This is a genomic window from Jatrophihabitans lederbergiae (genome assembly GCF_031845305.1).
Lineage (GTDB): Bacteria > Actinomycetota > Actinomycetes > Mycobacteriales > Jatrophihabitantaceae > Jatrophihabitans_A > Jatrophihabitans_A lederbergiae.
Window position 1 is genome coordinate 1 of the sequence record NZ_JAVREH010000015.1, and the last position, 56,643, is coordinate 56,643.

The 56,643-nt window shown below is 67.5% G+C and carries 55 protein-coding genes, 2 tRNA genes and 1 pseudogene (1 of these 58 only partly in view); 26 read left to right on the forward strand and 32 right to left on the reverse strand.

Going from position 1 to position 56,643, the window contains the following annotated elements; genetic code table 11:
* The 4 genes and pseudogenes from RM423_RS12415 to RM423_RS12430 form a co-directional block, all read left to right on the forward strand.
* Positions 1–102: pseudogene (locus RM423_RS12415) on the forward strand (IS982 family transposase); the annotation flags it as partial.
* A gap of 106 nt (positions 103–208) precedes the next feature.
* The gene (locus RM423_RS12420) at positions 209–1,198 is read left to right on the forward strand and encodes a permease (RefSeq protein WP_311423347.1); all 990 of its coding nucleotides are present in this window, start codon (positions 209–211) and stop codon (positions 1,196–1,198) included.
* Positions 1,195–1,974: a TIGR03943 family putative permease subunit gene (locus RM423_RS12425; protein ID WP_311423348.1), complete on the forward strand. Its 780-nt coding sequence runs from the start codon at positions 1,195–1,197 to the stop codon at positions 1,972–1,974. Before RM423_RS12420 ends, RM423_RS12425 begins: the two co-directional genes overlap by 4 nt.
* 314 nt (positions 1,975–2,288) lie before the next feature.
* The gene (locus RM423_RS12430; RefSeq protein ID WP_311423349.1) at positions 2,289–3,650 is read left to right on the forward strand and encodes a S1C family serine protease; all 1,362 of its coding nucleotides are present in this window, start codon (positions 2,289–2,291) and stop codon (positions 3,648–3,650) included.
* Between the two features lie 18 nt (positions 3,651–3,668).
* Here RM423_RS12430 and RM423_RS12435 read toward each other — a convergent pair whose 3' ends face one another.
* Complete coding sequence (locus tag RM423_RS12435) at positions 3,669–3,971, reverse strand: DUF6191 domain-containing protein (protein WP_311423350.1); 303 nt, start codon at positions 3,969–3,971, stop codon at positions 3,669–3,671.
* 45 nt (positions 3,972–4,016) lie between these two features.
* On the opposite strand from RM423_RS12435, the gene msrA reads away from it, so the two are divergent.
* From msrA to RM423_RS12455, 4 genes are all read left to right on the forward strand, one after another.
* Complete coding sequence (msrA, locus tag RM423_RS12440; RefSeq protein ID WP_311423351.1) at positions 4,017–4,679, forward strand: peptide-methionine (S)-S-oxide reductase MsrA; 663 nt, start codon at positions 4,017–4,019, stop codon at positions 4,677–4,679.
* Positions 4,680–4,708: 29 nt separating this feature from the next.
* Positions 4,709–5,836 carry a class I SAM-dependent methyltransferase gene (locus RM423_RS12445; RefSeq protein WP_311423352.1) on the forward strand — a complete coding sequence of 376 codons (1,128 nt, stop codon included), beginning with the start codon at positions 4,709–4,711 and terminating at the stop codon, positions 5,834–5,836.
* A 184-nt stretch (positions 5,837–6,020) separates the two neighbouring features.
* Positions 6,021–6,902, forward strand: coding sequence for a DNA-formamidopyrimidine glycosylase family protein (locus RM423_RS12450; protein WP_311423353.1), 882 nt, complete (start codon positions 6,021–6,023; stop codon positions 6,900–6,902).
* Between the two features lie 251 nt (positions 6,903–7,153).
* Positions 7,154–8,047: a glycerophosphodiester phosphodiesterase family protein gene (locus RM423_RS12455; protein WP_311423354.1), complete on the forward strand. Its 894-nt coding sequence runs from the start codon at positions 7,154–7,156 to the stop codon at positions 8,045–8,047.
* A gap of 24 nt (positions 8,048–8,071) precedes the next feature.
* On the opposite strand, the gene RM423_RS12460 is transcribed toward RM423_RS12455, so the two are convergent.
* Positions 8,072–12,904, reverse strand: a complete 4,833-nt coding sequence (locus RM423_RS12460; protein ID WP_311423355.1) for an NAD-glutamate dehydrogenase — start codon at positions 12,902–12,904, stop codon at positions 8,072–8,074.
* A gap of 188 nt (positions 12,905–13,092) precedes the next feature.
* On the opposite strand from RM423_RS12460, the gene RM423_RS12465 reads away from it, so the two are divergent.
* A complete protein-coding gene (locus RM423_RS12465) occupies positions 13,093–14,538 on the forward strand; it encodes an NAD-dependent malic enzyme (RefSeq protein ID WP_311423356.1) in 1,446 nt (481 codons plus the stop codon).
* Positions 14,539–14,611: 73 nt separating this feature from the next.
* On the opposite strand, the gene hisC is transcribed toward RM423_RS12465, so the two are convergent.
* Positions 14,612–15,688, reverse strand: a complete 1,077-nt coding sequence (gene hisC, locus RM423_RS12470) for a histidinol-phosphate transaminase (protein ID WP_311423357.1) — start codon at positions 15,686–15,688, stop codon at positions 14,612–14,614.
* 22 nt (positions 15,689–15,710) lie between these two features.
* Positions 15,711–16,310 (reverse strand): TMEM165/GDT1 family protein, encoded by a 600-nt coding sequence (locus RM423_RS12475; RefSeq protein ID WP_311423358.1) that lies wholly within the window; start codon positions 16,308–16,310, stop codon positions 15,711–15,713.
* A 99-nt stretch (positions 16,311–16,409) separates the two neighbouring features.
* On the opposite strand from RM423_RS12475, the gene RM423_RS12480 reads away from it, so the two are divergent.
* Positions 16,410–16,946 carry a DUF4446 family protein gene (locus tag RM423_RS12480; protein WP_311423359.1) on the forward strand — a complete coding sequence of 179 codons (537 nt, stop codon included), beginning with the start codon at positions 16,410–16,412 and terminating at the stop codon, positions 16,944–16,946.
* A 45-nt stretch (positions 16,947–16,991) separates the two neighbouring features.
* On the opposite strand, the gene RM423_RS12485 is transcribed toward RM423_RS12480, so the two are convergent.
* A complete protein-coding gene (locus RM423_RS12485; RefSeq protein ID WP_311423360.1) occupies positions 16,992–17,597 on the reverse strand; it encodes a thiaminase II/PqqC family protein in 606 nt (201 codons plus the stop codon).
* A 129-nt stretch (positions 17,598–17,726) separates the two neighbouring features.
* Between RM423_RS12485 and pheA the strand changes: the two genes are divergently transcribed.
* The gene (gene pheA, locus RM423_RS12490) at positions 17,727–18,683 is read left to right on the forward strand and encodes a prephenate dehydratase (RefSeq protein WP_311423361.1); all 957 of its coding nucleotides are present in this window, start codon (positions 17,727–17,729) and stop codon (positions 18,681–18,683) included.
* A gap of 50 nt (positions 18,684–18,733) precedes the next feature.
* On the opposite strand, the gene RM423_RS12495 is transcribed toward pheA, so the two are convergent.
* Together RM423_RS12495 and RM423_RS12500 are read right to left on the reverse strand one after the other, a co-directional pair.
* Positions 18,734–18,958, reverse strand: coding sequence for a hypothetical protein (locus tag RM423_RS12495; protein WP_311423362.1), 225 nt, complete (start codon positions 18,956–18,958; stop codon positions 18,734–18,736).
* Positions 18,955–20,118, reverse strand: coding sequence for an inorganic phosphate transporter (locus RM423_RS12500; RefSeq protein WP_311423363.1), 1,164 nt, complete (start codon positions 20,116–20,118; stop codon positions 18,955–18,957). The genes RM423_RS12495 and RM423_RS12500 overlap by 4 nt, the downstream gene beginning before the upstream one ends.
* 125 nt (positions 20,119–20,243) lie before the next feature.
* Here RM423_RS12500 and serS point away from each other — a divergent pair, with 125 nt between their 5' ends.
* The 3 genes from serS (at position 20,244) to RM423_RS12515 (ending at position 23,712) form a co-directional block, all read left to right on the forward strand.
* Positions 20,244–21,524 (forward strand): serine--tRNA ligase, encoded by a 1,281-nt coding sequence (gene serS / locus RM423_RS12505; RefSeq protein ID WP_311423364.1) that lies wholly within the window; start codon positions 20,244–20,246, stop codon positions 21,522–21,524.
* On the forward strand, positions 21,521–22,363 hold the full coding sequence (locus RM423_RS12510; protein ID WP_311423365.1) for a Cof-type HAD-IIB family hydrolase: 843 nt from the start codon (positions 21,521–21,523) through the stop codon (positions 22,361–22,363). The genes serS and RM423_RS12510 overlap by 4 nt, the downstream gene beginning before the upstream one ends.
* 224 nt (positions 22,364–22,587) lie before the next feature.
* Complete coding sequence (locus RM423_RS12515) at positions 22,588–23,712, forward strand: hypothetical protein (protein WP_311423366.1); 1,125 nt, start codon at positions 22,588–22,590, stop codon at positions 23,710–23,712.
* On the opposite strand, the gene RM423_RS12520 is transcribed toward RM423_RS12515, so the two are convergent.
* Complete coding sequence (locus RM423_RS12520) at positions 23,660–24,217, reverse strand: hypothetical protein (RefSeq protein WP_311423367.1); 558 nt, start codon at positions 24,215–24,217, stop codon at positions 23,660–23,662. The two genes, RM423_RS12515 and RM423_RS12520, sit on opposite strands and share 53 nt — an antisense overlap.
* 404 nt (positions 24,218–24,621) lie before the next feature.
* Here RM423_RS12520 and RM423_RS12525 point away from each other — a divergent pair, with 404 nt between their 5' ends.
* Positions 24,622–24,831, forward strand: coding sequence for a helix-turn-helix transcriptional regulator (locus RM423_RS12525; RefSeq protein WP_311423368.1), 210 nt, complete (start codon positions 24,622–24,624; stop codon positions 24,829–24,831).
* 12 nt (positions 24,832–24,843) lie between these two features.
* Here RM423_RS12525 and RM423_RS12530 read toward each other — a convergent pair whose 3' ends face one another.
* Positions 24,844–25,398 (reverse strand): bacterial proteasome activator family protein, encoded by a 555-nt coding sequence (locus tag RM423_RS12530; protein ID WP_311423369.1) that lies wholly within the window; start codon positions 25,396–25,398, stop codon positions 24,844–24,846.
* 53 nt (positions 25,399–25,451) lie between these two features.
* Positions 25,452–26,441, reverse strand: a complete 990-nt coding sequence (locus tag RM423_RS12535; RefSeq protein ID WP_311423370.1) for an NAD(P)H-quinone oxidoreductase — start codon at positions 26,439–26,441, stop codon at positions 25,452–25,454.
* Between the two features lie 96 nt (positions 26,442–26,537).
* Here RM423_RS12535 and hutH point away from each other — a divergent pair, with 96 nt between their 5' ends.
* The gene (hutH, locus tag RM423_RS12540; protein WP_311423371.1) at positions 26,538–28,079 is read left to right on the forward strand and encodes a histidine ammonia-lyase; all 1,542 of its coding nucleotides are present in this window, start codon (positions 26,538–26,540) and stop codon (positions 28,077–28,079) included.
* 39 nt (positions 28,080–28,118) lie between these two features.
* Here hutH and RM423_RS12545 read toward each other — a convergent pair whose 3' ends face one another.
* The 4 genes from RM423_RS12545 to RM423_RS12560 form a co-directional block, all read right to left on the reverse strand.
* The gene (locus RM423_RS12545; protein ID WP_311423372.1) at positions 28,119–28,778 is read right to left on the reverse strand and encodes an aminodeoxychorismate/anthranilate synthase component II; all 660 of its coding nucleotides are present in this window, start codon (positions 28,776–28,778) and stop codon (positions 28,119–28,121) included.
* 21 nt (positions 28,779–28,799) lie between these two features.
* A complete protein-coding gene (locus tag RM423_RS12550) occupies positions 28,800–28,970 on the reverse strand; it encodes a hypothetical protein (protein ID WP_311423373.1) in 171 nt (56 codons plus the stop codon).
* Positions 28,971–29,930, reverse strand: a complete 960-nt coding sequence (locus RM423_RS12555) for a class E sortase (RefSeq protein ID WP_311423374.1) — start codon at positions 29,928–29,930, stop codon at positions 28,971–28,973.
* A gap of 100 nt (positions 29,931–30,030) precedes the next feature.
* Entirely contained in the window at positions 30,031–30,825 is a 795-nt protein-coding gene (locus RM423_RS12560; RefSeq protein ID WP_311423375.1) for a DUF881 domain-containing protein, read from the reverse strand.
* A gap of 145 nt (positions 30,826–30,970) precedes the next feature.
* Between RM423_RS12560 and RM423_RS12565 the strand changes: the two genes are divergently transcribed.
* Positions 30,971–31,243: a cell division protein CrgA gene (locus RM423_RS12565; RefSeq protein ID WP_311423376.1), complete on the forward strand. Its 273-nt coding sequence runs from the start codon at positions 30,971–30,973 to the stop codon at positions 31,241–31,243.
* Positions 31,244–31,276: 33 nt separating this feature from the next.
* Here RM423_RS12565 and RM423_RS12570 read toward each other — a convergent pair whose 3' ends face one another.
* From RM423_RS12570 to RM423_RS12605, 8 genes are all read right to left on the reverse strand, one after another.
* Positions 31,277–32,317 carry a rhomboid family intramembrane serine protease gene (locus tag RM423_RS12570; RefSeq protein ID WP_311423377.1) on the reverse strand — a complete coding sequence of 347 codons (1,041 nt, stop codon included), beginning with the start codon at positions 32,315–32,317 and terminating at the stop codon, positions 31,277–31,279.
* 13 nt (positions 32,318–32,330) lie between these two features.
* Positions 32,331–32,861 carry a peptidylprolyl isomerase gene (locus RM423_RS12575; RefSeq protein ID WP_311423378.1) on the reverse strand — a complete coding sequence of 177 codons (531 nt, stop codon included), beginning with the start codon at positions 32,859–32,861 and terminating at the stop codon, positions 32,331–32,333.
* A 34-nt stretch (positions 32,862–32,895) separates the two neighbouring features.
* Positions 32,896–33,519: a hypothetical protein gene (locus RM423_RS12580; protein WP_311423379.1), complete on the reverse strand. Its 624-nt coding sequence runs from the start codon at positions 33,517–33,519 to the stop codon at positions 32,896–32,898.
* Between the two features lie 74 nt (positions 33,520–33,593).
* Positions 33,594–34,307, reverse strand: a complete 714-nt coding sequence (locus RM423_RS12585) for a type 1 glutamine amidotransferase (RefSeq protein ID WP_311423380.1) — start codon at positions 34,305–34,307, stop codon at positions 33,594–33,596.
* Positions 34,304–35,596 (reverse strand): MurT ligase domain-containing protein, encoded by a 1,293-nt coding sequence (locus tag RM423_RS12590; protein ID WP_311423381.1) that lies wholly within the window; start codon positions 35,594–35,596, stop codon positions 34,304–34,306. The genes RM423_RS12585 and RM423_RS12590 overlap by 4 nt, the downstream gene beginning before the upstream one ends.
* 85 nt (positions 35,597–35,681) lie before the next feature.
* Positions 35,682–36,104: a PaaI family thioesterase gene (locus tag RM423_RS12595; protein ID WP_311423382.1), complete on the reverse strand. Its 423-nt coding sequence runs from the start codon at positions 36,102–36,104 to the stop codon at positions 35,682–35,684.
* On the reverse strand, positions 36,097–37,278 hold the full coding sequence (locus tag RM423_RS12600; protein ID WP_311423383.1) for an aromatic ring-hydroxylating oxygenase subunit alpha: 1,182 nt from the start codon (positions 37,276–37,278) through the stop codon (positions 36,097–36,099). The genes RM423_RS12595 and RM423_RS12600 overlap by 8 nt, the downstream gene beginning before the upstream one ends.
* On the reverse strand, positions 37,275–37,958 hold the full coding sequence (locus RM423_RS12605) for a TetR/AcrR family transcriptional regulator (RefSeq protein ID WP_311423384.1): 684 nt from the start codon (positions 37,956–37,958) through the stop codon (positions 37,275–37,277). Before RM423_RS12605 ends, RM423_RS12600 begins: the two co-directional genes overlap by 4 nt.
* A gap of 168 nt (positions 37,959–38,126) precedes the next feature.
* Here RM423_RS12605 and RM423_RS12610 point away from each other — a divergent pair, with 168 nt between their 5' ends.
* Positions 38,127–38,528, forward strand: a complete 402-nt coding sequence (locus RM423_RS12610; RefSeq protein WP_311423427.1) for a PaaI family thioesterase — start codon at positions 38,127–38,129, stop codon at positions 38,526–38,528.
* Positions 38,529–38,799: 271 nt separating this feature from the next.
* On the opposite strand, the gene RM423_RS12615 is transcribed toward RM423_RS12610, so the two are convergent.
* From RM423_RS12615 to dnaA, 10 genes are all read right to left on the reverse strand, one after another.
* Positions 38,800–38,872, reverse strand: a tRNA-Ala gene (locus RM423_RS12615).
* A gap of 229 nt (positions 38,873–39,101) precedes the next feature.
* Positions 39,102–39,175: transfer RNA gene (locus RM423_RS12620), tRNA-Ile, on the reverse strand.
* A gap of 81 nt (positions 39,176–39,256) precedes the next feature.
* Entirely contained in the window at positions 39,257–39,919 is a 663-nt protein-coding gene (locus RM423_RS12625; protein WP_311423385.1) for a DUF3566 domain-containing protein, read from the reverse strand.
* Positions 39,920–39,925: 6 nt separating this feature from the next.
* Positions 39,926–42,949, reverse strand: coding sequence for a DNA gyrase subunit A (gene gyrA / locus RM423_RS12630; protein ID WP_311423386.1), 3,024 nt, complete (start codon positions 42,947–42,949; stop codon positions 39,926–39,928).
* A 94-nt stretch (positions 42,950–43,043) separates the two neighbouring features.
* A complete protein-coding gene (gyrB, locus tag RM423_RS12635; RefSeq protein ID WP_311423387.1) occupies positions 43,044–44,987 on the reverse strand; it encodes a DNA topoisomerase (ATP-hydrolyzing) subunit B in 1,944 nt (647 codons plus the stop codon).
* Between the two features lie 266 nt (positions 44,988–45,253).
* Positions 45,254–45,748 (reverse strand): DUF721 domain-containing protein, encoded by a 495-nt coding sequence (locus RM423_RS12640; RefSeq protein ID WP_311423388.1) that lies wholly within the window; start codon positions 45,746–45,748, stop codon positions 45,254–45,256.
* A gap of 118 nt (positions 45,749–45,866) precedes the next feature.
* Positions 45,867–47,009, reverse strand: a complete 1,143-nt coding sequence (recF, locus tag RM423_RS12645) for a DNA replication/repair protein RecF (RefSeq protein ID WP_311423389.1) — start codon at positions 47,007–47,009, stop codon at positions 45,867–45,869.
* Between the two features lie 24 nt (positions 47,010–47,033).
* Positions 47,034–47,957 carry a phosphogluconate dehydrogenase (NAD(+)-dependent, decarboxylating) gene (gene gnd / locus RM423_RS12650; RefSeq protein WP_311423390.1) on the reverse strand — a complete coding sequence of 308 codons (924 nt, stop codon included), beginning with the start codon at positions 47,955–47,957 and terminating at the stop codon, positions 47,034–47,036.
* 82 nt (positions 47,958–48,039) lie between these two features.
* On the reverse strand, positions 48,040–49,176 hold the full coding sequence (gene dnaN, locus RM423_RS12655) for a DNA polymerase III subunit beta (RefSeq protein ID WP_311423391.1): 1,137 nt from the start codon (positions 49,174–49,176) through the stop codon (positions 48,040–48,042).
* A 431-nt stretch (positions 49,177–49,607) separates the two neighbouring features.
* Complete coding sequence (gene dnaA, locus RM423_RS12660) at positions 49,608–51,113, reverse strand: chromosomal replication initiator protein DnaA (RefSeq protein WP_311423392.1); 1,506 nt, start codon at positions 51,111–51,113, stop codon at positions 49,608–49,610.
* A 554-nt stretch (positions 51,114–51,667) separates the two neighbouring features.
* Here dnaA and rpmH point away from each other — a divergent pair.
* The 8 genes from rpmH to RM423_RS12700 all read left to right on the forward strand — a co-directional run.
* On the forward strand, positions 51,668–51,805 hold the full coding sequence (gene rpmH, locus RM423_RS12665; protein WP_311423393.1) for a 50S ribosomal protein L34: 138 nt from the start codon (positions 51,668–51,670) through the stop codon (positions 51,803–51,805).
* A 12-nt stretch (positions 51,806–51,817) separates the two neighbouring features.
* Positions 51,818–52,183 (forward strand): ribonuclease P protein component, encoded by a 366-nt coding sequence (rnpA, locus tag RM423_RS12670; protein ID WP_311423394.1) that lies wholly within the window; start codon positions 51,818–51,820, stop codon positions 52,181–52,183.
* The gene (yidD, locus tag RM423_RS12675) at positions 52,183–52,503 is read left to right on the forward strand and encodes a membrane protein insertion efficiency factor YidD (protein WP_311423395.1); all 321 of its coding nucleotides are present in this window, start codon (positions 52,183–52,185) and stop codon (positions 52,501–52,503) included. Before rnpA ends, yidD begins: the two co-directional genes overlap by 1 nt.
* Positions 52,503–53,609: a membrane protein insertase YidC gene (yidC, locus tag RM423_RS12680; RefSeq protein WP_311423396.1), complete on the forward strand. Its 1,107-nt coding sequence runs from the start codon at positions 52,503–52,505 to the stop codon at positions 53,607–53,609. Before yidD ends, yidC begins: the two co-directional genes overlap by 1 nt.
* Positions 53,610–53,675: 66 nt before the next feature.
* On the forward strand, positions 53,676–54,218 hold the full coding sequence (locus RM423_RS12685; protein ID WP_311423397.1) for a Jag family protein: 543 nt from the start codon (positions 53,676–53,678) through the stop codon (positions 54,216–54,218).
* Entirely contained in the window at positions 54,215–54,889 is a 675-nt protein-coding gene (gene rsmG / locus RM423_RS12690) for a 16S rRNA (guanine(527)-N(7))-methyltransferase RsmG (protein WP_311423398.1), read from the forward strand. The genes RM423_RS12685 and rsmG overlap by 4 nt, the downstream gene beginning before the upstream one ends.
* Positions 54,890–54,923: 34 nt before the next feature.
* On the forward strand, positions 54,924–55,973 hold the full coding sequence (locus RM423_RS12695; RefSeq protein ID WP_311423399.1) for a ParA family protein: 1,050 nt from the start codon (positions 54,924–54,926) through the stop codon (positions 55,971–55,973).
* Between the two features lie 110 nt (positions 55,974–56,083).
* Positions 56,084–56,643, forward strand: partial view of a ParB/RepB/Spo0J family partition protein gene (locus RM423_RS12700; RefSeq protein ID WP_396327707.1) — the 5' portion only. The gene runs 445 nt beyond the window's last position; only the first 560 of its 1,005 coding nucleotides appear in the window; the start codon lies at positions 56,084–56,086; its stop codon lies beyond the right edge, outside the window.

Below are 56,643 nucleotides of genomic sequence, written 5' to 3' on the forward strand. Positions count from 1 at the left end.
ACCCGCGTCGCCGCCCGACTACTCGCCATGGCCGCCGCGATCTGGCACAACTGGAAAACCGACGCCCCAGTCAAACGCTCACTGATCGCCTACGACCACTAAACGCCAAACGGACTCACTCATCTAGTCGTTATCCACAGGCTTGCTACATATCCACAATCCCGAGCGGACGGTTCCCCCGAATCCGGGTAGCCGTCAGGGTTGAGCCATGGCGAGCACCGGACGCACGGTTGGGCGGCAGCGGTGGTCTGCGCGCCGTCTCGAACCAACTGACGCCATCTGTGCGATCCTGGCCGCCGCCGCGCTGGCACGGGTGCTCCTCGGCAGTGAACTGAGCCACCCTCGGGTACAGGCCTGGACCACCGTGTTCATCGCCATCTGCGTGCAGGCCGCACCGTTTGCCGTCCTGGGTGTGGCGATGTCGACCCTGGTCTCCGTGCTGGTTCCACCTGCCTTCTTTGCCCGTGCCCTTCCCGCCGCGCCAGGGCTCTCGGTCCCGCTGGCCGGCTTGGCGGGCACACTGCTTCCGGGATGTGAGTGCGCCTCCGTTCCGGTGGCGGCAAGCCTGTCCCGCCGCGGGGTTCCACCGGGGCCGGCGGTGGCCTTTCTGCTGTCCGCACCCGCCATCAATCCAGTGGTTCTGGTGGCAACCTCGGTGGCGTTTCCCGGTCACCCCGCCGTCGTGCTGGCGCGATTCGTCGCCTCGCTCTGCGCCGCCGTGCTAATGGGCTGGCTGTGGTCGATGACCGGTTGGCCACTGCCGGCTCGCCGGCGGCAGCACGATCACGGCTCGGGCACCGTCAGCGGTCGAGCCCTCGCCACCGCCAGCCACGACATCGCGCAGACGATCGGCCTGCTGGTGGTCGGCGCTGCCAGCGCGGCCACTGTGGCGGCGGTCGTGCCCCAGCAACTGCTGACAGCGGTGGCCGACAACCCGGTCACCGCGGTGTGCGGCCTGGCGGCGCTGGCCGTAGTGCTGGCCGTGTGCAGTGAGTCCGACGCCTTTATCGCGGCAAGCCTCAGCCAGTTCTCGCTCACCGCCAGGCTGACATTCCTGGTCGTCGGCCCAGCCGTGGACGTTAAGCTGGTCGCGATGCACGCCGGAACCTTCGGCCGCACCTTCGCGTTGCGGTTCGCACCGCTGACCTGGCTGATCGCCCTGCTCGCGTCGACGGTCACCGGCGCGGTGCTGTTATGAACGGCCGGACGCAGGCCTACCTGCTGTTGCTGCTGGGAGCCGCGCTGCTCCGACTGGGTGCCAGCGAACTGCTGCTGCGCTACGTCAGGCCGGCGGCTCGGCCGGAAACCGTGCTTGCAGGAGCAGCCATGCTCGCTATCGCCTTGGCGCGGCTGGCGCAGGCTCGACGGGTGGTTCGAGGCGCGCCGTCGGTTCAGGACCAGCCGTCGGTTCAGGACCAGCCGTCGGTTCAGGACCAGCCAATGGTTGAGGATCGGCACTCCATCGGTGGGGCAGTGTCCGTTCGCCGGAGCGGGGCGGTTCACGCCGGCTGGCTGACGATCGCTCCGGTGGTCGCCATTCTGGTCATCTCGCCGCCCGCCTTGAGCACGTTCACGGCCAGCCATGCGCCGGTACGGGCCGTCGGCGCGGCTCCTCCGACCGGCTTTCCAGCACTCACCGGTTCCTCGCCACACCGCCTGGTTCTGCTGGAGTTCACCACCCGCGCCCTGTGGGACGCCGGGCGCACCCTGCGGAGCCAGCGTGTCGAACTGACCGGATTCGTGCTGACACAGCGACCGGACGGCTTCATCCTGGCCAGGCTGGTCATCACCTGCTGTGCCGCGGACGCCCGACCGGTCGAGGTGTTCGTCCAGGCCCGTTCGCGGCCGCCGACCGGCGGGTGGGTCACCGTCACGGGCAGCTACGCGCGCACCATGCCTGGCAGACCCGGTTACCCGGTCCTCGCGGCAACGTCGGAGCGACCGGTCGAGCAGCCCACCAATCCCTATGAGTGACCGCCGGCGGGTGGCGCGGACCCGGAACGCCGCGACGGCCCAGCTGCGGGCTCCTAGGACACGCTGACCCAGAGCACAGCCGACACACAGATTCGCCGCGCAGGGTTAGCGGCATGTCCTCGAATGAGTACCCCCCTCCGCCGCATCATGGCGATGACGTCCCGACGGAGCAGTCTCAGGCGGGGGCGCCTGAACAAGCGGGGCACTCTCATACGCAACCGTACGAGCCACAACAGCATCAGCAGTCCTACCCGGGCGCACAGCCCCAAGCCGCACAACCGTTCGACCAGCAGCACGCCAGCTCCTACGAGCCGGTGCAACCGCCCGCTACGAACAGCTATCCGGCGGTGGGCGCGGGGTACCAGCCGTACGGTTCCTACGGCAGCAGCGACGTCGCCCCGCAGCCGAACCAGGAGCAGGGCCAGCAGTCGCCGGGACACGGAGGCTACTACCCGCCCGGATTCACGCCGGCCGGAGCCAGCGCGTTCGGCGGTCCGCCTGCCGTTCCAGGAAGCGGTGGAACAACCGAGCATGGCCGTCCCAAGCGTGCTCGTAACGGCCTGCTCATGACGGCGCTGATCGCCGCCTTGATCGGCGGCGGAGTCGGCGGCGGCATCGTGGCAGCCGCGGACAACAACAACGGCAACTCGGTCAACACCAGGCTCAAGATCACCAACTCCACGGGGGCTCCGACCGCTCAGTTGAACGGCACCGTGGGCGCTGCGGCGGCGAAGATCCGGCCGAGCGTGGTGACGATCAATGTCACGAGCTCGCAGGCATCCGGCACCGGCTCGGGCGTGATCATCCGGCAGGACGGCTACATCCTGACCAATGACCACGTGGTGGCTGTCGGCTCCAGCACCGGTTCGACGACCGGCTCGGGTGGCGCAACCGGCACCGTCCAGGTCACCTTGTCCGACGGCAGGACGGCCGGGGCGAAGATCGTCGGACGTGACACCTCGGACGATCTGGCGGTGATCAAGGTCGACGGCCTGAACGATCTCACCGCCGCAACGTTCGCGAAGTCGAGCTCGCTGAGCGTCGGCCAGGCCGTGGTGGCGGTCGGCGCACCGCTCGGCCTGTCCGACACGGTGACCAGCGGCATCGTCAGCAACCTCGCCCGGCCGGTGCGAGCCGGCGACAACGACCAGGCCGTGTTCGAAGCAGTCCAGACCGACGCCGCGATCAACCCCGGCAACTCCGGCGGCCCGCTGGTCGACCTGAACGGCTCGGTGGTCGGCATCAACGCGGCGATCGCCAGTGACCAGTCCGGCGGCGGACTGCAGATTCCGGGCCAGCCGCAGCAGCAGGCCGGCAACATCGGCATCGGCTTTGCCATCCCAGCCGACGAGGCGAGCCGCATCGCGAGCGAGCTGATCGCTACCGGCAAGGCGACCCATGCCGTCCTCGGTGTCTCCGTCGGCGGCGACACGACCGCCAGCCGGTCCGTGGCCGGGGTAGCCCTGAAGTCGGTCAACGCCGGGGGCGTCGCCGCGAAGGCGGGGCTTCAGGTCGGCGACATCGTCACCGCGATCGATGGCCAGCAGGTGACATCGTCGGATGCCCTCATCGCGGCGGTCCGCAACCACGCCCCTGGTCAGCAGGTGAAGGTGGACTACACCCGAGGCGGCAAGGCGAATTCCGTCACCGTCACCCTGGGCTCCTCCGACAGCTGACCAGACCCGACAGTGTGGCTAGTCCGGCCGGGTCGGCATCACCTGGGTGTCCGCGGAGTTCACGTCCGTAGTGCCCCGCGAGCCCTCCGCCGCAGCCGCGGCTGGGTCGTCCGAGGCAGCTGAGCCGTTCGAGGCGTCAGCCTCTGCCGGTTGGTCGGCCTTGGGCTTGCGAGAGATCTTGACGGTGCCGGACTCCAGGTCGATCCGCCGGCCGCCCGAGGCGTCCCCGATCTCTTCACGGGTCGATTGCAGGCGGCGCTTCTCTTCGTCCATGTGCCGCTTGCCTGGGTTGAAAAGGGTGTCAATTCCCCACTCCGTCATGGCTTGAGACTACGCCGGGTAGCGGCGGCGACGTAGCCTGGAAAGATGAGCTTCTTCCGATCCAAGACCCAGATCCCGGCCGCGGAGAGCGCCCTCCCCGGTCGGTCGGATTACCCCTACTCCGTGCCGGAGACGCACCACGTGAACGGCCACCGCATCCGCGAACCGTTCGACACCGAGGGTCTGCAGAGCGCGGTGTTCGGCATGGGCTGCTTCTGGGGCGCCGAGAAGGACTTCTGGGAGCTGCCGACGGTCTACTCCACCGCTGTCGGGTACTCCGGCGGGCACACCACGTACCCGACGTATGAGGAGACCTGCACCGGCCGCACCGGCCACACCGAGGTCGTCCGGATCATCTTCGATCCGACGCAGATCAGCTACGCCGAGTTGTTGCAGGTGTTCTTCGAGAACCACGACCCGACGCAGGGCATGCGGCAGGGCAACGACCTCGGCAGCCAGTACCGATCAGCCGTGTACTACGAGTCCGACGACCAGCGCAAGCAGGCCGAGGCGGCTGCTGCCGCGTTCGGTGAGCGCCTGAAGGCAGCGGGCTACGGCGGCATCACCACCGAGATCGCGCCGCTGGGCGCCTTCTACTACGCCGAGGGCTACCACCAGCAGTACCTCGCCAAGAACCCGAACGGCTACTGCCCGGTACTGGCCACCGGAGTGAGCTGCCCGGTGGGGTTGTTCGCGCCGGCCGGCTGAGCTGAGCCGGCACGTGACAGGCTTGTCGGATGACCCGCTTCTCGTTCGACACCCTGCGCCGCTATCCCGACGCCGAAGCGGTCAACCTCTATGCGGTGGACGCCACTGACCGGCTGCTGCTCCGCGAGGCCGAGGCGGAACTCCGGCCAAGCTCCTGCGGTCAGCTCGTCGTCGTCAACGACCAGTACGGCGCGCTCACGCTGGGCGCCGCCGCGGAATACGGCCTCACCGGTATTCGCGTGCACCAGGACCCGTTGACCGGGGAGCAGGCGCTCGCCAACAACGCCGAACACACCGGCCTGGCAGGCAGCTACCGCTCCCTGCCACTGGATGCCGACCTCATCAGCGGCGCCCGGGTCGTGCTGGTCCAGGCACCCAAGAGCATCGACGCCCTGCGCGAGATCGTCGAGCTGGTCGCCCGCCATGCCGCCGAGGACGTCACCATGTACGTCGGCGGCCGGGTGAAGCACCTGACGAGGGCGGTGAACGAGGTGCTGGCCGAGTCCTTCGAGCAGGTGCACGCGAGCCTCGCCGCGCAGAAGTCGCGGGTCATCACCGGCCGCGGCAAGCTGCCCATCACGTCGGAGCCGAGCTTTCCGCGCCGGCGGCTCGAGCCGGAGACCGGGCTCTGGGTGTGCGCGTACGGCATGGCGTTCGCCGGACTCAAGCTCGACCTGGGTACCCGGCGCCTGCTGACGCAGCTGGACCGGCTCCCGAGCGAACCCGGCACGGCGGTGGACCTCGGGTGCGGAACCGGCATTCTCGCGGCGAGCATCGCCCGGGCGCGGCCGGCGCTGTCGGTGATCGCCACGGACCAGTCGGCGGCGGCGGTGGCCTCGGCGGCCGAGACCATGCGCGCTAACGGGCTGCAGGACCGGGTGTCGATGCTGCGCGACGACGCCATGAGCACGCTTGCTGACGGCAGCGTCGACGTGATCCTGTGCAACCCGCCCTTCCACCTCGGCAACTCGGTGCACACCGGGGCGGCGCTGAAGATGTTCCGCGCGGCCGGCCGGGTGCTTCGTCCGGGTGGCCAGCTGTGGACGGTCTTCAACTCGCACCTGGCACATCAGCCGGCACTGGAGCGCTACGTCGGGGCGACCCGGGTGGCCGATCGCGATCCGAAGTTCACCGTGACGGTGTCGCGCCGCCGCTGACGGCCCCGCCCAGCCGGGTCAGCGCAACCGCCGCTCAGCAGGCCCGAGTGAGGAACGCCTTCAGGTACGCGCCGGTCTGAGGTACGACCGTCCTGGCGTACTGGGGCGTGCGCGAGTGCGAGCGCCTCGTCCATCCGGCCGGCCACACAGCCGGAGCGACCATACAGCCGGTACCCTCATCGCTATGCCGGAGCTACCGGAGATCGAGGCGCTCGCCGCCTTTCTGCGCGAGCATGCGACCGGACGGGTGGTCATCCGCTCCGACGTGGCGGCCATCAACGCGGTCAAGACGTTCGATCCACCGCTCAGTGCCCTCAACGGCCTGACCGTCACCGGCGCGAGCAGGCACGGTAAGTTCCTCGACGTCGACATCGACGGCCTGCACCTGATCACCCACCTGTCCCGCGGTGGCTGGCTGCAGTGGCGCGACAAGATGTCGCCGGTTCCGCCCAAGCCCGGCCGCGGCCCGTTGGCCTTCCGGCTGCACCTGACCCCGCTGCCGGACGCCCTCGACGGCGAGCCGGACGCGGGCTTCGACCTGACCGAAGCGGGCACGCAGAAACGGCTGGCGGTCTACCTCGTGCGTGACCCGATGGAGGTGCCGGGGATCGCCGCCCTCGGCCCGGACGCCATGCGGGTCGATCTCGAGTCGTTCGCTGCCCTGCTGGCGGGCGAGAACCGCCAGCTCAAGGGTGTGCTCACCCACCAGTCGGTGCTTGCGGGGATCGGCAATGCCTACTCCGACGAGATCCTGCACGCCGCGCGGCTGTCTCCGTTCGCGATCGCCTCCCGCCTTACGGAGTTCCAGGTGAGCGACCTGTATTCGGCGATGCGGGCAACGCTGACGGACGCGGTGGACCGCTCGGTCGGGCAGCGCGCGGCGACCCTGAAGTCCGAGAAGCGCAGCGGTCTCGCGGTGCACGCACGCACCGGCCTGCCGTGCCCGGTGTGCGGTGACACCGTCCGCGAGGTGTCCTTTGCCGACAAGTCACTGCAGTACTGCCCGACCTGCCAGACCGGGGGCAAGAACCTCGCCGATCGAAGGCTGTCCCGGCTGGTCAAGTGAATCGCCCATTGACACCTGATGATCACGCGCGGACGCTCATGGGATTCCTAGGCGAACTTCGGCGAGGAACCCGGCACCGGACGCCGATCAGGGGCACACTGGGCACCGTGAACGATGTAGGGCTTGAACAAGTCCCGAGTGTCACCCCGGCCAAGCTCAGCTCCGCCGACCGGCCGGTCGTCACAGGCACTGATGAGTCAGCGGTGATCGGGTAACCCATGGTCCGCCCGCTATCGCGACCGCGCACGTCCGTGCCGTTGCCGAGAAACGAGAACCCGCTGGTGATCGCGCACCGGGGCGCGTCCTACGCAGTCGCCGAGCACACGCTGCCCGCCTACCTCGCGGCCATCGAGACCGGCGCGGACGGCCTGGAGTGCGACGTCCGGCTGACCAGGGACGGCCACCTGGTGTGCGTGCACGACCGCACCGTCAACCGCACCTCCAATGGCACCGGCATCGTCAGCGAGCTGGACCTCTCCGGCCTGCGTCAACTGGACTTCCTGTCCTGGCACGACGACCTACCGCGGACGACCGGCGAGCTGCTCACCGACTCGCCGTACCTCTCCGGCGTCGCCCCGGACCGGCTGGACGTCAACCGGTCGACCGTGCTCACCCTGGAGACGCTGCTCGCGGTGGTGGCCGACGCCGGCCGGCCGCTGAAGCTGCTGATCGAGACCAAGCACCCGACCCGTTACGGCGGCCTGGTCGAGAAGGAACTCGTCCGGCTGCTGAAGCGGTTCGGTTGGGCGGGTGACCTGGACAGCGGCCCGGCAGCACACCACGCCGATGCCGAGTTGCACGCGGCTGCCCATCCGGTGACGATCATGAGCTTCGCGCCGGTCGCGCTGCGCCGGATCAGGTTGCTGGCACCGTCCATTCCGCTGGCGCTGCTGATGCGGCGGTGGACGTCCGTGCGCCGCGACGGCTCACTGCCCACCGGCGTGAGCATCGGTGGCCCCGGCGTCAGGCTGCTGCGCAGCGATCCCGACTATGTCGAGCTGGCGCATGCCGCAGGCAACCGGGTCTACTGCTGGACGGTCGACCAGTTGGCCGACGTCGAACTGGTCAGGAGTCTCGGTATCGACGCCATCATCACCAACCGCCCGGCCATGGTCGCCGGGGAGTTACGCGGAACGCGCCCCTGACGGAGCAGGTGAGTCGCTCTCCCGTCAGGACGGCAGCCCGCGCATCACCCGTAGCGCAACCGACAGGGTGGCCAGGTCGACCGGCTCTCTGGACAGTGCCTCGGCGAAGGTACTCCGTGCCCGCTCGACCCGCTCCGGATTCTGCTGCGCCCACGCCGCCATCCGCTCGGTCGCCAGCAGCGCCGGGTCGGTGGACTTGAGCACCGACGTGGTGATGGCAGCGAGGGCGGCGTACACGTCGTGGCGCATTGCCGCTCTCGCCAGCGCGGACCACCGGTCGTCACGCGGGAGCCGGGTGATGGCCGACAGCATGTCGTCCACGCTCAGCTGCTCCGACAGCGCGAAGTGCAGGTCGGCGATCTCGTCGGCGGAGCGTCCGTTGTCCGCGGTGATCTCGACGACATCCAGCAGCAGGAACGAGGTCAGCAGGCTGGAGATGCGCAACCCCAGCTCGCGGGGCAGGCCGTGCCCGACCAGCCGGTCCACATCGGCGTACAGGTTTTCGCGCTCGCGGCCGCGCAGCAGGTCCGGAACCTTGACCCCGAGCGCGGCCACGGTCGGCCCGAACCGCTCGATCTCGGCGGTCACGTCACTGATCGGGAAGCGCACGTCCACCATCCAGCGCACCGCTCGGTCGATCGTGCGGCGAATCTCGCGGTAACCGATGTGCTGGGCGCTGGTCAGCACCTGATTGTCCAGTGCTTCCAGCTCGTTCCAGATCCTTTCCAGGCCGAACACCTCGCGCACCACGGTGTAGGCGCGCGCGATCTGGGCCACGTCCACGCCGGTCTCTTCTTCGGCACGGAATACGAACGTGCTGCCGCCGCGGTTCACCATGTCGTTGACCACGCAGGTGGTGATGATGTCGCGATGCAGCGGGTGCTCGTCCAGGGTTGCCGAGAACCGCTCGGCGATGGGCCCGGGAAAGTAGCAGCGCAGCATCCCCTGGAACCAGGACTCGTCCGGGACGCTGGAGGAGTCGATGCGCTTGGCGAGCACGATCTTGACGTACGCGGTGAGCACCGCCAGCTCGGGCGAGGTAAGCCCGGTGCCTTCGGCTTCGCGTGCCGCAAGCTCTTTGTCGGTAGGCAGATACTCGATCTCACGATCGAGCGCGCCGGCCTTCTCCATGCTCCGGATCAGCCTGCGATGCACCGAGAGCAGCGCCTTCGCGCTGTGCCGGCCGACTCCGAGCAGCACGTTCTGCTCGTAGTTGTCGCGCAGCACGAGCGATGCCAGCTCCTCGGTCACCGAGGCGAGCAGCGTGTTGCGGTGGGCGATGTCCAGAGCGCCGCTCTGCACCGCCTGGTCCAGCAGGATCTTGATGTTGACCTCGTGGTCGGAGGTGTCCACACCGGCCGAGTTGTCGATGGCGTCGGTGTTGAGTTGACCGCCGTTGCGGGCGTACTCGATCCGCCCGCGCTGGGTGAGCCCCAGGTTGCCGCCCTCGCCGACCACCCGGCAGCGCAGTTCGCTGCCATTGGCACGCAGGGCGTCATTGGCCTTGTCACCGGCGTCCAGGTCGGACTCCGCGGACGCCTTGACGTAGGTACCGATGCCACCGTTCCAGAGCAGGTCGACCGGTGCGGTGAGGATGGCGTGGATCAGCGCGGCCGGGGACATGGTCTGCTCGCCACCGGGGATGGACAGCGCCTCGGCAACCTCGGAGCTGACCGGAATCGACTTTCGGGTACGGGGAAACACCCCGCCCCCGGCTGAGATCAGGGTCTGGTCGTAGTCGGCCCAGCTCGAACGCGGCAAGCCGAACAGCCGCTCGCGCTCGGCGTAGGACGTGGCCGCGTCCGGGGTCGGGTCGAGGAAGATGTGCCGGTGATCGAACGCGGCCACCAGCTTGATGTGCCGGCTGAGCAGCATGCCGTTGCCGAACACGTCGCCGGACATGTCACCGATGCCGGCGACGGTGAAGTCCTCGCTCTGGACATCCACACCGAGCTCGCGGAAGTGGTACTTCACCGACTCCCAGGCGCCCTTGGCGGTGATGCCCATTGCCTTGTGGTCATATCCGACCGACCCGCCGGAGGCGAAGGCATCGCCCAGCCAGAACCTGCGCTCGATCGCGATTCCGTTGGCGATATCGGAGAAAGTGGCGGTGCCCTTGTCCGCGGCCACCACCAGGTACGGGTCGTCGCCGTCGTAGCATCGGGTGGCCGGCGGCTTCGCGACGTACTGGTTGCCGTGCTCGTCCCGGCGGTAGTTGTCGGTGAGCTCCAGCATCGAGGTGATGAATGTCTTGTAGCAGGCGATGCCCTCGGCCAGCCACGCGTCGCGGTCGACGTTCGGGTCCGGCAGGCGCTTGGCCACGAAACCGCCCTTGGACCCGACCGGGACGATGACGGTGTTCTTCACCATCTGCGCCTTGACGAGCCCCAGCACCTCGGTGCGGAAGTCCTCGCGGCGATCCGACCAGCGCAGGCCACCGCGCGCGACCGGGCCGAAGCGCAGGTGCACGCCCTCGACGCGCGGTGAGTACACCCAGATCTCGAACGCGGGACGGGGTGCGGGCAGATCGGTGATCTCGCGCGGGTCGAGCTTGATCGCGAACGCCTCGGGCGACTCGCCGTCGGCCTCGCCGCGGTAGTAGTTGGTGCGCAGCGTGGCAGTGATGAGGCCGAGCAGCGAGCGCAGGATGCGGTCCTGGTCCAGGCTCGACACCTCCGCAAGCGCCTTGTCTATCCGGCCCCTGATCTCGGCCTGCTCGTCGGCGGAACCGGTGGAAGCCTCACGCTCGGGATTGAACCGGGCGTCGAAGAGCTCCACCAGCAGCGCCGCGATGGTGGTGTGCTGGCTCAGCGTCTGCTCGATGTAGCCCTGGCTGAACGTGGTTCCGGCCTGGCGCAGGTACTTGGCGTAGGCCCGCAGCACGGTGGCCTGCTGCCAGGTCAACCCGGCCCGGACGACCAGGGCGTTGAAGCCGTCCTGCTCGACGCCGCCGCGCCACAGCACCCGCAGCGTGTCGATGACGGCGGCCGAGCGCTCCAGCCCGAAGTCCACGCCCTCGCCGAGCTTCAGCCCGAAGTCATAGATCCACGCCGCGGTGCCGTCCATACGCTCCAGCTCGTACGGGCGCTCGTCGAGCACCTCGATGCCCATCAACTCCAGCATCGGCAGGGTGCGCCCCAGCGACAGCGGGGTTCCGGTGCGGAAGATCTTGAGCCTACGGTCGGCCGGATCGTCCTGGCTGGGCGTGTAGACGTCGAAGCCCAGGCCGTCGGTGTCGGGCAGCTGTTCGAGCCGTCCGAGGTCGGCCACCGCGGTCGACGCGGCGAAATCCTCTTTGTACGCCTCGGGAAACGCACCGGTGTAACGGCGCAGCAGCCGCTCGGAGTCGCCCTCGCCGACGGCCACGGTGAGCAGGTCGGCAAGGTCGTCGCTCCAGCGTCGGGTCACCTGGGCGACCAGGTCCTCGACGGTGGCGCGGTCCGGGTTGGGCACCTCTTCACCGGTCCGCAGCGCGATCAGGAACTGCAACCTGGCCAGGCCCAGCTCGACGATCCGGTCATCGCGGCCGATGAGCTTGCCGGGCCAGTTGCGCAGCACCACGTCGCGGACCTTGCGCCTGGTCTCTGGTCCCAGCCGGTCACCGGGGAAGTACACCAGGACGGTGACAAAATCGCGGTTGAGGTGTACCCGGGCGAAGACCCCGATGCCCCGGCGCTCGGCACGGTCGACCACCAGCTGCGAGAGCTTGAGCAGGTCCGGCGCCGGAGCTTCGAGCAGTTCGTCGCGCGGCATGGTGCGCAGGGCGGCCAGCAGCTGGCGCCCGGTGTGGCTGTCGGCGCGGGCGCCCGAGCGCTGCAGCACCTCGGCGATCCGGCGGCGGACCACCGGCACCCGGCCGACGGTGCCGTCGGTCTCGTCGGTGATCAGGCCGAGGAAGACGTGGATCTTGGGGTCCTCACCGTCCTGGCCGGGAGCGACGACGGTGACGCAGTCATAGCGGGTCGAGCGCCGGACGGTGGACACCATGGGCGACTTGAAGATAACGAGCGGCGCTCCGGAGCGGTACGCGGGCAGCAGCTCCAGCGGCGAGATGCTGGCCTCGCCGCGGAGCACGCCCCGGGCGGCGGTGGCCGAGGCCGCCGAGCGCGACGGGTTGGTGAGCTCGTTCGCCGAGTATGCGGCGTGGCCCAGGATCATGTAGTTGCCGTCGGCCAGCCAGCGCAGCAGCTCACCGGCCTCGGCCGACGTCTCCCGGTCGAACTCCCCGGGATCGGCGGAGATGCGGTCGGCGAGCTGGCGGATCAGCGAGTACAGGTACGGGGCGTCGCGCACCGCGTTGTGCACGTCGGTGAGTACCCGGCGCAGGTCGGCGGCCACGCCTGCGTGCTCGTCGGCGGGTATCCGGGTCGTCTCGAGGTGCATCCACGACTCGGCCGCGGCTCGCTCCGGTACCTCGGCGGTGTCATCGAGGTCCAGCACCTTGCTGACGACACCGTCCTCGTCGCGGCACACCAGGATCTGCGGGTGCAGCAGGTGCTCGATGGGGTGGCCGGTGCGCTCGATCTCAGCCCGCGTGGAGTCGACCAGGTACGGCACGTCGTCGGTGACGATGTCGATACTGGTGCCCTCGCACCCGTCGGGATTGCTGATCGAGATAACGATCTCACCGCTGGCACGCCGGCGGCCGGCCTCGAAGTGCCGCTCGGCGATCTCGGTGAGCGCACGTCCCTGGCGTCCGGGCAGTTGCGACGGCGCCCTGAGCAGGTACCGGCTCAGGAACACGTCGACGTAAGGCTGCGCCGGGTCGGGCGCGAACTCGCGTTCGGGACGGGAGCCAGCTTCGGGCTGGGCACCGGCGTCGCTGCCGGTTGCCGCGTCGGTCGATAGGTCACTCATCTGCGATGTCACCTCGTTGTGACGGAATTGTGACGGGCATGGAGACCTCCGGTGGCACCTCGCCCTTGGGCTAATGGAACCACAGAGCCGATCCCGCCGGACGTGCCCGTGGAAACCGGACCGGCGTGTTCCTACCCATGGTTCGGGCGCCAGTCGTGCCCGTCGCCGGCGTTTGCGAGGATGTGGCCATGGCCATGCCCGATTCCGCGCGTCCCCGTCCGCTGCCCACCTCCGCGTCGTACTCGATCACGGTCCGCCTCTACGCGGTTCCGGACTCCTCCGTGGTGGGCCGACTGGCGAACGCGGTGTCTGAGGCGGGTGGGCTCGTCACCGCCGTGGACGTGTCCGAATCCCGCCACGACCGAATCACCATCGACGTCACCTGTTCCGCGGCCAACGGCGAGCACGCCGACCAGATCGTCGCCAGCCTGCGCCTGGCAGACGGCGTCGAGGTCCACCGGGTGTCTGACCGGACCTTTCTGCTGCACCTGGGCGGCAAGATCTCGGTCGAGTCAAAGGTGCCGCTGCGTACCCGTGACGACCTGTCGATGGCCTACACGCCGGGAGTGGGCCGCGTCTCACTGGCGCTGGCCGCCCATCCCGAAGACGTGGCCAAGCTGACCATCAAAGGAAACTCGGTGGCGGTGGTGACCGACGGCTCGGCGGTGCTGGGGCTGGGCAACATCGGTCCCGGAGCAGCGCTGCCGGTGATGGAGGGCAAGGCGGCGCTGTTCAAGCGCTTCGCCAACATCGACGCGTGGCCGATCTGCCTGGACACCCAGGACGTGGACAAGATAGTCGAGGTCGTCCGATTGATCGCGCCGGGCTTCGGTGGCATCAACCTCGAGGACATCTCCGCACCGCGCTGCTTCGAGATCGAACGGCGGCTGCGCGAGCAGCTCGACATTCCGGTGTTCCACGATGACCAGCACGGCACCGCGATCGTGGTGCTGGCTGCGCTGACGAATGCGTTGCGCTGCGTCCACAAGGGAATCGGCTCCATCCGGATCGTGGTGTCCGGCGGCGGTGCCGCGGGAACCGCCATCGTCGACCTGCTGCTGGCGGCGGGCGTGCGGCACGTGCTGGTGTGGGACCGCGAGGGCATCCTCTCCCCGACGGACCCGTCGCTGAACCCGTCCAAGCAGTCGCTGGCGCTGCGGACGAACCCCGAGGGCGTCACGGGCGACCTGCACGACGCGCTGCAGGGCGCGGATGTGTTCATCGGGGTGTCCGCGCCCGGCGTGCTTCCGGCCGAGTGGATCGCCGACATGGCGGATGACCCGGTCGTCTTCGCCCTGGCCAACCCCGACCCCGAGACCGACGTGGACAAGGCCCGGCTGTACGCCACCATTCTCGCGACCGGACGCTCGGACTATCCGAACCAGATCAACAACGTGCTCGCGTTCCCTGGCGTGTTCCGGGGCCTGCTGGACGCGCAGGCCGGCCAGGTCACCACCGAGATGCTGCTGCGGGCCGCCTCCGCGCTGGCGCACTGCGTGAGCGACGAGCAGCTCAACGCTGCCTACATCGTCCCGTCGGTGTTCGATCCGTCGGTGCCGACCGCGGTGGCAGCCGCCGTCCGGGACGCCGCCCGCCCGGTCGAGCGCATCCGCGGCGACCGGGGCATGGAGTAGCGCCACGGCAGCCACCCGCGAGTGCCGGTATCAGCATCCGTCGAGTACCGCTGCGCTTGCTCAGCGGCAACCATTACGCCCTCAGTTCGTGTGCGGCCGAGACGAACTTGTCGTTCTCGGCCGGGTTGCTGATGGTGACCCGGACGCCTGAGTCGGCGAAGGCACGGACGATCAGGCCACGCTCCGCACAGCCGGCGGCGAACGCGGTCGCGTCGATCCCGCCGGCCTCGGCCGGCCCGTTGGTCAGCCAGACGAAGTTAGCCTCCGAATCCGGCACCTGGTATCCGGCGTTCCGGAGCTCGGCAGTCACCCGCCCACGCTCGGCCGTCACCTCGGCGACCCGCTCGGCCAGCTGCCGCTCGGCGGCCGGCTCCAGGCTGGCCAGCGCCGCGACCTGGGCGATCTGGGTGACCGCGAACGGCACCTGGGTCTGTCGAACCGCCATGGTGATGGCGGGGTCCGCCGCAATCCCGTATCCGATGCGCAGGCCGGCCAGGCCGTACGCCTTCGAGAACGTCCGCAGCACGATCACGTTCGGGTACCGCTCCAGCAGGGTGGTTCCGTCCACGACACTCGGGTCGGTCACGAACTCGTGGTACGCCTCGTCCAGCACCACCAGCACGTCGGAGGGCACCTCGTCCAGGAAGCGGAGCAGAGCCGCACCGGAGACCGCGGTTCCGGTCGGGTTGTTCGGGTTGCAGACGAAGACCAGCCGGGTCCGGTCGGTAACCGCAGCGGCCATCGCCCGCAGGTCGTGCGTCTGGCCGTCGAGCGGAACCTTGACCGCGGTCGCACCCGCGATGGCCGAGATGATCGGGTAGGCCTCGAACGAGCGCCAGCCGAAGACGACCTCGTCGCCCTCGTCCGCGGTCGCGAACACCAGCTGCTGACACAGTGATACCGAGCCGCAGCCCACCACCAGCCGGTCACTGCCGATGCCGAACTTGGCGGCCAGGGCGTCCATCAGCTCGCTGGAGTTGGTGTCCGGATACCGGTTCACGTTTTCGGCCGCCGCGGCAATGCGCTCCAACACGTGTGGCAACGGGCCGTAGGAGTTCTCGTTGCTCGCGAGCTTGATCGAGCCGGGCACGGACTTACCGGGCACATAAGCGGGCAGAGCTGCCAGGGTGGGTCGCAACCGAACAGTCATGCGGGAAGGCTATCCCGCCGGCTCAACCGCGGATCGCCGCTACACCCGCGACAATCGCGAAGACCGCGAACAGGCCGGCGGCGATCCTGTGGACGAGTTCCAGTGGCACCTTGCGGAGGATGGCCTTGCCCGCCAGCACCGCCAGCACGGCCACGCCGACCAGGGCGAGGAACGCGCCCAGGCCGATGGCGATGGGCTGTCCGTACCGGGCGACCAGGCCGGCGGTGGCCAGCTGCGAGGCGTCGCCCCACTCGGCGGCGAACAGCACGCCGAACGAGATGCCGAAGATGCGCCGGTTGCTGAGCGATACAGCTGCCGGTGTCTCGTCCTCGATGTCGTCCTCTTCATCGGAGACGCTCTCGCGAAACAGCATAAAGGCGCCCACCGCGAACAGCACCGCCACGATCGCCTCGAGGATGCGGTGCGGCAGCAGGTGCAGCAGTCCACCCGCGGTGACGGCCAGCACGCACTGGATCGCGAACGCGCAGGCCACGCCCACGAGCACCGGGCGCGGCCGGTACTTGGTCGAGAGGACGAGGGTGGCGATCAGGGTCTTGTCCGGCAGCTCGACGAGCAGGATGGCACCGAAGGCGATGGCGAACACCGCGAGGAAGGGAGTCATCGCCGCCTATTCTGCCCGGACCGGTCCGGCCCTCGAACCGGTCTGCGCCGCAACGTGTCCTGATCGCAGTCGATGGGTGCTAGTTCTATCCTGTTGCGAATGAGCACCTGGCTGGCGATCGGCGCCGTGATATTCGGGCTGGCCGGCTTCGTCGCTGGTGTGCTCGCCCTGCGCACCCTGGCGCGGTTGCGGCAATCGGTCGCGCTGCTGTCCCGCGGGACGTCCGGACGGGAGACGATCCTTGACGTCGCCGAGAAGCACATGGCCGCCAGCGAGGCCGTGCGCAAGGACATCGCGGAGCTGCAGAAGGACCTCGCGGTCGCCCAGAAAGAGATGGAAACCCGGGTGGCGACCGAGCGCGACGGCATCGCGCAGACCGTGGACGACGTGACGAAGGCGGTCGGGACGATGCTGCGCAGGGTGGCCCTCGTACGCTACGACGCCTTCGAGGACCTCGGCGGCCGGCTGTCCTTCTCCCTCGCCATCCTGGACGACCACGGAAACGGGATCACGCTGACCTCCATCGCCAGCACCTCGGACACCAGGCTGTACGCCAAGTCGCTCACGGCCGGCGCGGGTGAGCACCCGCTGTCGTCGGAGGAGGAGCAGGCGGTCAAGGCCGCGCTCGCCCGGTAGATCCTCTCCCGACAGGTCCCGGCCCCGCTCGTCGGCGTCCCCCGCTCAGGACTCCAGCGCCGCGTCCCAGAACGCCCGTTCCTGGCTGAGCACCTCGTCGCACATTGCCAGGATGTCGGCCGTCCAGGCTTGAGCGGGTTCGTCCTCGACCAGTTTCTCCAGCGCGGCCACGTAGCCGGCGAACTCCGGCGTCGTCCAGTGCGCGACGAAGACCTGGTACGGGCCGGCGGGCGACGAGGCGTACGTCCAAGCTTCCAGGTACACCCGCTCCAGCACCCAGAGCCCGGCCACGGCAACCTCGTACGGCGCGCCGTCGAGTGACCGCAACAGCGCGGAGTAGCCCCGGGTGGCCGGCAAGGGCGGCACGTCCAGGCGCAGGCCACGCTCGCCGGCGCGCTCCTCGAACCAGCCCAACTCGTCGGTGAGCCCCAGCGTGCCGGCGGCCAGGACGGACTGGGCGCTCCGCGGGGCACGGGCCAGCAACCGTTCCTGGAACCAGAGCAGGTCGGACACGAACAGCACGTCCTGTGCCAGCCAGGTGTCGAACGCCGCGGTCGACACCCGCCCTTCCCGGACGTCATCGAGGAACGGATGGCGGGTGGCCGCGGCCCACAACTCGGAGCGCGATCTGATCGTGTCGATGATGGTCACGCACAGCAGGCTATGCGCCCGGACCGCCCGGCGGCACCTTGTGGCTGCACGGAACCGGTGAAGTCCAGCACGACCCGTTCCGCGCCACGACCGGCTCTTCCGGCGACGGCACCGCACTAGGCTTGACCGGTGCCGTCGCAGACCTCAGATCGCCCAGGGCCTTCCAGCTACGCGTTTCTCGGGCCGGCCGGCACGTTCGCACATGCCGCCACCCAGGCCCTCACTGGCACTGCCGAGGCCACCCTCGTGCCGCACGGCAGCGTGACCCAGGCTATCGACGCCCTGCGGGCCGGCCTGGTGGACGGTGCCGTGGTGCCGCTGGAGAACTCCGTCGAGGGCGGTGTGCCGGCCACCCTGGACGAGCTGGCCGGTTCTCCCACTCCGCTGATCATCGCGGCGGAGACGTTCCTGCCGGTGGTGTTCGACCTGCTCGTCCGGCCAGGCACGACGCAGGACGACGTCGCCACCATCGCCACCCATCCGCACGCCGAGGCGCAGGTGCGGCGATACCTGCTCACCGAGCTTCCCGGCACTACGACGGCCCTGGTCGGCTCCACGGCCGCCGGCGCGGAGGCGGTCCGGAACGGCGAGTACGACGCGGCGGTGGCTCCGGCCGTCGCCGGTGAGCTGTACGGGCTCGACAGCCTGGAGCATGACATCGCCGACAACCCCGGCGCGGTGACCCGGTTCGTCCTGCTGACACACCCGGCGCCGCCGCCCGCGCCCACCGGGAACGACCGGACCACGCTGGTGGCCTACCTGAAGCACAACCGCTCGGGCGCGCTGCTGGAGATCCTCACCGAGTTCAGCGGCCGGGGCGTGAACCTGACCCGGATCGAGTCCCGGCCGACCAAGGGCAGCATCGGCCAGTACAGCTTCTCGATCGACTGTGAGGGACACATCCGGGACGCCCGCGTCGGGGATGCCCTGACCGCGCTGCACCGGCTGTGCGCGGAGGTCCGCTATCTCGGCTCCTACCCTCGTCAGGACGGCCAGCAGAGCCCGGTGCCTGCCGGACGGACCGATCCAGAGTTCACCCGGGCTGCTGCCTGGCTGGAGCGAATCCGTTCCACCGGCGAGGCCTGAGACTCAGCGAAGCGCGCGGCGGAGCGAGGCGTGCCACTCAGCAAGGCGTGTCATTTGGCGAGCACTGCCCACAGTCCGATGGCGACCGCGGCCAGCACGATCAGCAGGCAGCCCACGGCGATCAGCCGCTGCCCCGCCGCTGCCCCGCCGGGATGCTCCTCGGCGGCGACGAGTGACCGTACGGCGACCGCGAACAGCACCGTGATCCCGGTCCCCGCCACCAGCGCCACCACCACGACGTTGCGCAGGACTGCCAGGTCGACGTAGGACCTCATGCTCCGGCCTTGCTCTCGAGAAGGGACCGTTCGATGTCGATCAGCGCCCGGTCGGCGTGGTCGAACTCGTTGACGTTGTCCGGGGTGATCGGGTGGCGGCGGGACCAGGCCCACACGCCGAGCAGCGCCAGCACCGCGACCACGGTAACGATCGAAACCTGCAGCGACCCGCCGCCGTCGACGATCAGCCCGATTCCGGCCGCTACCAGGCCCGCGGCCGGCAGCGTCAGCACCCAGGCGACGATCATCGACCCGGCGACGCTCCAGCTGACCTTGGCACCTTTCTTGCCCACTCCGCTGCCCAGCACCGAGCCGGACGTGATGTGAGTGGTCGAGAGCGGCAGGCCACCCTGGGTGGCGGTGAGCAGCACCGCGGCCGCTGCCGTCTGTGCCGCGAAGCCCTGCGGCGGCTCGATGTGCGTCAGCCGGTGACCCATGGTTCGGATCACCCGCCAGCCGCCGAGGTAGGTCCCGGCGGCGATGGCGACGGCACAGGCCACGATGACCCAGGCCGGCGGATCGGCGTGCGCGCCGATGCGGTGGTCGGCGATCAGCGCCAGGGTGATGACGCCCATGGTCTTCTGCGCGTCGTTGGTTCCGTGCGCCAGCGACACCAGGGACGCCGAGGCGAGCTGGCCGTAGCGGAAGTACCGGTGCGTCCGGGGCTGCTCGTCCGGGCGGGCGATCCGGTACGCGAGGCGGGTGGCGAGCATCGCCACCAGGCCCGCGATGACCGGCGACAGCACGGCCGGTACGACGACCTTGGCGACGATGGAGTGCCCGTGCACCGCCGAGGTGCCGGCCGATACGAGGGTGGCGCCGATGACGCCGCCGATCAGCGCGTGCGAGGACGAGGACGGCAGTCCGAACGACCAGGTCACGATGTTCCAGGTGATCGCCCCCAGCAGGCCCGCGAAGACGATCGGCAGCGTGATCGCCGTGGACGAGACGATGCCACTGGCGATGGTGGCGGCGACCTTGATGGACAGGAACGCCCCCACCAGATTCAACGCAGCCGACAGCGCGACGGCTGGTTTGGGCTTGAGCGCGCCGGTGGCGATCGAGGTGGCCATGGCGTTGGCGGTGTCGTGGAAACCGTTGGTGAAATCGAAGGCAAGTGCAGCTATCACGACGATGAACAGCAGGGTGGCATCGTGCACAGCGCGAACGATTCACGACGACCGATGGTTATGCAAACCCTCACCGGGATTTAACATCTGACGACATCGAGCCCACCTCCGTGCACTGGCGAAACGGCGTAGCGCAGGCCGATATCGTGGTGTTCGTGATCGACCTCCGGATATTGCGCGAGCACCCTGACCTGGTTCGCGCGTCACAGCGCGCCCGCGGCGCCGACGAGGCCGCGGTGGATGCGCTGCTGGCGGCGGACGAGGCACGTCGTGCCGCCGTCGCCCGGGCCGACGGCCTCCGCGCCGAGCAGAAGGCCATCAGCAACTCGGTCCGGTCGGCCACGCCCGATGAGCGCCCTGCCGTCCTACAGCGGGCCAAGGAACTGTCCACGACGGTCAAAGAGGCCGAGGCAGCCCAGCTGGAAGCGGACGAGGCGCTGCGGCAGGCGCACCTCGCCGTCCCCAACGTGGCGTCGCCCGATGCCCCGCCCGGCGGCGAGGACGACTTCGTCACGCTCGAACTGGTCGGTACGCCGCCCACGATCGAGGACCCGAAGGACCACCTCGAGATCGGGAACAGGCTCAAGGCGATCGACACCGAGCGCGGCGCCAAGGTGTCCGGAGCGCGGTTCTACTTCCTCACCGGCATCGGCGCGCAGCTGGAGCTGGCGCTGGTCAACCTGGCGATGGCCAAGGCGGACACCTTCGGTTTCACGCCCGTCATCGCGCCCGCTCTGGTCAAGCCCGAGGCCATGGAGGGCACCGGCTTTCTGGGCGCACACGCCGCCGAGGTTTACAAACTCGCCGACGACGACCTCTATCTGGTCGGCACCTCCGAGGTCGCGCTCGCCGGCTACCACTCGGACGAGATCCTGGACGCCGACTCGCTGCCGCTGCGCTACGCGGGCTTCTCAGCGTGCTTCCGCCGCGAGGCCGGCTCGTACGGCAAGGACACCAAGGGCATCATCCGGGTGCACTGGTTCGACAAGGTGGAAATGTTTTCCTATGTCCCTGCCGACCAGGCGGAGGCCGAGCACCAGCGGCTGCTGGCGTGGGAGCGGGAGTTCCTCGATGCCCTGGAGCTCAGCTACCGCGTGATCGACGTGGCGGCCGGTGACCTCGGCTCCTCGGCGGTCCGCAAGTTCGACATCGAGGCCTGGTTCCCGTCCCAGTCGGCGTACCGCGAGCTCACCTCGACGTCGAACTGCACCACCTTTCAGGCTCGTCGCCTGAACATCCGGTCCCGCTCGAACGCCGAGGGCAAGTCGAGGGTGGAGCACGTCGCGACCCTGAACGGAACGCTGTGCGCGGTCGCTCGGACGATCGCCTGCCTGCTCGATCACCACCAGCGGCCCGATGGCTCCGTCTACGTCCCCGAAGCGCTGCGGCCCTACCTCGGCGGCCGCGAGTTGCTCACCCCGCCGGCCGGCCGATGACCTCGCGGCCTGCCCGCGTCCGGATGCTGGCCAGTGACCTCGACGGCACGCTGCTGCGTAGTGACAACACCGTCAGCGATGCCACCCGTGTGGCGCTGGCCGACGCCGAGAAGGCAGGCCTCATCATCGCGTTCGTCACGGGGCGGCCGCCCCGCTGGCTGCACGAGGTGGCGACCGAGACCGGGCACACTGGGGTGGCTGTCGGAGCGAACGGCGCGCTGACGTACGACCTGCACACCGAGACGGTGCTGGCCTCGCATGCCCTCGATCCCGAGATGCTGTCGCAGGTCACGACGGTGCTACGCGAGAAGATCCCCGGCGTCCGCTTCGCCATGGAGTACGGCTTGGAGTTCGCGTACGAGCCCGAGTACCGGCACGACTGGGAGATCACCCCCGCGCCGGGCGCTACCCGCACCGGACGCCAGATGCCCCCGGCCAGCGTCGTGGAGCTGGAGAACCTGCTCGACCGGCCGGCGGTCAAGCTGCTGGCAAAGGGGCGTGAGATGAAACCGGACGAGTTCATGGACCTGGTCGAGGTGCTGGTCGGTGAGCACGTCACCGTCACCAGGTCGGGCCATTCCGCGCTCGTCGAGATCTCGGCCACCGGCATCACGAAGGCCAGCGGGCTCGCCGCGCTCGCGGCCTCGCACGGGGTTGCGCGCGAGGAGGTCGCCGCGGTCGGGGACATGCCCAACGACGTGCCGATGCTGGAGTGGGCCGGGCATTCCTACGCCGTGGCGAATGCGCACCCGTCAGCCATTGCGGCCGCCGACACCGTCCTCACCGAGACGAACGACCAGGACGCGGTCGCCAAGCTCATCCGGTCCTTGCTCGCTTGAGGGTCCGCGCGACATTGTCCTGGAGTGCGTTGTCCCCAGCGCTCCAGGACAATGTCGAGCCCATCCGCTACGCTCGCCTCAACAGACTGCACGCGAAGTATGTACGGTCTATCAGTGGCATGCCAGCGTGCATTTAGGACCAGATGACGTTGTTCACAGACCTCACCCCCTAAGCTCGCAGTGCCACTCATCAGACACGTATCTGAGCGTCGGGGGTAGGGCGGGTGCGCAAGGCACTGAAATCGATACCGACGTGGACGCTGTGGGGCCAGCCCAAGCAAGCCGTCGTGGTACTCCTCGGAGTCGAACTACTTTCAGTCCTTCTGCCCTGGACGAGCACTACCAGCATCACGGCAGTCGATCTCGGGGAAGCCGCACTTCTCGCGTCGCTGAGTATCGCGTACTCCGTCTTCACCATCACGTGGGAGCGAATACGGGTCTTTCTACGAAACGGCGAAGATGGCCGTGCAACTTGTCCAAACTTGCTGGCAACCTGGACCTTCGCTGCGGCCGTGATGCTGCCTCTTCGACTGGCGATCCTGGTGACTGTGGCTAGCTCATTCGCCGATTGGCGCGCGCGTAACGTCGGTGGACAGACAAAGCTGTACCGATACGTGTACAGCACTGCGGCGGTGCTGCTTGCCGTCGCGACAGCAAGCAGCCTTCACAAGCTCGCACTGCCGTACGGTGCAGCGCTGCCACTCGCCGGGTTGGCGTACATGTCCGTGAACATCGGCCTGGTCGGCGTCGCAATCGCGTCCGTCGGCCAGTACGGCGCGCTGAAACCGCTTTTCAAACCCAGCACGTACCGGATCGAGGTGCTAACGCTGGCCATCGCCGGGGTGGAAGTGCTGATGACCTCCCTGCACATACCTTTGGTGGGGCTATCCCTTCCAGCAGCGGTCTTCATTCAGCGCAAGGCAGGCCGAACGGCGCTACGTGAGGCAGACGAACAAGCGGCGCCGATGGCCGAGCGGGTATGGGTTCATGTAGCCCGGGGCGTCGTCGCCGCGTCTGAGACAGTGTCCGTCCTGCGCATCGACACCAACGATCCACGGGCCGCCAGCGAGCTGGCCCGGATGCAGGCCGGCTGCGACGCGATCGGTTACTACGGCGGCGGCGCGGGTCTTGCCATCCTGCTGGTGGACTGCCCCGGCTCCAATGCCGACGCGCTGGCCGCGCGGATGCGATCAGCGCTGAGCCACGGAGGTGTTGAGGCACGGGTCGCCGTCGCGGCAAAGCCGCGCGACGGTCAGCGCCTGGAAGACCTGCTGGTGGTCACCGAAGCGGATCTGGTCACCTTCGATTCCGCGAATGATGCCCCGGAAGCGATTCCTCCACAGCCATAGAGTGAACTGCGGCGGGTACCGGCAAACCAAGGGTTTCGGCGGCAACGGCGTCGGCAAGGACGCCTCGGCCCCTGCTGCGCAGGTGCTCGATGTACTCCTCCGCCTGCTGCCGCTCGAGTGGCGTCAGGTCTGGTTCGGGTGCCGGTGTCACCAGCGGTTCGTCGGCGGCCTCATCCGCTGCGGAGGCGGCGACGGTCGCCTTGATGAAGGCGTCCAGCGCTCGGCGTTGAGCGAGACTGAGACGATTGGCCTCGGCCGGCGGAATCCACGGCTCATTGACGCCTGGCGGCAGCTGAGCCGCCGCCCGGAGTTCGCTCACGGACGCGCCGGGAAGCGCGTCGGCGAACGCCTGCAGAACCAGCTCGGGCGGATTGCGTGGGTGGTTGCCCGCGAGATAGCGATACACCGTCGCCCGGTCGACCACGCCGTGCAGCGCATCCACCACCTGCGGCTTGCGCCAGCTGGCCGGGATGTGGTCGTTGAGGTAGTCCGACAACGCGGTCACTGCGGTGTTCCTCTGGCTGGTCGGGGTCGGCAGGCAACCGAAGCGTAGACGGTGGCATGGCCAATCCGTACCCATTGCGTATATCCACGACGGCACGCTATCTTGGTCGCAGCGTAACTGAGACGTGCGACGCAAGCGACCTTCGATATCACCACGATAAAAGAGACGAACACCGAGAGGGCTGACCACCCTCGTCCAACCCCAGTGCCGCCGCGTACCGAGTGTCCCCTTAGGCGGCGGCGCTGGGCGTAGGAGAAGAGGTCCGCAGACCCAGTGGTGGTGGTTCACCGTGGGACCCGTGGGGACGGGGGTTGTGGTGGTGGGGCGCCAGGGGGAAGCCCCACCACCACGTCACGGTCGGCGGCCGTCCGCCCTAACCAGACCTGACCGAGAGGCGTTCATCCATGCGGGTACGCAGTCGGCAGACCCTCATCATGTGCCTGGAGGCACAGGGCTGGTCCGAGCGCGGCCTGGCGCGAGCGGCCAGCCTGGGCCATGCCACCATCAACCACCTCGTCACCGGTCGCCGGACGTCCTGCTCCGCCGAGACGGCTGAGTCCATCGCCCTCGCGCTGAACTGCCCCATCGGAGCGCTCTTCGCACCCGACAGCTAGAGCGCCCGACAGCTAGAGGTACTGGCCGGTCCCGTGCTCGCCGTCGCCCGGCATCATGCCGGGCATCCTCGCGGGACCGATCTGGCCCGGCAGTGCCCGCCCGCGCATCTGCTCCAGCTGGGCACGCGCGGCCATCTGCTGGGCGAACAATGCCGTCTGGATCCCGTGGAACAGGCCCTCCAGCCAACCCACCAACTGCGCCTGGGCGATCCGAAGCTCAGCCTCGCTGGGCACGTGCTCGTCATCGAAGGGCAGCGTCAGCCGGTCCAGCTCCTCGCGCAGCTCCGGTGCCAGGCCCGCCTCCAGCTCCTTGATGGACGACTGGTGGATCTCTTTCAGCCGTACCCGGCCGGCCTCGTCCAGCGGAGCGGCCCGCACCTCTTCGAGCAGCTGCTTGATCATGGTGCCGATTCGCATCACCTTGGCCGGCTGCTCGACCTGGGACATCACGTCCCGCTCGTGCTTACCGCCGCCGCCGTCCGGACCACCTTCGATCACGACGACGCCGTCGTCCGGCTCCCCGCCGGCGGGGAGGTCGTGCGGGCCGTCCGGGTCCTGAGCTGTCATCGATCCATCCTGCCCTAGATAGCGGGAAACCTGGTCAAAGAACTGGGCGTCGTTCATCGGGCACTCAACAGGACCTTGCCGATGTGGCTACTGTCCTCGATGATCCGGTGCGCCTCGGCCGCCTCGGCCATCGGCAGCACCTCGTGCACCACCGGCCGCACCTGACCGGCCTCGATCAGCGGCCAGACGGAAGCCTCGGTACCGGCCACGATCAGAGCCTTCTGCTCCAGCGGACGGGCTCGCAACGTCGCCGCGTAGATGCTGGCGCGCCTGGTCATCAGCGCCCCCAGATTGAGCTGGCCGACGGCGCCGCCCTGCATTCCGATCACCACCATCCGGCCACCCGTCGCCAGCGAGGCGACGTTGCCCTCGAGGTACCTCGCCCCGATGGTGTCCAGGATGACGTCGACCCCGGCGCCGTTCGTCTCGGCACGGATGACGTCGGCGAAGTCGGATTCCCGGTAGTTGATCGCGACGTCGGCGCCGAAGTCCCGGCAGGCCTGCAGCTTTGCCGCGCTGCCCGCGGTGGTGAACACCCGCGCACCCCGGGCATACGCGAGCTGAATCGCCATGGTGCCGATCCCGGAGCTGCCGCCGTGCACCAGAAATGCTTCGCCCGGCGCCAGATCCGCCGCCGGAGCCCTGTCGAACACCATCGACCACACCGTGCAGCTCACCTCGGGAAGCGCGGCCGCTGTCACCAGATCCACGCCGGACGGCACGTGCATGAGCTGAGCGGCCGGGACGGCGACCTGCTCGGCGTACCCGCCGCCGGTGAGCAGCGCGCACACCTCGTCACCGACCTGCCACCCCGTCACGCCCGCACCGAGCGCCGCGATCCGGCCGCTGCACTCCAGCCCGAGGGTTTCAGAGGCGCCGGGCGGCGGAGCGTAGTTTCCGGCGCGCTGCAGCAGGTCCGCACGGTTCACCGCGGTGGCGGCCACCTCGAGCAGGACCTCGCCGTCAGCCGGCTCGGGCACCGGCACGTCCTGATATGCGAGTACCTCGGGTCCGCCGGGTTCGGTGATGACGACAGCCTTCATGCCCTCGAACCTACCGGGGTCTCCTCGACGGCCACCGCCGAGGCAGCAGCACGGGGCTGTCTGCCGTGATTGCCGGAGTGCGGCAGGATAACGGGCATGACAATGGTGTCGGTGGGCGTGGGCCCCGTTTCAGAAGCTGAACTGGTCGCGGTCGCGCGAGGGGAGGCTCCGGTCGAGCTGGCCGCCGAGTCGCTGAGCGCGCTGCGGGACACCCGCGCGATCGTCGAGGCGCTGGCCGACGACATCGAGCCGCATTACGGCATCTCGACCGGGTTCGGGGCGCTGGCCACCAAACACATTCCGGTGCAGCGCCGCGCGCAGCTCCAGCGGTCCCTGGTCCGCTCACACGCTGCGGGCTCGGGCCCCGAGGTCGAGCGCGAGGTGGTCCGCTCGCTGATGCTGCTGCGGCTGTCCACTCTCGCCACGGGGCGGACCGGCGTGAAGGTGGACACCGCTCAGACGCTCGCGGCGCTGCTGAACGCCGGAATCACCCCGGTCGTGCGCGAGTACGGGTCCCTGGGCTGCTCAGGTGACCTCGCACCGCTGGCGCACGTCGCGCTGGCCCTGATGGGCGAGGGCGAGGTGCGCGACAGCCAGGGTGAGCTCCGCAGCGCCGAGCAGGCCATGGCCGCGGCGGACATCAAGCCGATCGCGCTGGCCGAGAAAGAGGGCCTGGCGCTGATCAACGGCACGGACGGGATGCTGGGCCAACTCCTGCTGGCGTGCGCCGACCTCGACCTGCTGCTGCGGACGGCCGACCTCTCTGCGGCCATGTCGATCGAGGCCATGCTGGGCACCGACCGGGTGTTCGCGGCCGACCTGCAGGCCCTGCGGCCCCAGCCGGGCCAGGCGGTGGCCGCGGCCAACATGCGAGCGCTGCTGGCCGGCTCCCCGATCGTGGCCTCGCACGCCGGCCCGGACTGCGTCTACGTCCAGGACGCCTACTCGATGCGGTGCGCGCCGCAGGTCGCCGGAGCTGCCCGCGACACCCTCGCGCACGCCCGGATGGTCGCGGGTTACGAGCTGCGCTCCGCCGTGGACAACCCGGTGATCACCCTGGACGGACGGGTCGAGTCCAACGGCAACTTCCACGGAGCGCCGGTCGGCTACGTCCTGGACTTCCTGGCGATCCCGGCCGCCGACGTCGCGAGCATGTCCGAGCGCCGGACCGACCGGATGCTGGACGTGGCCCGGTCCCGGGGCCTTCCGCCGTTCCTCACCGACGACGCCGGCGTGGACTCCGGGCACATGATCGCGCAGTACACCCAGGCCGCGGTCGTGTCGGAGCTCAAGCGGCTTGCCGTCCCGGCGTCGGTGGACTCCATCCCGTCCAGCGCGATGCAGGAGGACCACGTCTCGATGGGCTGGTCGGCTGCCCGCAAGCTCCGGCGATCGGTGGACGGGCTGACCCGGGTGCTGGCCATCGAGCTGCTGAGCGCCGCTCGCGCGCTGGACCTGCGCCGGCCACTGCAGCCGGGACCCGCCACCGGAGCGGTGGTAGCGGCGCTGCGGAAGTCCGTCCAGGGCCCCGGGCCGGACCGCTACCTCTCCCCAGAGATCGAGGCTGCCGTGGAGTTCGTCCGCTCGGGGACGGCCGTACGCGCCGCAAACTCCGGACTGGCCGAGGAACTGGCCTAGTCAGTTCGCGTAGTCGGCTGGCCCAGCTAGTGGCGGTGATTACACCGCGGTGCTGAAGGCCTGGGCGCGCATGGTGTCCAGCCCGGACACCAGCTCATCGACGCGCTCCCAGTCCGGGTCCGCACCGCACCGCAGCAGCCAGTTCGCCAGCATCCGGTGACCGCCCTGGGTCAGCACCGACTCGGGATGGAACTGGACGCCGTCGATCGGCAGGCTCCGGTGCCGCAGCGCCATCACCACCCCCGACGCGGTGCGCCCGGTCACCTCGATCTCGGCCGGCAGGGTCTCTTCGCGCACGGCCAGCGAGTGGTACCGGGTGGCGGTGAACGGCATGGGCAGGCCGGCCAGCACACCGAGGCCGGCATGCTGGACGTCGCTGGTCTTGCCGTGCAGCAGTTCCGGGGCGCGGTCCACGACCCCGCCGAACACGGCGGCGATGGCCTGGTGGCCGAGGCAGACGCCGAATACCGGCAGCTCGTGCTCGGCGGCGGCTCCGACCATCGCCATGCTGACGCCGGCGTCTTCGGGCGTGCCCGGTCCCGGTGAGATGAGTACCCCGTCTACGCCCAGGCCGGGCAGTTCGTCCGGCGTCACCGCGTCATTGCGCCGGACGACCACCTCGGTTCCGAGCTGGCCCAGGTACTGCACCAGGTTGTAGACGAAGCTGTCGTAGTTGTCGACGACCAGGATGCGGGTCACCGGTCCAGTGTCCACGCGGGCTTACTGGTTGACGGTGCCGGGGCCGGTGATGGGGTTGGCCGGAAGCCTCGGCTCGATGTACGGGAACACCACGAACAGCAGCAGTGCGGAGACCAGCGCGACGAGCACCAGGGCTTGCAGCAGGCGCAGCCCGGTCGCACCGGGCAGGTGCCGCCAGATCCAGACGTACATCTAGAGCGTCCCTCCTGCGAGTTCCTTGGGTAGCGCCGATCCCTTGTCGGGCACCGCGCGGGAGAGCACGGCATGCACGATCATGCGCTGGTCGGCGGCGTACTTGGGGTGGCACGTGGTCAGCGTGAGCAAGGCCCGGGTCGGCGTCGTGCCCGGGTGGTTGGGCACCGGGTCGATCACCTGGATCGCGCTCGGCGACACGATCTCGCGGCCGGGCACGCCCTGGGAGTCGACCACGTTCAGTGCGGCGTCGATGGCGTTGTTACGGCCGTCCCCGGCCGGCAGCTTGGTCGCCGCCGCGTACGCCTTCTGGTCACCGAGGACCTTGTAGACGTACCAGTTGGTCGCCGTCTGCACCACGATGGAGTCGCCGGGGTGCAGCTGATCGAGGTTCAGGAAGGGCTCGCCCTTGCCGACCCGGTGACCGGCCAAGGCGAAGTTGCCGACCTGACCGGGCAGCTGGCTCTTGCTGTAGTGGCCGGGGCCGAGCTCGAGATCGGAGTCCTTGGTGCCCTGCACGATCGTGCGGGCGAAGTCCTTGCCGAAATCTGGGATGTAGAGGTTGGCGAAGCCCTCGCCGGCGGGTAGCACGACCTGCCTGCCGCTAGGCAGGTTCAGCTTGTCCTCACCCCTGAGCGGGTCCAGCCCCTTTTTCCAGGCCGTCGCGAGCTTGCTGGAAACCTGGTCTTGCTTGTGGGCGGCGAACAGGTTGGACACCCAGATCTCGTAGACCACGAACAGCAGCAGGACGAGGCCCACCGACACCATGGTCTGCCCGATGCCCCGAAGCACGGTGCGGAGCGTGTCACCGCCACCCGGCGGACGGCCTCCCGGGCTCCCGGCGCTTCCGGTCGGCAGCTGGACGGGTGGGGGCGGCGGGGACTGGACCGCTGCCAGGCCTCCCGGCGCGGCCGAGCCCCGGGCGGAGAAGTCCCAACCACCCCTCGTCTGCTCGGTCATCCGTTTTCCAACTCTCTCGTCAGGGCTCTTTCACTCTCTCTCGTCAGGTTCACTGCTCTCCGCCCCGCTCGACCGCCCCCGCTCGACCGTCCCGCCGACGTCAGCGGCCCACCGTCGCGTAACTCAGCGTGACAGGAGCGTCGTATGCGGGGGCGGAAATCTTGCTCTTCGTATTCAGTTCGTAGCCCAGTCCGTAGGACGAGGCGTCCTTGCGGTACTGCCGTAGCCCGGACGACTGATCCAGCGCTGCCCGCATCGAGTCGACCGGTCCGATCGCACCAATGCTAAATGGAGGTGAAAAAACCCGCCCGTTAAGCAGGAGGGTACTGCCCACGCAGCGGACCGCACTGGTGGCGACGACGCGCTGGCCCATCACCACGATCGCCTCGGCGCCACCGGCCCACATCGCGTTCACCGCCGCCTGCATGTCGGACTGGTGGACGACCTCGGCGTTCGCCTTCTCGGGGTCCGTCTCGGGTTGACTGGGGTGGGCGTCGTCCAGCGTCAGGGTGATTCCCGGTCCGGACACCGCCACCAGGCCGGCCGGCAGTGACAGCTTGTCAGCGGCGGACTTGATGACCGAGATCCCGTTGTCGGACTGGGCGCGCTTGTTCGTCAGGGCCGCCACCTGGGACTGCAACTGCTTCACCGTTGCCTCGTCGGCGCCGGCCCTGGCCTCGGCCTGGCGGACCAGGTCCGCGACATCGGAGCGCCCGGCCGAGCGCAGGTCGGTTCCGCGAGCGGTATGGGCAGTGGTCGCGGCGAGCAAACCGGCGAGCAGGGCCACCACCGGCACCAGGAGCTGCCAGCTGCCGGAACGCCGGTTTGTGCCCTTCCGGTCGAACAGAGCCCTGGCGGACAGGCGTGTGAAAAGCGCCGGTGGAATACGGGTCATGCCGGCCTCCCCTGCCACCAGTGCCTGCGCGTGCCTACGGTCAGTGCGACGATTACGCTAGCTGCACCGTCCCCGCCGGTGTGCGCCGACGCCTGTCCTGGTACGGCTTCACAGCGTTTACAGTTCCGTTCTTTGAGGAGATTCCGTGCCGAAGTCCAAGGTTCGCAAGAAGACGCCCTACGCGCCGTCTCCGGCGGCCACGTCCAGCACTGCCGTGGGCGGGAAGGCCCTCAGGCCCAGCCCCGCCTGGTACCCCATCGTGATGGCAGCTTTCCTGGTCATCGGCCTGGCCTACATCGTCGTCTACTACATGGCGGCCCAGAGCATTCCGTTCATGAACAGCCTGGGAAGTTGGAACTTCGCCGTGGGCTTCGGCTTCCTGGTGGTCGGCCTCGGCATGGCAGTGCGCTGGCGCTGACAGAGTTATCCACAGCTTCTTCCACGCCTGTGATTACATCGGTGTAGTTCTCCCCAGCACCGTCCACACTGTGGACGAAGAGTGCCCTGCGGTCCTGCTCGATATCGGGCTCTCCACCCGGGAGCCGGCCGGCGCCGAACTCGCTGGTGCGGCCACGACGGCGGGGCCCGTCAGCTGCGTGCGGATGTTCTCGGCCCGCCACACCGCGACACCCACGAGCAGCACGAGCAGGGCGCCCAGGCTTGCCGCCTGAATTCGTTGCAGCTGGCCGGTGAGTGGCTTGCGGTCGAGTGACCACCCCAGCAGGGCCAGGGTGGCGAGGCCCCCGACGACGAAGCCGCCGATATGCCCGAGCTTGGAGATACCCGGCACCGAGAAGGTGAATACCAGGTTGATACCTACGGTGATGAGCAGCGATCGGGTATCGAACCCGACGATGCGCGACAGCACCAGAGCCGCGGCGAAGAGGCCGAAGATGGCACCGGACGCGCCGACGACCGGCTGCGAGAGGTTGCCGAACACCAGGATCGCGACCGACCCGCCAAGAGCTGAGAGCGCATAGACCGCCAGGAAGCGCCACCAGCCGAGCACCCTCTCCAGCGCGGGGCCCAGGGCGTACAGCGCCCACATGTTGAACAGGATGTGCAGTGGGCCGGCGTGCAGGAAGGCCGCTGTCACCAGGCGCGAGTAGTCGTGCTGGTACCCGACCAGCGCCGGTACCAGCTGCCAGTCGCTGAACAACTTGGTGCCGGTGTTGTCGACGAGATTGCCGCCCTGGCCGAGGCCCGTAACGAGATACACGATCACGTTGAGGGCGATCAGCGCCCAGGTGACGTACGGCCGCCCGGAGCTGACCGCGGCACCGACGGCCGTCCGGCCTCCGCGCACGGTGGCTGCCCCGGCCTTGACGTCGTCCGGGCACTGAAAGCCCACCGAGGCGGGGCGCTGGCACTCGGGGCAGATCGGACGGTTGCAGCGGACGCACCGCACGCCGGTGAGCCGGTCGGGGTGCCGGTAGCACCCCGCGAATCCATAGTTCGGGTCCGGTCCGGCGGGCGGTTGCGTCGGCTGCATGTCAGGACAACGGCTAGGCGTCGCTGATGGTTACCGAGTTGATCGTGATGTCGGTGACCGGACGGTCTGCCGCACCGGTGCGAGCCTTGCCGATCGCGTCCACCACCGCGCGGCTCTCGGCGTCTGCGACCTCACCGAAGATGGTGTGCTTGAAGTTCAGGTGCGGGGTCGCCACCGTCGTGATGAAGAACTGGCTGCCGTTGGTGTTCGGTCCGGCGTTGGCCATCGCGAAGAGGTACGGCCGGTCGAAGCTGAGCTCGGGGTGGAACTCGTCGCCGAAGTTGTAACCCGGACCGCCGGTGCCACGGCCCAGCGGGTCACCGCCCTGGATCATGAAGTTGTCGATGATCCGGTGGAAGATCGTTCCGTCGTACAGGTTCGCGGTGGTCTTCTGACGGGTGCGCGGGTCGGTCCACTCCTTGGCACCGGTGGCCAGGTCGACGAAGTTGGCCACCGTCTTCGGCGCGTGGTTGCCGAAGAGGTTGACCTTGATGTCACCGGCCGAGGTGTGCAGGGTGGCCGTCTTGGTTGCTGGGGCTGTCACGGAAAGAACTCCTGTCGTCGGAACGTGGGACGTGCTACTTGAATCTAGGGGCAATCGTCCGCGCGAGATTCAGCGCGTTCAGTGCGGGGTAGGGCTGCTGGGTCCGGACCGTCACCACCGTGCTGTCCTTGACGAAGACGCACAGCCAGGCGTTGGTGCCCTGCAGGGGCTTCTGGAACGCCACCGCGCCGTCGCCGATGGCGGGATCCGACTGCACCTCCGGATGGCCCTTCGCGGACCCGACCATCGCGTTGTAGGCCTGCACCCTGGTCTTGAACGTCGCCACGTCGATCTCGCCGATCACCGTGTTCACGTCGTACTGGAAGTAGAACCGACAGCCGACCGGCTTGGTCTGCAGCAGCGTGACCCGGCCGACCCGGTCCCCCTCGCCGTCGGCGAAGTCCTGGTCGGAGATGTACGGGCAGGTGCCGTCGACCTCCTTCACACCACTGGGGGTGCCGAGCGACGGCTCGGGCGTGGTCATGGTCGTGCTGCGAGGCGCGGTGCTCTGTTCACCTGCGCCACCACCGAGGCCACCGCCGTTGTCGTCGGACGTCGGTGAGCTGCTGGCCGACGAAACCGGTGCTGGGGCCGCCGTGGTGGCGGCGCTCGTACAGCCGGCCAGCAGCCCGGACAGCACCACGCCGGTGCGGAGCAAGTTCGCTCGGGTTCTCGCCTTGTTTGTCAACGCAGGCGCCCTCGGCACGGCTGTTATCGCCTTCGCGGCCGCAATCACCGCGGTCGCCGCACGGCAACGTCGGCTGCCGCCTCGGCCAGCGAGTCATCCAGCGGTTCGAGTACGGGGTCGAGCCCGCGCCGGACGAGCGCCCGGCTGAGCAGCTCGTCGGCGAACGCGGGGCTCTTGGCCAGTACCGGGCCGTGCAGGTAGGTGCCGAAGACGTTGTCGCGTACGGCGCCCTCGGTCAGGTCGCTGCCGTTGTTGCCGCGCCCGCTGACCGTCCTGCCGAGCGGCTTGACGTCCCCGCCGAGTTCGGTGAGGCCGCTGTGGTTCTCGAACCCGACCAGCCGGCCCCACGTGGTGTCGATGTGGTTGTTACCGATCAGCCGCGAGTCAGACCCCTTGGTGACGACGTCGAGCACGCTGACGCCCTCGATGCGGTCCCCGTCCTTCGTCAGGAACTCATGCCCCAGCATCTGGTACGTGCCGCAGATCGTCAGCATCACCAGGTCGTCGTCGGCCATCGCACGCAGGGTCGGGCCACGGCTGACGAAGTCCCGTCCGATGTCGCCCTGAGCCGCGTCCTGGCCGCCGCCACCCAGCAGGATGTCGGCGTCGGCGGGCAGTGGATCGCCGACGTTGATCGGCACCACCTTCGCTTCCAGCCCGCGCCACTCCAGCCGCTTGCGCAGGACGAGGACGTTGCCGGTGTCGCCGTAGATGTTCATCTCGCGCGGGTACAGGTGCACCAGCGTCAGGGCGCTCATGCCGTCACCGCCTCTGTGTTGGTGTTGGTGGCGCCGCTCAACTTCGTGAGTACCTGATGGAGCTGCCACATGGCGGTGTACGTCGAGAAGACCACCACCGTGTCGCCGTGTTTCACCTGCAGCGAGGCGCGCGCGACCGCGCCGGCCAGCTCGGGCTCGACCTGGTCGGCCGTCACGCCGTCATAGTGCAGCCTGACGGCCATGTCGGCCGCGCGTGTTCCCGAGGTCACCAGCCAGCCGGATTTGCCTTGCAAGGCCTGGGCGAACTCGACGTCCCACAGCCACGACATGTCGCGGCCGTCGGCGTAATCGTCGTTGATGGCGATGACGGTCGCGGCCGGACGCAGGCCGTCGACGGTGCGCAGCGACTGCCGGAAGCCGGCTGGGTTCTTCACCAGCTGCAGGACGACGCGGCGCCCGTTGAGCTGGAAGGACTGACCCCGGCCGAACGCCGGCTCGACGGACCGCAGACCTGCGGCGACGACGTCGGCACCCAGCCCCAGCGTCAACGCCAGGGCCGCCGCTCCTGCCGCGTTCTGAGCGTTGTGCGCACCCTCGGCCCGGAGTGTGATGCGCTCGACCGCATCACCGATGCGCAGCGTGAGCTCGGTGCTGATTCCCAAGTCCACGTCGAGCAATTCGGCGCTGGCCGCGACGCTCGACAGTGCGATGTCACCGCCGTACATCTCTTCGTCCGTCGGAAAGAGCTCGCGCAGGGACGGCGCCACGCCGAAATAGCTGACCTCGGCGCTCAGGCCGCTCGCCAGGGCAACCAACCGGGGGTCGTCGCGGTTCAGGACGACGTCACCGGTGGTCAGGCCGGCCACCGTGCCCAGCAACCGAGCGGTGGTATCGATCTCGCCGAATCGATCAAGTTGATCCCGCAGCACATTGAGCAGTAGTAGCCGTTTGGGCTGGTGTACCTGACAGAACAGCACGGCATGCGCCTCGTCGAGCTCGAAGACGGCGACATCGGCCGGCGTGCGCCCGAGCCAGTCAGAGTGCTGCACCACCGCGGTGATCGTGCCTCGGACGAAGTTGCCGCCGGTGTCGTTGGTCAGCACCCGGTAGCGCCGCGCCAGCACCGTCGCCACCATCTTCGTCGTGGTCGTCTTGCCATTGGTGCCGCTGACCACGATGACGCCCTCAGGCAACCGGGCGAGCCTGCGCGACAGGAACCGGGGAAACACCTTCTCGACCACCAGGCCGGGAAGCGCGGTGCCGCGCCGCCCGAGTGCGCGCAACGCAAGCAGGGTCAGCTTGCCGAGCCAGATCGCGAGGATATCCATGGTGCTGTCAGGCTACCCAGTGTGACTGACAGCCATGACGAGCGCAGCGTGGTGGCTTCGTTTCCGGCGCGACGAGCGCAGGCCGTCAGCCCTGGGCTGTCGGTGTGACAGCGGTGATGGTGCCCTGAGCTACCGCGACGAGGCTCTCTTCCTCACCCGTGCTCGAATAGACCAGGCACTGACACACCGCCTGCCGGCGCCCCACCGAGAGCGCGTTCGCGCGGGCGACCAGCTTCTCGCCCTTGGCCGGTGCGACGTAATTGATCTTGAACTCGGAGGTCAGGGCGTCCCCGCCGAGTGACATACCGCCCGCGAAGGTCAGGGCGTTGTCGGCGAGATAGCTGAGCACGCCGCCGTGCGCGTAGCCGTGTTGCTGCTGAAGCGCTTTCTGCATGGTTATCGATATCTCGGCCCAGTCCTCGCCGATTCCGGTGAGTTCCGCTCCGAGCAGCGCGGTGAAGGGTTGGGCCGCGAAGATCTCTCTTGCGACGGCGGTGATCTCAGGCATCGCCTGCCAACGTCCTCTCGGTGCTCGATCGATCCAGTCGCTGGTCGATGTTGTCCTGGAACATTGCCAACAGACCTTCCGCTAGGCCTAGCGTGTGATGTGTGTTCGCGCCGCGGACGAGGTTCTTCTGGATATCCTCGGCGATCGCGAAATCCTCGTCACCGAAGACCGTGTCGTTGGTGAATACGAATCGCTTTTCGAGCGCGGCCTGACCGGCTGGCCCCACGAAATCTTCGGCCCGGTAGAGCATCTCATGGGTCCAGATGGATTGGTTCGGTGAAAGCGGATAGAAGATGTTTATCGACACGTAGTCGGGATGCATGATGAAGAACGTGTTCGGAAAGAAGCTGTAATACACCGACGCGTAGTCCAGGATCTGCCACTCGTCCTCCGGCTTGAGGTGCACGTCCTCGACGTTGGTGCGAGCCGCCGACAAGCGGATGTGCGGCCCGGACTCGTCATGGGCGATGGCGCCCTTGCGAAACGCCGCTGACAGCGTGTGCCGGTGCAGGTGGGGGACGTGGTAGCCCTCCAGATAGGTCTGGATCAGCAGCTTCCAGTTGGCATTCTTGACCACCTTCGTCTTCTTGTACTGAACCAGGGATTCCACGCCGAAGTCGACCAGGTCCTGATAGAAATCACCGAGAAAGGACCGGACGTCCAGGGGCGTACCCGGCGTGCGCCCGATCCACACCAGACCGCCGGCCTCGGCCACCGGCAGCTCGACGAGACCATGGGCACAGGTATCCAGGCCAGGAAAGTCACGCGACCGGGTGATGCCCTTGAGGGTTCCGTCGAGGCCATACACCCAGCCGTGGAATGGGCACACAAAGGCTTTGGTGGTTCCGCTCCGCTCCGCGGTGAGTTCAGCACCACGGTGGCGACATTGGTTGAAGAACCCGCGAAGAACCCCGTCCGCGCCTCTGACCACCACATACGGGAAGTCGTCCCAATCGCTTCTGACGAACGTTCCCGGTTCACGTAGGGTGGCGACGTTGCCGACGACGAGCGGAAATGCCGAGAAGGTCGACGCCAACTCTTGTCGGAACAGCTCGGCGTCGGTGTACTTGGTCACCGGAATGGTGACGACGTCGTCGAGCATCTTATCGTCGCGCTTCTCCTCCCGCAGGCAGAGAAGTCGCTTGAGAATCGACACCTGTTCGTCGTGATTCATCGTCCTGCCCCTTCGTAGGCTGCCGTGCGACCAGGTGTGCTGGAATCATCGAGCGGGATGCGCGGCCCATGGGGGCCAGCACCTGAGGCGCGTATGCAGAACTGGGTGATGTCCTCGACCACGGCATCGGTCAGCTGTGGGAACTCGGTCCGGATCGGATTCAGCGGGCCGACCAGGGTTTCTGAGATAGCACCGACAAGCGCACGCGAGGTCGTGAGCACGCTTTGCGGCGGGAACGTCGCGGTGAGCACTCCGCGCTCGATGATCTCGGCGGTCAGGCGGACGTACTGCTCCCGGTAGGCCAGCCGTTGGCGCTCGACGGCGGGTGACACCGGCTCGAAGAGAAGGGACCACGAAAGACGTGGTGCGGCCAATGCCCTCGTCGCGAACATCTGGACGAGTACGCGGAGCTTCCCGGCGGCGTCGGTGGCGGTGGCGAGCCCCGCCTCGACTGCCGCCAGCTCCTTGCCCGCGCAGGCAGCGAAGACCTCGGCGTGCAAGGTCTCGACGTCCTGGAAATAGGAGTAGACCGATCCAACGCTCACCCCGCTGGCTACCGCGACGGGACGGATCTTGGCAGCGCTGAATCCGTACTGGCGGACGATGCGCTGCGCGGCGGACAGGATGTCGTCGCGGCGGCGATCCAGGCGCGACTGCTCGTTCGACGTCTTGCGATACACCAGGCACGCACCACCAAGAGTTGAACTGCGGTTCGACGCACATTACTTGGTGGCTCTCGCCCTGTAAAGGCGACTTTGTCCGCCTGGCTAGTGCTGGTCCGATCCTGTGGACCGCCGCTGGAACCGCAGCACAAGGACACCCGAGGTTGTGCGAGGCTGCCAAGTGTGATGCTGACTAATGACGAGATCCACACCCTCGTGCCGTTCACCGGCTTTGTTGGGGTGACCTACACCGAGATCACCAAGGAGCGGGTGGTGGCGACCCTCGAGGTGACGCACGAGCGGAGCACCATCGGGGGTTCACTGCACGGCGGAGCGCAGATGACCCTCGCCGACTCGGCGGCGGCGCTGGCAGCGGCCAACCTGCCCGAGGGGGCTACCGGCACGGTGACCATCGACTCGATGACGCACTTTCTCGGCGCGGCTCGCAGCGGGCGGGTCACCGCCACCGCCCGCGCACTGCACGTCGGCCGGACGACGATCGTCCTGGAGGTCGACCTCACGGCCGAGTCGGGAAAGCTGATCGCCCGGACGACGCAGGTGCAAGCCGTGCTCACCGCGCGGCCCTGACGAGTCACAATCTCTCAAAACGCGTAGGCAGCCCTGTTCGCTGTCACGGCAGGTTTTCCGGCGTCGTCGCAGCGATCTGAGCGCGGTTGCCGTTGGTGTTCATCCGATACGGGGCGTGCAACGCGGACCGGATGCATCAGGCTCTGAGCCGGTCGGGACGTATTCGTCGATGGTCCGGCCAGTGGCATGGCTGCAACACCACGTGGTCTTGCCGGTCGCGCTCGGCCCCTCGACGGCGATGATCACCGTCACCGGAGACGTGTGGACGGAGTGGAGACGAGGGGAATCGAACCCCTAACCCCTGCCTTGCAAAGGCAGTGCTCTGCCAATTGAGCTACGTCCCCCGAGGGAAGATCTGATCCTAGCGGGCACCAGGGCTCAGGGGCGGGTTGCATGCTTCCAGACGTCGCCGCTGTCCTGGCCCTTCTTGCGCTTGAGTGCGTACTGGACACCGGCCGCAGCGGCTACGAGAGCGAGCAACTTCTTCACGGGGTCCCCCTGTGTGAAATTTGGGCGTACCGTCCCACGTCGCCGTGGTCACGCTGTCTACCGTGCTGATCGTGCTGTGCAGAGTGGGCCTAGGAGGACTTGAACCTCCGGCCTCATCCTTATCAGGGATGCGCTCTAACCATCTGAGCTATAGGCCCGTCACCTGTCGGACACTTGCGTGCCGGACATGCGAGAGCTGACTCTACCGGTTGGGAATCCGCGGACTCAACCGACCCCGGCTACTCCCGCTCCGACAGGGTCACCTCGACACCGCCGACCAGATCGGCGCACAGATTGTAAATCATCGACCCGATGGTGCTCATCGCGACGAACAGCACGATGTTCACCGCGCCGATGAGGAACGCCCCGCCGAACACCAGGGAGGGGGTCACCACGTCGCCGGTCTTGGCGTCACCGGAGATGGTGTGCACGGTGTCGTTGATCTTGCCGAACACGCCGGCGAAGTCCAGCACCGAGTACAGCACGCCAATCATGATCAGCCAGACGAAGAACAACACGATCGCCAGCACACACGAGAACTTGAAGACGGAGTACACGTTCAGGTGGCTGAGGGTCAGCCGAGCCCGCCGTGGCTGCCGAGCGCCCCGTCCCGAGGACGCCCGCGAGGACGACCCGGCACTTGACTCCGAGTCGCCGGCAGCGGTCCGTGAACTGACCGGAGTAGCCGTGGTGGTGGCATTGGCGGCGTACCGGCCGGGTTGCGAACCGTCATCGGCCGAAGCGCCCCGCCCCGAAGACGGAGTGGTGGCTGACCAGCCGTCAGATCGCTGGCCGGCGCCCTGAGTCGGCGTGCTCACCTTGGGAAGCGTCGTGGTGTCCTGATCGGCCCTGATGCCACTCGCGCTACCGGGAGCGGTCGGTGGCTGGTAGCCCTCGGTCATCGCGTGCTACTCCTGCTCCTCGGGTTCGTCGGCATTTCGGGCGATCGAAACCAGGTTGACACCCTCCGGCAGATTCATCAGACGCACACCCATCGTCTGACGCTGCGCTCGCCGTACCTGTCCTGCCGACGTCCGAATCACGACGCCATCAGACGTGATCGCGTACACCTCATCTTCTGGCCGGACGCTCATCGCGCCGACCAGCGCACCTCTCGTCGAGACTATACGCGCGGTCAGAACGCCCTTTCCGCCGCGACCTTGGATCGGATACTCCTCCACCTTGGTCCGCTTGGCGAAACCACCATCGGTCGCGATCAGGATTTCCATGCCATCCTGGACGACCTCCATGGCCAGCAGTTCGTCCACGCCGGAGAACCTCATACCGATGACGCCGGATGTCGCACGTCCCATCGGACGGAGCGTGTCGTCGTCGGCCTTGAAGCGGATGGACTGAGCCAGCTTGCTGACCAGCAGCAGATCGTCGTCCGGCGAGATGAGCGCGGCGTCGATCAACTCGTCCTCTTCACGTAGGTTGATGGCCACGATGCCGCCGGAGCGGTTGGAGTCGAACTCGGTCAGCTTGGTCTTCTTGACCAGACCCGACTTGGTGGCCAGCACCAGGTACGGTGCCACCTCGTAATTCTTGATGGTGATGACCTCGGCGATGTGCTCGTCCGGCTGGAAGGCCAGCAGGTTCGCCACGTGCTGGCCGCGGGCGTTGCGGTTCGCCTCAGGCAGATCGTAGGTCTTGGTGCGGTACACCCGTCCCTTGTTGGTGAAGAACAGGATCCAGTCGTGCGTCGAGCAGACGAAGAAGTGCGCGACGAGGTCGTCGGTCTTTAGTGCCGCGCCCTGCACGCCCTTGCCGCCGCGCCGTTGCGAGCGGTACAGGTCGGTCTTCGTCCGCTTGGCGTAGCCCGTCCGGGTGATCGTGACCACGACATCCTCGGCCGCGATGAGGTCTTCCATCGACATGTCGCCGTCGTAGGCGATCAGCCGGGTGCGGCGACCGTCGCCGTACTTGTCCACGATCTCGTTGAGTTCGTCGCGAATGATCTGGCGCTGGCGCCCGGGCTTGGCCAGGATGTCCTTGAAGTCGGCGATCTTCGCCTCGATCTCGGCCGCCTCTTCTTGGATCCGCAACCGCTCCAGCGCTGCCAGTCGGCGCAGCTGCAGGTCGAGGATCGCTACCGCCTGGATCTCGTCGATGTCGAGCAGTTCCATCAGACCGGTGCGGGCCGCATCCGCAGAGGCGGCACCACGAATCAGGGCGATCACCGCGTCGAGGGCGTCCAGCGCCTTGAGCAGCGCGCGCAGGATATGAGCCCGCTCCTCGGCCTTGCGCAGCCGGTACTGCGTGCGCCGGACGATGACCTCGACCTGATGGGTCACGTAATAGGACACGATCTGGTCCAGCCGCAGCGTCCGGGGGACGCCGTCGACGATCGCGAGGTTCGTGACCCCGAAGGTCGTCTGCAGCTGGGTGTGCTTGTAGAGGTTGTTCAGCACGACCTTGGCGACCGCGTCCCGCTTCAGCGTGACGACGATGCGCATGCCGATCCGGTCGGAGGACTCGTCGTTGATGTCGGCGATCCCGCCCACCTTCGCCTCTTTGGCGAGGTCGGCGATGTTGGCCACGAGGTTGTCGGGGTTGACCTGGTACGGCAACTCCGTGATGACCAGGATCGTCCGGCCGCGGCTGTCCTCTTCGACGGTGACCACCGCACGCATCCGGATCGAGCCACGCCCGGTGCGGTAGGCCTCTTCGATGCCATCACGTCCGACGATGAGGCCCCTGGTCGGAAAGTCTGGACCGGGAATGTCACGCATGAGCTGCTCGAGTAGCTCTTCGGAAGTGGCATCGGGGTGATCCAGCGCCCAGGTAACACCGGCCGCGACCTCGCGGAGGTTGTGCGGCGGCAGGTTGGTGGCCATACCGACGGCGATACCGCCGCCACCGTTGACCAGCAGGTTCGGAATGCGGGACGGCAGGACGACCGGCTCCTGCGACCGGCCGTCGTAGTTCGGCTTAAAGTCGACGGTATCTTCGTCGATGTCGCGCAGCATGTCCATCGCCAGCGGCGTCAGGCGCGCCTCGGTGTTGTGCGACACGAAGCCGTTGGTGAGAAACGCGTGGTCGGTGGAGTCCACCCGCAGCGAGTACACGGCCTGGACGCCGGACTCGACGATGGAACTCACCGGTGCCAGCGAGAACTGCCGCGGGTCGCCGCCGTCGTCCGGCAGGTGCCGGGCGGGATCGGAGCGGTAGGCGGCAGTGATGTCCGGAAGCATCGGCAGCGCGCTCGCCCAACTCTGCTGATCCGATTCCGGACGGCGAAGCACCAGGACGTCACGGTGTGAGATCTCGCCGAGCAGCTTCCACATCAGCGTCGGGACGTCGTGCACCCGTCCGACGACCAGCAACGGGTGGTTCTCGGTCGCGGTCACCGAGTGCCCGCCGGCCGTCACCGTCAGGACCGGATGCTCACCGGAGTGGTGGAACGCGCTGACTCGAACCGGAGCGCCGTCGCGGCCGATGACCTTGAAGTCGACCTCGGTGGTGCTGTCCGAGGCGGCATCGGGCACCAGTTCGGCGATCGGGGTGTCGCCGTCCGGCGTCACGACCAGGGTGTCGCCCACCACGCAGTACCGCATGGCCGCCGCCGGGTCGTTGCCGGGCGACCCGAAGTTGCCCTGTCCGTCGATCAGCGGCGCGCGCATGGACCACGGCTGCGACAAGCGGACGAGGGTGTCATAGATCGAGGTGTCACCGTGCGGGTGGTAGTTACCCATCACGTCGCCGACGACGCGCGAGCACTTCACGTGGCCGCGGTCGGGCCGGTATCCACTGTCGTACATGGCGTAGAGCACGCGCCGGTGCACCGGCTTGAGACCGTCCCGGACGTCGGGCAGGGCCCGCGCGACGATCACGCTCATCGCGTAGTCGAGGAAGCTGCGTTGCATTTCCAGCTGGATATCGACCGGCTCTATCCGATCGCCAGTGGATGGTGGCGGCGGAGTCTCAGTCATGGTGACCTTTCGTTCTAAGGCAGTTCAGAGCGCCGGACAGAAAGCCTTGATGCCGTCGAGTTCCCGCGGAACCCGGCGGCAACGGACGGCGGCTCTAGATATCGAGGAAGCGGACGTCTTTGGCGTTGTTGACGATGAAGGACCGGCGCGCTTCGACGTCATCGCCCATCAATACCGAGAACAAGGAGTCGGCGGTCGCCGCGTCGTCCAGGGTGACCCGGAGCAGGACGCGGGTGGCCGGATCCATCGTGGTTTCCCACAGCTCGGTCGCGTTCATCTCACCGAGGCCCTTGTAACGCTGGATGGAGTCGCCGGCCGCACGCCGACGTCCCGCGGACTCGCCGGCCTCGATCAAGCCGTCACGCTCGCGGTCGGAATACGCAAAATCCGGCTCGCCCTTGGACCACTTGATCTTGTACAGCGGCGGTTGCGAGAGGAAGACGCGCCCATTTTCGATCAGCGGGCGCATGAAGCGGAACAGCAGGGTCAACAACAGTGTGGTGATGTGCTGGCCGTCCACATCGGCGTCGGCCATCAGCACGATCTTGTGATAGCGCAGCTTCGTCAGATCGAAATCGTCGTGGATACCCGTGCCCAGTGCAGTGATCAGCGACTGCACCTCGGTGTTCTTCAGCACCCGGTCGATGCGTGCCTTCTCGACGTTGATGATCTTTCCGCGAATGGGCAGGATCGCCTGGTACATCGAGTCCCGCCCGGACTTGGCCGAGCCACCCGCCGAGTCACCCTCGACAATGTAGATCTCGCTCTTCTCGGGATCGGTCGACCGGCAGTCCGCCAATTTGCCCGGCAGCCCCATGGTGTCCAGGGCGTTCTTGCGGGCCAGCTTGCGAGCTTGCTGCGCAGCCTTGCGGGCACGTGCCGCCGAGGCCGCCTTGTTGACGATGGTCCGGCCCTCGGCGGGATTGCGCTCGAACCAATCGGTCAGCCACTCGTTACAGACCTTCTGGATGAACGATTTTGCCTCGGAATTGCCGAGCTTCGTCTTTGTCTGGCCCTCGAATTGCGGCTCTGCCATCTTGATCGAGATGATCGCCGCCAAGCCTTCGCGGATATCGTCACCGGTCAGCTTGTCCTCGGTGGGCTTGAAGATCTTCTTCTCGGTGGCCCACTTGTTGACCACCGTCGTGAGCGCCGAGCGGAAGCCCTCTTCGTGGGTGCCGCCCTCATGGGTGTTGATGGTGTTGGCGAAGGTATAGACCGACTCGCCGTAGGACTCGTTCCACTGCAGCGCTATCTCGGCCGACATGCGCTGGGCCTTGTCCTCGGCCTCGAAATAGACCACGGAGTTGTGGATCGGTGATTTCGTCGCGTTCAGATGCTTGACGAAGTCGGCGATGCCGTTCTCGTAGTAGTACTTGACCTCGCGGGCCTCGTGCTCACCGCCCCGCTCGTCCTTGATGATGATGGTCAGCCGCTTGTTCAGGAACGCCATCTCTTGCAGCCGACTGATGATCGTCTGATACGAGAACTCGACCGTCTCGAAGATGTTGACGTCCGGCCAGAACGTGACGGTCGTTCCGGTCTCGTTGCTCGGCTCACCCTTGTCCAGCGGAGCCGCCGGCTTCTGGTTGACGTAGGGCTGGCGCCAGACGTGGCCCTCACGCCTGATCTCGACCTCGAGCCGGGAGGACAGCGCGTTCACCACCGAGATGCCGACGCCGTGCAGGCCGCCGGAGACCGCGTAGGAGTCGCTGTCGAACTTTCCGCCCGCGTGCAGGATGGTCAGGATCACCTCGACGGCCGGCTTCTTCTGAGCGGTGTTCATACCGACCGGCATTCCACGGCCGTTGTCGACGACCCGGACACCGCCGTCAGCGAGCAGAGTGACCTCGATGCGATCGCAGAAGCCAGCCAGCGCCTCATCGACGGAGTTGTCGACGACCTCCCACACGAGGTGGTGCAGACCGCGCTCGCCCGTCGAGCCGATGTACATACCGGGGCGTTTACGGACAGCTTCCAGGCCTTCGAGGACCGTGATCGAATCTGCTCCGTAGGAAGACGCAGTCTTAGCCGCCACTCGGTACTCCTTCGTCTGGGCGTGCAGTGCGGGTGGGCGTACGGTGCGGGATGCTCGTGCCGCGGGGCTCTCAACGCCATTCTGAGCCCCCACCCGTGGGATCGACCTCATCAGTCTACTGGTGCCACTGACGTTCCGGTGCCGCGCAACACCCCTGGTGGCGACACAGAGCGATTTTGCGGCGCCGGGTGACTCGGGATACGAGCGCCATCGGAATGAAACCGCGGCGGCTCACCAAGGGTGTCTGCCGGGACGCTTCAGCCGGGTCAGCCGTAGGTGTCGCGGGCGCCGCGGCCGCCACGCATCGACCAGGGGCCGTGCTTCCACGATGGCGCGGAAGGTCCCGAGATGATCAGTTTGCGCACCATACCGGCGGGAAGTTCGCGAGAGATCCTGCCCAGGATCTGCGGTGCCATCAAGCGCAACTGGGTGGCCCAGGCCGTCGACTCCGCCGTGATCCGCAGCTCGGCGTCGACCAGGCTGACCGGATGGCAGCGACCGGCGATCTCCGGGCCCACCACCGAAGCCCACTGGCTCATCAGCCTCGCCTCCGCGAGCGGCGCGACCCAACCGAGCTCGCCGAACGAGGTGCCCACGATGTCGCCGAGCCGTGCCGGGTCCCGGCCGTCCGGCCGGGCACCGCTGTAGCCACCCGCCTGTGCGGCATTGCGCCGTCGGCGAGTGGCAAAGCTGCCGCGCCCTCGCGCGCCAGGCCGTCCGGATGACATCGCCCGCGCTGAGCGCAGCGCTCCTGACACCATGTCGCCCTGCTCCACAGCAGCATCCGCTTCTGTGGATAAGTCGTCTGATTCTGGGGGTAACTCTTCACCAGCCCCGGTAGAACGGTCACTGTCGCGATGGGTATCTTTTTCGTCGCTGTCACCTGACACGGCGCACCTCGCCGTCGCCGACGTCGTAGCGCGCTCCGGTCAGCAGCACCGGCACGTCCGCGATCTCAGCGGCAGAGATCAACACCTGCTCCGCCTTGCCGGCGATCGCGGCCAACTGGTCACGCCTGGTGGCATCGAGTTCGGCGAAGACATCGTCGAGGATCAGCACCGGTTCGGCACCGTCGGAGGACAGCAGGTCATAGCAGGCGAGCCGGAGGGCGAGCGCCGCTGACCATCCCTCGCCGTGGCTGGCATAGCCGCGCAGCGGCAACTCGTTCAGGCCGAGGTCCAGGTCGTCGCGGTGCGGACCCACCAGGTTCACGCCACGTTCGATCTCTTGCGGGCGCGCTCGTGCCAACTCCGCCAGCAATGCTGCGGACAGGACCGAGGTCTCAGGAATCACAGCGGTGTCATTAGGCAGGGACGCAGCAACCGAGCTGACATAACGAAGGGCCAGCCGGCCACTGGTGGGAGCGAGGTCGGCATAGGCCCGGACGGCATAGGGCGTCAGCGTGGCCACCAACTCCAGCCGCGCCGCGAGCAGCTCCGCGCCGTGCTCGGCCAGGTGACCGTCCCAGACGTCCAGGGTCCGAAGGTCGCCGCTGCCACCAGCCCGGCGAGCGGCGCCCGCGGTCTTGAGCAGGGCGGCCCGCTGCTTGAGAACCCGTTCGTAATCGGCACGGACGCCGGCCAGCCGCGGGGCACGCTGCACCAGCACGTCGTCGAGAAACCGGCGGCGCTCGGACGGATCACCACGAACGATGGCCAGATCCTCCGGTGAGAACAGGACCGTGCGCAGGCCACCGAGAATGTCGCGAGGCCGGGGCACCGGACTGCGATTGAGCTTCGCCCGGTTGGCCCGGCCCGCGGTGATCTCGACCTCCAGTACGAGCTGGCGGCCGCCGGAGACCACCGCGGCCTGCACCACTGCCCGCTCCGCGCCGGCTCGGATCAGCGGAGCATCGGCCGCCACCCGGTGACTGCCGAGGGTGGCCAGGTACCCGAGCGCCTCGAGGAGGTTGGTCTTGCCCTGGCCGTTCGCGCCGACCAGCACACTGGCCCCAGGCTCGAAGGCCACATCGGCTCGGGGCCAGCTACGGAAGTCGGCGACGCTCAGGTGTTCGACATACATCGAGAGAGGCGTCCGCAGTGGGGATCAGCGGGAACCGGGTGCGATGGCGTCGGATGCCGAGACCGATCCGGCTGTCTCCACGGCGTGGCCGCCGAACTGGTTGCGCAGAGCGGCCACCATCTTCATGGCGGGTGAATCGTCCTGCCGCGAGGCGAAGCGGGCGAACAGCGCGGCGGTGATCACCGGCAACGGCACGGCGTTGTCGATGGCGGCCTCGACCGTCCACCGGCCCTCGCCGGAGTCCTCGGCGTACCCGCGCAGCTTGCTCAACCCGGGGTCGGACTCGAGCGCGAGCACCGCGAGGTCGAGCAGCCAGGACCGGATGACCGTGCCTTGCTGCCAGGACTTGATGGTTTCGGTGACGTTCTCGATCAACGGCGACGCGGCCATCAGCTCGTAGCCTTCGGCGTAGGCCTGCATCATGCCGTACTCGATGCCGTTGTGGACCATCTTCGCGAAGTGACCGGCACCGACAGTGGGGCCGGCGTGTACGAAGCCGCCCTCACCCTCGGGCTTCAGGGCATCGAACACCGGCTGGATCCGGGCGACATTCTCCGGCGCCCCACCCACCATCAGCGCGTAGCCGTTCTTCAGGCCCCATACGCCGCCGGACACGCCCGCGTCGACGAAGCCGATCCCCTTCGCGCCGAGCTCCTCGGCATGCCGGGCGTCATCGGTGTACTTGGAGTTGCCACCGTCGATGACGATGTCACCTTCGCTGAGCAGGTCGCCCAGGGCATTGACGGTCTGGTCGGTCGGACCCCCCGCGGGCACCATGACCCAGACGGCTCGGGGGGCGGACAGCTTCTGCACCAGCTCTTCGAGGGAGGCCACGTCCCGCGCCGAGGCGGGCGACCGGTCGAAGCCGACGACGGTGTGGCCACCGTCGCGGATTCGCTGGGCCATGTTTCCGCCCATTTTCCCTAGGCCGATCAGTCCGATTTCCATAGCAGTCCTCCCGGTCTCTGTGGGCGCTCGCCCTCGATTTACACCGTAGCCGCGAGGGGCTCGCGAACGCAGGCCACCCCGCTCAGCCCGGCATTCGGACGGGCATGATCAAGTACGTGTAGTCCGACGGACCCGAGGCTGCCCCCGGCGCGCCGGCCGGCCGGATGATCGCCGGTTTCGTCGGGGTGGTGAAGAACAACCGTGCGACAGGCTCTTCGATGGCACCGAGTCCCTCCAGCAGGAACGTCGGATTGAACGCGGTGGTGATCTCGTCGCCATTGAAGTCTGCATCGAGGTTCTCTTCGGCGCGGCCCTCGTCGTCGCCGCCGGCGGTCAGTGTGAGGCCTCCGTCGGAGAATTGCAGCCGCACCGGGTTACCGCGGTCAGCCACCAGGGCTACCCGCTTCACGGACTCGATCAGGGCCACGACCTGCACGTCCGCGGTCACCGAGAACTCCGTCGGCAGCAACGTCCGATAGGGCGGGAACTGCGCGTCGAGCAGCCGGGTGGTCGTGCGGCGCCCGGTGCCGGAGAAGCCGATGATGCCCTCGCCATTCCCGGAGTTCGAGAGCGAGATGGTCAGCTCGGCCTCGGACGTCAGACTCTTGGCGGCATCGTTGAGCGTGCGCGCTGGCACCAGCACCTGGGCATTGGCGCTCTCGGGGGTGACCGGGTTCCAGTTCAGCTCCCGGATCGCCAGCCGGTAGCGGTCGGTCGCCGCCAGGGTCAGCCGGTCGCCGTCGATCTCGAACCGGACTCCCGTCAGCATCGGCAGCGTATCGTCCTTGCCCGCGGCGATGGCCACCTGCGCCGCGGCCCGGGCGAACACCGAACTCAGGACGGTCCCGGCGGTAGTGGGCAGCTCCGGCAGCCGGGGGTAGTCCTCGTCCGGCATGGTCGGGAGGGTGAAGCGGGAACTGCCGCAGCTGATGGTCACCCGTGAGCCGTCGGCGGTGAACTCCACCGGATGCGCCGGCAGGGATTTGCTGATGTCGGCGAGTAGCCTGCCAGAAACCAGCGCCCGGCCGGCGGAACCGGCCGTGACGTCCAGGCGCGCCTGGGTCGACACCTCGTAGTCGAAGCCCGAAATCGAGAGCTGGTCATCGCCGACCTCGAGCAGCAGCCCCGCCAGGACGGGGGCCGCCGGCCGTGCGGGCAGGCTACGAGCCGACCAGGCCACGGCTTCGGCGAGTGCGTCCCGCTCGATTCGGAACTTCATGAACCCTCCACTGTCATCAGCCGAACCTGTTCAGCTCGGCCCGTGCGCTACATCTTGCTGTAGTTCATTCCTGGCGGCCCGGCGGGGTGGGGCACCCCGTCTGCACTCGTCCTGGCCGGAATGCCCGTCCGGCCTGCTCAGCGTCCACAATCCCCAGCAGCAGTATGTGGGGGCTTTTTCTCTCTCAATAGAACTAAGCCATCGTCGTCATCAGGGCTGTGGACACTGTGGGCAACGACCGCGAGCCCAGTAGAACAGGCACCTCGTGGTGTGGGTAACCGGTCGACGAGCTGGGGGAATCCGCGTCGGCGCGGTGGACGCCGGATGAACCGTGCACACCGTCTACAGCAACGCCGGTGTTTTTCCACACGGCTACCCACATTTGTGGAATCGGTTCAGCGGCTCGTCGGCCGGCCGCTTGCGCCGGAATGTCACGCCCGGGCACGAGACCGGATCCGGCTCGTCAGCTCGGTGATCTGGTTGTAGACGTTGCGGCGCTCGGTCATCAGTGACCGGATCTTGCGCTCGGCGTGCATCACCGTCGTGTGGTCGCGGCCGCCGAAGGTCTGCCCGATCTTGGGCAGTGACAGTTCCGTCAACTCGCGGCAGAGGTACATGGCGATCTGACGGGCCGAGACGAGCACCCTGGTACGGGAACTGCTGGTGAGGTCCTCGAGCGTGATGCCGAAGTACTCCGCGGTGACAGCCATGATCGTGGAGGCCGTAATGTCGGGGCGGTCCGACTCCGAGATCAGGTCCTTCAGCACGATCTCGGCCAGCTTGAGGTCGATGTCCTGCTTGTTGAGGCTGCCGAACGCGACGACCCGGATGAGGGCGCCCTCGAGTTCGCGGATATTGCTCTGGATCTTCGAGGCGATGAACTCCATGACGCCCGGTTGCAGCGTCATGCCGTCCTTGGCGGCCTTCTTGCGGAGGATCGCGATGCGCAACTCGAGGTCGGGCGCCTGGACGTCGGTGATCAGACCGGACTTGAACCGGGTCACCAGACGGTTCTGCAGGCCGGACAGTTGCTCTGGCTTGCGGTCGCACGAGATGACGATCTGCTTGTTGGCCAGCTGCAGGGTGTTGAACGTGTGGAAGAACGCCTCCTGGGTCTGCTCGGCCCGCTCCAGGAACTGGATGTCGTCGATCAGCAGCAGGTCGACGTCGCGGTACCGCCGCTGGAACGACTGGACGTCGTTCACCCGGACGGAGTTGATGAAGTCGTTGGTGAACTCTTCGCTGGAGACGTAGCGAACCCGCATCGAGGGGTCGAGCCGGCGGCCGTAGGTGCCGATCGCATGCAGCAGGTGCGTCTTGCCGAGACCGGACTCGCCGTAGATGAAGAGCGGGTTGTAGGCCTTGGCCGGAGCCTCGGCGACAGCTACCGCGGCCGCGTGCGCGAAACGATTGGACGAGCCGGGTACGAACGTCTCGAAGGTGTACTTCGGATTGAGCCGAGCCTCGTGGTCGACGCGGACCATGCCAGAGTTCAACCCGTCGGAGTACCTGCCGAACCCGGTTCGAGGGTCGCCGTGGTTCAGCCGGTCGGGACGATCATCGAAACGGTGCTCGTCGGGACGGTCGGCGAAGCGGTCGTAGGTGTCGACCTCGTCCAGCTCCGAATCCGGCTCGAGCTCGGGGGTCGCCACCATCACCGGACGATCGGTGGAGTCCATCGGCTGGATGGTCACCGCCATGTTGATCTGGCGCCCCAAGGCCTCGGTGAGGGTGGCGGTGATCAGAGGCCGGAGGTTGTTCTCGAGGTACTCCTTGGCGTAGGTGTTCGGCGCCGCGAGCAGCGCCGTGTCCTCGAGCAAGCCGATCGGTCGGGTCAGGCTGAGCCAGGCACGCTGATGAGGCCGCACGGAAGGATCATCGAGCTGGTTGATCGCACGATTCCAGACGTCGGCGAGATCGGCCAGTTCGTCCGCCACTTGGTGTTCACTCCCTTGGTCAGTGCGCTCACTGCTGCGCGGCGACCCGGCCGACCGGGTGGAGAACGGCGCAACGGCCCCACCGTCGCGGACCGAGTATCCACACCATTATCCACAGTATGTGGAGAACCCAAGAGCCACGGCGACCGCATCGATCGTCGTGAGCATTCAGGTCGGCACTGGTTTGTATGAGCCGACAACGTAACAGCGAGAGGCGCTAACTCACAATGGGCGCTGTGGCCTGGAGGCCTCGTTCTCGGCGTGTCGTCCCGTCCTGCCTGGGCTGGCGGATATTTTCGAGGGCTCGGCACGATAGCTCAGGCGGCGGTCAGGTGGGCGTCATGCGGCCAGGTGTGCGACGGGTCGTGCGGTGACCCCGGTTTGACCCTGACCGGGGTCAATCCGTACCGTTGAGCTCTCGCATGCCGTCGATATTTTCCTCGGCTGCAGCCTGTGCTGTTCAACCAACGACACCGCCGTCGGCAGTGTCGTCGTCCAACCCAGCCGACCGCGTGCACGATGCGGCTGGCGCCTGATTGTGATGGAGCGAGACCGTGAGCAAGCGGACCTTCCAACCGAACAACCGCCGCCGGGCCAAGACCCACGGCTTCCGGCTGCGGATGCGGACTCGCGCCGGTCGCGCCATTCTGCAGGCGCGTCGGCGCAAGGGCCGCGGCGAGCTGTCGGCCTGAGCCGGCTGCTCTGTGCTCCCTGCTGTCCATCGGTTGCGGGTGAGTTCTGACTTCGCGACCGTGACCAAACGAGGCCACCGGGTCCGCTGCGGCGACCTGGTGGTCTACCTGTTGATGGACGGCGGTTCCGAATCGGCGGCACCGGCTCGGGTCGGGCTGGTGGTCGGCAAGTCGGTCGGCGGCAGCGTCGTCCGGCACCGGGTGTCGCGTCGGCTGCGAGCACAGTTGAGCGCGCGACTTGCTGACCTACCCACGGGATCACGGCTGGTAGTTCGCGCGCTGCCTGATACGGCCACCCGGCGCTCCACCGAGATCGGACGAGATCTCGACCGGGCGCTCGTCCGGCTGGGCAGGCTCACTGCCGGAGCGACGCACTGATGACCGACCACGCGGTTTCGCCACCTGGCTGGGCAGCTCGTGCCGGCGTCACCGTGATCACGGTCTATCAGGCTGCGTGGAGTTCCCGTCGACCGCCGGTCTGCCGCTACACGCCGAGCTGCAGCGGCTACGCCGTGGACGCCATCACAGCGTATGGCCTCGGCCGTGGGGCGTGGCTGGGCATCCGGCGGATCGCACGATGCCATCCCTTCCACGGTGGCGGTTACGACCCCGTACCGCCGGCCGTCGCTCGGCGCAGTGGAACCGATTCCCCCACCGATTCGTCGGATGAGAAGAATCTCGTAGAACAGGCTGATTGATGCTGGACTTCCTCTATACCGCCGTCTCGTGGGTGCTGTTGCGCTGGTACCAGCTCTTCACCATGCTTGGAATGAGCAAGGACAGCGGACTGACCTGGGCGCTGTCGATCATCATGCTGGTGGTCACGGCCCGGCTGGTGCTGTTCCGGTTCTTCGTGAAGCAGGTGCACTACCAGCGCCGTATGCAAGAGATGCAGCCCAAGATCAAGAAGCTGCAAGAGAAGCACAAGGGCGACAAGGCCACCCTGCAGCGCGAGATGATGGCCATGCAGCAGGCCGAGGGATTCAATCCCATCTCGGGCTGCCTGCCCATGTTCCTGCAGATCCCGATCTTCATCTCGCTGTTCCATGTGCTCAAGCACATTTCGAATTCAGTGGGCTTGGCCCCCGGTTCTCGCGGGCTTACGCTGTACGGCTTCACCGAGGCGCAGACGACTGCGGCCGCCCACGCCAAACTCTTCAACGCCCCGCTGGCGGCCTCGCTGCGGGAGTCATCGGACAAGATCCTGCAACTGGGCGGGCACGTCACGACGACTCGTACGGTTTCTCTGGTGCTGGTGCTCATCAGCGCCGCCGCTACCTACATCACCCAGCGCGCGGTCATGAAGAACCAGACCACTCCGCCTGAAGGCCAGGCGGCGATGATCCAGCGGCTGATGCAGATCGGTATCCCGATCTCCGTCATCTTCTCCGGATTCATCTTTCCGCTGGGCGTGCTCCTGTACTGGTTCACCAGCAACCTGTGGACGATGGGGCAGCAGTTCTACATCTTCCGGTTCCACCCGCACACCCCCGGCGACACCGCCGCGATTGCTGCTGGCCCGGTCGGTGAGGTCGGCAAGACGCTTGCGCCCAAGGTGGGGCAGAAGCCGGCGAACGCGAAGGGCACCCGCGCCGGCGTGACGCCCGCTGCCGGCAGTAACGCGACCGCGAACGCCGCCAAGACGAACACTGCCTCGAAGGGCGCCACCGCGATGCGCGTCTCCGACGACGACACCTCGGCCGTCCCGGAGCCACCCGTGACGCGGCAGCCAGCCAAGCCGCAGCGACCGAACGGCAACCGCCCGGGCAACAACAAGCGTTCGCCGGGCAAGAAGCGCCGTTAACCAGCAGTTTCACCCGAACACCTCTTCGCTGCGCCCTGCGCATGCCGCATAGATAGGGAATGGCCAATGACTGACACCGCCTCCGCGCGAACCGACGATGCCGTGGCGCAGGATGACGACGCTGAGTCCACCGGGCGCGCGACCGGCCCGGCGCTCCTGGTCCAGGAAGGCGACATTGCCGCGGATTATCTCGAGCGCTTGCTGGATATCGTGGACTATGATGGCGACATCGACCTGGACGTCGAGAACGGTCGCGCCATGGTGGCCATCGTCGGCTCGGACCTTCAACCGTTGATCGGTCAGTCCGGCGAGACCCTGGATGCCCTGCAGGAACTCACCCGACTAGCTGTGCAGCAGCAGACCGGCGTGCGGAGCCGCTTGATGCTCGACATCTCCGGTCACCGCCGTGCCCGCCGTGGGGAACTGACCGCGCTCGCCCAGGAGACGGCCGATAAGGTCCTGAGCTCGGGAGAGCCGGCGCGACTGGCGCCGATGAATCCGTTCGAGCGCAAGGTTGTGCATGACGCCATTTCGGCCACCGACGGAGTGATCAGCGAGTCCGAGGGCGAAGAGCCGGGCCGTCGGGTCGTCGTCCTGCTGGCGCAGTGACGGACGGTCCCTCGACAGGCCGGCAGGCAGAGCCGGTAGCCCCGGCCCCACCTGCTGTCGTTAGCAACCGGTTAGCACCGTTTGTAGCTATTTTAGGCCGATACGCTGGTTGGCTCGCCGGGCCCGGAACGGTGCGTGGGCTCATCGGACCCCGTGAGGTGCCGCGGTTATGGGACCGGCACCTGCTCAATTCGGTGGCCCTCAGTGAATTGCTGCCGTCCGGAGTGCGGCTAGTGGACATCGGCACCGGAGCGGGGTTACCGGGCCTTGCGGTGGCCTGTGTGCGCCCAGACCTAGAGGTCGATCTTGTGGAGTCGTTACTCCGTAGAACCAACTTTCTGACCGAGGCTGTACAGGATCTGGGGCTGGTCGACCGTGTTCGGGTCGTCCGAGGGCGTGCCGAAGACCGGGACGTCGTCCGCACGGTAGGTTCATCATCATTCGTAACGGCGCGGGCTGTTGCCCCGCTGGACAAGCTGGTGAAGTGGAGTTTCCCCTTGCTGAAGCGCGGTGGCAGCCTGCTGGCCATCAAGGGAGAGTCCGCCGAGGCTGAACTCGCCGAGCACCGCTCGCTGATCACTCGAATGCGCGGGGAGATTGTCGGCGTGGTCGAGTGTGGCGTGGGCTTGGCCGATCCGCCTACCCGTGTCGTCACAGTGACTCGACGCTGAGCCTCGTACTGATACCGCTACTCAAGGTGATGAGATGACATCAGCAATGCCTGATAATGCGATACCTCCGGTCGCGGCAGACGCAGCTCTGGGTTCAGATGACGCTGAGGTGGTCGCAGCCGAAGAGAACATGGGTCAATCCGACCGCGTTTCACGTGAAACATTCGACACACCCATCGCGCGTGAGGCGATGCGCGCCGTTCAGGTGCGCAATGTCCGCAACGAGGTGTGGCCGAAGCCGGCGGACACCCGCATTATCACCGTCGCCAACCAGAAAGGCGGCGTTGGGAAGACGACAACAGCGGTCAACCTCGCAGTAGCCCTGGCGCATCACGGGCTGTCAGTGCTGTTGATCGACCTTGACCCGCAGGGAAACGCCAGTACCGCCATGGGTGTTGCGCATCATGCGGGCACACCGTCCGTTTACGACGTGCTCCTGGGCAGCTCGTCGCTTCAGGACGTCGCTGTCCCCGTCGAAGCCGCTCCCGGCCTGCGGTGCGTCCCCGCCACCATCGATTTAGCGGGCGCTGATATCGAGCTGGCGTCGCAAGTTGCCCGCGAGCACCGTCTTCGCAAGGCAATATCCGGTTACGAACCACAGGCCGACTACATCCTGATTGACTGCCCGCCCGCGCTGGGTCTCTTGACCCTCAATGCCCTGGTGGCTGGCAAAGAGATTTTGATCCCCATCCAGTGTGAGTATTACGCACTGGAGGGTCTGGCCCAACTGCTCAACACGGTGGAACTGGTGCGAACACAGCTGAACGCGACCTTGGACGTCTCAACCGTGCTGCTGACCATGTACGACAGCCGTACCCGACTGGCTGACCAAGTCGCTGACGAGGTACGACAACATTTCGGAGCGAAGGTCATTCGGTCGGTGATCCCCCGCAATGTCCGGGTATCGGAGGCACCGGGCTACGGGCAAACCGTGATGACGTACGACGCCGGCTCCCGGGGCGCCGTGAGCTATCTGGAGGCAGCTCGCGAGCTGGCTGAGCGGGGACGGCCATCGCCGGCGGAACAAAACCAGCCAGGCGGGAGTTCGGAGCACCACAACAAGGGACAGGGGACGCAGGAGTGAGCACGGCACCACGACGGGGTGGACTAGGCCGCGGCCTAGGAGCTCTCATTCCAACCACTCCCCCAGATGCTGACATCGCTGCGGCAACAGAGCGCGAAATCGCATCCGTTATGTCAACTGCTCCTCTGGTTGGCCAAGGGGAGGGTGCCACCGGTGCCCCCCCCGCCCCAGCCGTTACGCCAGGTAGCGGCGTGAAAGGAGGGCCTCGGGTGCCCTCCATTGCGTCGATGACGGCGTCCGCGGCCACCGATTTATACTTCGATCCAGCACCTGTACCGGGCGCAACCCTTCGAGAGGTCCGCCCCGATCAGGTTCGCACCAATCCGAAGCAGCCACGGCAGGCATTCGACGAGGAAGCCCTTGCCGAGCTGGCACATTCCATCCGCGAGTTCGGAGTTCTGCAACCCATCGTCGTCCGTGCCGTTGACGATGGCTACGAACTGGTCATGGGCGAGCGCCGTCTGCGTGCGGCAACCGCTGCGGGATTGGAGAAGATTCCGGCGATCATCCGCGACACCGCGGACGACGCCATGCTGCGGGATGCCCTGCTGGAGAACATCCATCGCGCCCAGCTCAATCCGCTCGAAGAAGCTGCGGCGTATCAACAATTGCTCGAAGAGTTCGGCGCGACCCACGAAGAGCTGGCAAGCAGGATCGGCCGCAGTCGCTC

Excerpts from the sequence above, each read along its gene's own strand:
- msrA (WP_311423351.1), top strand. The coding sequence starts at position 4,017 with ATGAGCTTCTTCCGATCCAAGACCCAGATCCCGGCCGCGGAGAGCGCC.
- RM423_RS12445 (WP_311423352.1), top strand. The coding sequence starts at position 4,709 with ATGACCCGCTTCTCGTTCGACACCCTGCGCCGCTATCCCGACGCCGAA.
- RM423_RS12555 (WP_311423374.1), bottom strand. The coding sequence starts at position 29,930 with ATGACCGAGCAGACGAGGGGTGGTTGGGACTTCTCCGCCCGGGGCTCG.
- RM423_RS12535 (WP_311423370.1), bottom strand. The coding sequence starts at position 26,441 with ATGAAGGCTGTCGTCATCACCGAACCCGGCGGACCCGAGGTACTCGCA.
- RM423_RS12450 (WP_311423353.1), top strand. The coding sequence starts at position 6,021 with ATGCCGGAGCTACCGGAGATCGAGGCGCTCGCCGCCTTTCTGCGCGAG.
- RM423_RS12585 (WP_311423380.1), bottom strand. The coding sequence starts at position 34,307 with ATGAGCGCCCTGACGCTGGTGCACCTGTACCCGCGCGAGATGAACATC.
- dnaN (WP_311423391.1), bottom strand. The coding sequence starts at position 49,176 with ATGAAGTTCCGAATCGAGCGGGACGCACTCGCCGAAGCCGTGGCCTGG.
- RM423_RS12625 (WP_311423385.1), bottom strand. The coding sequence starts at position 39,919 with ATGACCGAGGGCTACCAGCCACCGACCGCTCCCGGTAGCGCGAGTGGC.
- RM423_RS12420 (WP_311423347.1), top strand. The coding sequence starts at position 209 with ATGGCGAGCACCGGACGCACGGTTGGGCGGCAGCGGTGGTCTGCGCGC.
- RM423_RS12510 (WP_311423365.1), top strand. The coding sequence starts at position 21,521 with ATGACCTCGCGGCCTGCCCGCGTCCGGATGCTGGCCAGTGACCTCGAC.
- RM423_RS12590 (WP_311423381.1), bottom strand. The coding sequence starts at position 35,596 with ATGGATATCCTCGCGATCTGGCTCGGCAAGCTGACCCTGCTTGCGTTG.
- RM423_RS12425 (WP_311423348.1), top strand. The coding sequence starts at position 1,195 with ATGAACGGCCGGACGCAGGCCTACCTGCTGTTGCTGCTGGGAGCCGCG.
- RM423_RS12525 (WP_311423368.1), top strand. The coding sequence starts at position 24,622 with ATGCGGGTACGCAGTCGGCAGACCCTCATCATGTGCCTGGAGGCACAG.
- hisC (WP_311423357.1), bottom strand. The coding sequence starts at position 15,688 with ATGACTGTTCGGTTGCGACCCACCCTGGCAGCTCTGCCCGCTTATGTG.
- RM423_RS12600 (WP_311423383.1), bottom strand. The coding sequence starts at position 37,278 with ATGAATCACGACGAACAGGTGTCGATTCTCAAGCGACTTCTCTGCCTG.
- RM423_RS12550 (WP_311423373.1), bottom strand. The coding sequence starts at position 28,970 with ATGTACGTCTGGATCTGGCGGCACCTGCCCGGTGCGACCGGGCTGCGC.
- RM423_RS12595 (WP_311423382.1), bottom strand. The coding sequence starts at position 36,104 with ATGCCTGAGATCACCGCCGTCGCAAGAGAGATCTTCGCGGCCCAACCC.
- gnd (WP_311423390.1), bottom strand. The coding sequence starts at position 47,957 with ATGGAAATCGGACTGATCGGCCTAGGGAAAATGGGCGGAAACATGGCC.
- RM423_RS12495 (WP_311423362.1), bottom strand. The coding sequence starts at position 18,958 with ATGAGGTCCTACGTCGACCTGGCAGTCCTGCGCAACGTCGTGGTGGTG.
- recF (WP_311423389.1), bottom strand. The coding sequence starts at position 47,009 with ATGTATGTCGAACACCTGAGCGTCGCCGACTTCCGTAGCTGGCCCCGA.
- yidC (WP_311423396.1), top strand. The coding sequence starts at position 52,503 with ATGCTGGACTTCCTCTATACCGCCGTCTCGTGGGTGCTGTTGCGCTGG.
- RM423_RS12560 (WP_311423375.1), bottom strand. The coding sequence starts at position 30,825 with ATGACCCGTATTCCACCGGCGCTTTTCACACGCCTGTCCGCCAGGGCT.
- hutH (WP_311423371.1), top strand. The coding sequence starts at position 26,538 with ATGACAATGGTGTCGGTGGGCGTGGGCCCCGTTTCAGAAGCTGAACTG.
- RM423_RS12475 (WP_311423358.1), bottom strand. The coding sequence starts at position 16,310 with ATGACTCCCTTCCTCGCGGTGTTCGCCATCGCCTTCGGTGCCATCCTG.
- RM423_RS12530 (WP_311423369.1), bottom strand. The coding sequence starts at position 25,398 with ATGACAGCTCAGGACCCGGACGGCCCGCACGACCTCCCCGCCGGCGGG.
- RM423_RS12480 (WP_311423359.1), top strand. The coding sequence starts at position 16,410 with ATGAGCACCTGGCTGGCGATCGGCGCCGTGATATTCGGGCTGGCCGGC.
- RM423_RS12465 (WP_311423356.1), top strand. The coding sequence starts at position 13,093 with ATGGCCATGCCCGATTCCGCGCGTCCCCGTCCGCTGCCCACCTCCGCG.
- RM423_RS12570 (WP_311423377.1), bottom strand. The coding sequence starts at position 32,317 with ATGCAGCCGACGCAACCGCCCGCCGGACCGGACCCGAACTATGGATTC.
- RM423_RS12640 (WP_311423388.1), bottom strand. The coding sequence starts at position 45,748 with ATGGTGTCAGGAGCGCTGCGCTCAGCGCGGGCGATGTCATCCGGACGG.
- RM423_RS12695 (WP_311423399.1), top strand. The coding sequence starts at position 54,924 with ATGACATCAGCAATGCCTGATAATGCGATACCTCCGGTCGCGGCAGAC.
- RM423_RS12460 (WP_311423355.1), bottom strand. The coding sequence starts at position 12,904 with ATGAGTGACCTATCGACCGACGCGGCAACCGGCAGCGACGCCGGTGCC.
- yidD (WP_311423395.1), top strand. The coding sequence starts at position 52,183 with ATGACCGACCACGCGGTTTCGCCACCTGGCTGGGCAGCTCGTGCCGGC.
- RM423_RS12435 (WP_311423350.1), bottom strand. The coding sequence starts at position 3,971 with ATGACGGAGTGGGGAATTGACACCCTTTTCAACCCAGGCAAGCGGCAC.
- RM423_RS12610 (WP_311423427.1), top strand. The coding sequence starts at position 38,127 with ATGCTGACTAATGACGAGATCCACACCCTCGTGCCGTTCACCGGCTTT.
- gyrA (WP_311423386.1), bottom strand. The coding sequence starts at position 42,949 with ATGACTGAGACTCCGCCGCCACCATCCACTGGCGATCGGATAGAGCCG.
- RM423_RS12685 (WP_311423397.1), top strand. The coding sequence starts at position 53,676 with ATGACTGACACCGCCTCCGCGCGAACCGACGATGCCGTGGCGCAGGAT.